The sequence below is a fragment of the Leifsonia sp. 22587 genome (genome assembly GCF_052044215.1).
Taxonomy (GTDB): domain Bacteria; phylum Actinomycetota; class Actinomycetes; order Actinomycetales; family Microbacteriaceae; genus Leifsonia; species Leifsonia shinshuensis_C.
Map to the genome: position 1 here is coordinate 100694 of NZ_JBQENB010000003.1, position 56743 is coordinate 157436.

Consider the following 56743-nt stretch of genomic DNA (forward strand, 5'->3'; position numbering starts at 1 on the left):
CCGCTGCGGCTGGGGCAGCGCGTCCGGCCCCACGTCCAGCACGTCGAGCACGCGCCCCGCGACGAGAACGCTGACGGAGGCGTCCCCGACGTGGATGAGGTACTCGGTGGCGGGCAGCGTCTCCGCCTCCTCCACGCGGAACGCAGCGCGCAGCGTCACACCCAGGGCGTCGGTTGTGAGCACGTCGCCCTCAGCGCGCTCCTCAGACACCGCCCAGCCCCAGCGTTCGAGCGCCAGCACCACCGGCTCGAGCTCGCGCCCGAGGGCGGTCAGCTCGTACCCGCCGCGTACCGTCGGCACGCGACGGATGACCCCGGACTGCTGCAGCTCCTTGAGCCGGTCGCTCAGGATGTTCGTGGGGATGCGCGGGAGCCCCGCCTTCAGGTCGCTGTAGCGTCGCGCGCCGGCGAGCAGGTCGCGGACGATGAGCAGTGCCCACCGTTCGCCGACCCGCTCGACCGCGCGCGCCACTCCCCCGGACTGGCCGAAGCCCCGTGGTGACCGTGCCGCCATGCGCGGCCGTCAGGCCTGGGCGGGAACGTCGGCGCCCTGCCCGGTCATGTACGCCTCCGGCCCCTTCTCGGCGGCTTCCGGCGCCATCCAGAGGTAGGACAGGTTGTTGCCGTCCGGGTCCTCGAGGTCGCGGGAGTACATGAAGCCGTAGTCCTGCGCGGGGCGCGGCTCGTTGCCGCCCGCCTCGATGCCCTTCGCGACGATCGCGTCCACGCCCTCGCGGGAGTCGGCGCTCAGGGCGATCGATGCCCCGGCCTGGCTGTGCGGGTCGATGATCTGCTTGTCGGTGAAGGTGGCGTAGAACTCGCGGGTCTGCACCATGAAGTAGATGGTGTCGCTGAGCACGACGCAGGCCGCGTTCTCGTCGGTGAAGAGCGGGTTGATCGTGTAGCCGAGCGCCTCGTAGAACGCCTTGGAGCGGTCGAGGTCGGCCGTCGGGATGTTGACGAAGATGTTGGTGGCCATGATGTCCTCCTGTGGATGATCCGGTGTCGGAATACGCCTAGCTTGCTCTTTGCAAGTTCACTTGTCAAGAACAAGTAAACCGCGTTTGCGAAGCGAGGCGATCGCCTCCCGCATCTCCCGCGCCAGCCGCACCCGGCCATCCGCCTCCGCGGCCTCCAGCGCGAGCGTCTGGGCGGCATCCGCACCCGAGAACCAGGACGCGACCGTCACCCCGTGGCCCGGCCGCGACACGACCCTGACGGCGTCGCCCGCTCCGACGCTGCCCGACTTGACCACCGAGAGGTAGGCGCCGGGCCGGCCCTCCTCGGTGAAGCGCTTCACCCACTGCGGCTCGCGCATCCGGCGCTGGAACGTCGCGCAGGGCTCGCGCGGGCACGTCACCTCCACGATCAGCTCGTCGCCGATCGCCCAGCGCTCCCCGATCTCGGCGCCGTTCACGTCGAGGCCCGAGGTGCGCAGGTTCTCGCCGAACAGTCCCGCCGGGATCGGCAGGTCCAGCTTGCTTGCCCAGACCGCCGCGTCCTCCTCGGCGTAGGCGTAGAGCGCCTTCGACGGGCCGCCGTGGTGCTTCCGGTCCGCCTGCACGTCGCCGAAGAGCCCGAGCGGCCGCACCCTCAGGCGCCGGTTTGCGGGCCGCTTGTCGATGGCGGTGACGCCGATCCCGGAATCGGGAAGCAGCTGCTCCACCCGGCACACCGCGAGAATCTCTGCCATCGGCCCAGTATGTCAGCGCACCCCGCGCATCATCCGCAGCACCCAGGGGCTGATCAGAGCGAGCAGGATGCCGATGACGACGGCCACGCCGCCGATGATGCTGAAGTAGACGCCCTCCGTCTCCGGCTTGTACAGCTTGGCGAGCTGCCCCGCCATCGCCGTGCCGAGCGCCACCGACAGGAAGTACAGCGCCACCATCTGCGCCTGGAACGAGCGTGGTGCGAGCTTCGTGGAGGCGGACAGCCCGACCGGCGAGATGAGCAGCTCCGCGATCGTGAAGACGAGGAGGATGCCGACCATCGCGAGCAGCGGCGTGCTGTTCTTGCCGCCGCCCGCCCAGAACAGGAAGAGGAAGAACGCGAGGCCCATCACTACGGTTCCCGCCGCGAACTTGATCGGGGTCGACGGCTGCTTCTCGCCCCACTTCGTCCAGATCGCGGCGAAGACACCGGACAGCAGGATGATGAAGATCGGGTTGATGGACTGCACCCACGAGACCGGGAACTCCCACCCGAAGAGGTCGCGGTTCAACCGCTCGTCGGAGTAGATGGTCACCACGGTGAACTGCTGCTGGTAGAGCGACCAGAACGCCGCGTTCGTGATGAACAGCGGGATGAAGGCGAGGATGCGGCTGCGCTCGTCGCTGTTCAGCAGCCGCGAGGACAGGATCACGACGAAGTAGGCGATGGCGGCGACGATCGTGACGCCGATCACCCAGAGCGCCAGGTTGAAGGCGTTGATGACGTGCGTGAGCACCAGGACGACGATCACGATGATCCCGGCCACCCCGATCCCGATGACCAGCGGGTAGCGCCGGCGCTCCAGCGGGTTCGGGACATGGCGGGATGCGTCGGGCAGGCGCTTCCGGCCCAGCGAGTACTGGATGAGGCCGATCGCCATGCCGACCGCGGCGAGCGCGAAGCCCCAGTGGAAGCCGAGCGTCGTCTGCAGCAACCCGGTCAGCAGCGGCCCGAAGAAGGCGCCGAGGTTGATGCCGAGGTAGAAGAGGGAGAAGCCGGCGTCGCGCCGCGGGTCCTTCTCCTCATAGAGGGTCCCGACGATGCGGGTCGCGTTCGCCTTGAGTCCGCCGCTGCCGAGGGCGACGAACAGCAGGCCGACGAGCACACCGGCGACTCCGGGGATGAGGGCGAGCGAAATGTGCCCGGCCATGATGACCACGGCGCTCCAGAACAGCACCCGCTCGGAGCCGAACAGGCGGTCGGCGAGCCAGGCGCCGAGGATCGTGGCCAGGTAGACCGCGCCACCGTAGGCGCCCACCACGCCCGCGGCGGTGGGCTGATCTATCCCGAGGCCGCCGCGCTCCACCGAGTAGTAGAGGTAGATGAGCAGGATGCCCTGCATGCCGTAGAAGGAGAAGCGCTCCCACATCTCGACGCCGAAGATGTTGGCGAGCGCTCGCGGCTGCCCGAAGAAGCCGTGGCTCGCGTCGTCGTCGCGGCGGGCCGGCGCGGTGTCGGTTTCGCTCATGGCGCCCATGCTCCCACCGTCGGTGCGGCTTCGAAACGCGGCAGATGGCGAGACATTGCGTCGATACGCACAATTCGGTCACATCCTTGACGCAGACGCAACGATCCGCCATAAACTCGGCCCGTGGACAACCTCGATCGCAGCATCCTCGACCTCCTGCGCCAGAACGCGCGGGCCGGCTACGGCGACATCGGCTCGGTGGTGGGGCTCTCCGCCTCCGCCGTGAAGCGTCGCGTCGACCGGCTGGTCGCCGACGGGGTGATCCGCGGGTTCACCATCCAGGTCGACCCGGCGATCGACGGCATGAGCACCGAGGCGTACGTGGAGCTGTTCTGCCGCGGGACCGTGTCCCCCGAGGAGCTGCTGCGCATCCTCTCCGCGGTGCCCGAGGTCGTGGACGCCGGCACCGTGACCGGCAGCGCGGACGCGATCGTGCACATCCGCTCCCGCGACATCCCGAGCCTCGAAGCCGCGCTCGAGAAGGTGCGGCTGGCGCCGAACGTCGACCACACGCGGAGCGCGATCGTGCTCTCCCGGCTCATCAACCGCGGCAACGCCTGACTGTCGCGAATCTTCAAGACGTCCGGCCCCGACCGGACGAGAGTGGCGGCATGAGCACGACAGCACGGGCCGACATCCGCATCGACGCCTCCCGCGAGCGCCTCTGGCAGGCGCTCACGGACCCGGACACCATCTCCCGGTTCCTCTTCGGCAGCCGCGTCGAGACCGACTGGCGTCCGGGCAGCCCGATCGTCTACCACGGCGAGTGGGAGGGCAAGCCCTACGAGGACAAGGGCGTGATCCTCGAGATCGAGCCGGAGGACCGCCTCGTCACCAGCTACTACAGCCCGCTCAGCGGGAAGCCGGACGTGCCCGACAGCTACCAGACCGTGTCGTACCTGCTCGCCGACGACGGTGCGGCGACGCGCGTGACGATCACGCAGGACGGCTGCGCCGACGAGGCGGACGCCGAGCGGATGGCCGCCAACTGGGGCGCCGTGCTCGAGAGCCTCAAGAGCGTCGTCGAAGAGCGCTGAGCGCGGCCTGCGAGAACCTTCAGAGCCGCCGCGTCCCGTCGCGCCGCCATCCGAGCGGCGACACGGCCAACAGTGGCACGATGGGCGCATGAAGCTGCTCGTTGTCGAAGACGATCCGGACATGGGCGGCCTCGTCCAGCGCGGCCTCGCCGCCGAGGGCTACGAGGTCACCCTGGTCAACAACGGCGTCGACGCTCTGATCGCCCTCCGTGGCGACACGTTCTCCGCCGCCGCGATCGACGTGATGCTGCCCGGGATGAGCGGCTTCGAGCTGTGCCGCCACATCCGGGAGGCGTCCAACCCAATGCCGATCCTCCTCCTCACCGCCCGCGACGCCATCGAGGACCGCGTCCACGGGCTCGACTCCGGCGCCGACGACTACCTGACCAAGCCCTTTGCGTTCGCCGAGCTGGCGGCACGCGTCCGGGCCCTGCTGCGCCGCGAGCCGAGCGGGATGCGCCCCCAGGTGACGGTCGGACGCCTCACCATCGACTCGCACGAGCACCAGGCGCTCGTCGCCGGGCACGAGATGCCGTTGAGCCGGCGGGAGTTCACCCTCCTGCGCCTGTTCGCGACGAACCCCGACAAGACGCTCTCCCGCGCGGACATCCTGGAGTCGGTGTGGGGCACGACCGAGAACATCGGCACCAACGTGATCGACCAGTACGTGTCGTACCTGCGCAAGAAGCTGGACGCGGCCGGCGCCGGGCTCTCCATCGTGACCGAGCGCGGGCGCGGCTACCGCCTCGACGCCCGCAACGCGGCCGACCCGAAGAGGACAGCGGGCGCCGACGCGGCCGCTCACGACGGCGCATCGACTCCGTGAATCGCCTGCGGCGGCTGTCGATCTCGGCGCGCATCACGATCGGCAGTCTGGTCGTCGCCGCCCTGTTCGCACTGCTCGCGGTCGTCGTCATCCGGATCGGTGTGTCGTCGATCCTCCACAACGCCACCCTCACCCTGCTCAACAACGACGTCACCGCTCCCGTGGAGGGGCTCCCGACGAACCCGGACGGTCCGTTCGACCTCCCGGGCGGCGGCCAGGAGCTGGCCGTCGTGTCCTCGGACGGCAGCATCCTCGCCTCCACCATGCCCGAGGGTCTCGAAGACCGGATCGGCCGGCTGATCAGCCAGGGAGACGGCGCGCACGACGTCGAGGCGGGCGGCGAGCACTACCTCGTGCTCACGCGGAGCGTCGCCACGTCCGACGGGGTGCGGTACGTGCTGGCGGCCCGGAACAGCGAGACGACGGACCTGCTGCTCGACCGCCTCACCGCTGCGCTCCTTGTCGGCGCGGGCGTGCTGATCTTCGCGTTCGGCGGCGCCTCCTGGCTGCTGGCGCGCACGGCGCTGCGCCCGGTGAGCCGGATGCGCGAGCAGGCGGACCGGATCGCCGCCTCCACGCCCGACGAGGCGGGCCTCCTGCCGGTCGGCCCCGCGCAGGACGAGCTGTCCGAGCTGGCGACGACCCTGAACGACCTCATCCTGCGCCTGCGCGCGTCGGCGGACCGGGAGCGGCAGATGGTGTCGGATGCGAGCCACGAGCTGCGGACGCCGCTGGCCGTGCTCCGCGGGCAGCTGGAGCTGGCCGAGCTGGATGCGGGCGACGCCGACGCCCTGCTGCAGGACATCCGCTCATCTCACGCAACATCCATCCGTCTCGCGCAGCTGGCGAACAACCTGCTCGAGCTGTCGCGCATCGAGGCGGGACCGTCGAGCGGGCGCATCGACTGGCGGACGCTCGTCGACGAGCTGACCGACGCGATCGACCGCGCCCGGCTGCTCGTGAGCAGCGACGACGACGCCACCGGGATCTCCGTCGACTTCGAATACGACCCGCGGCGCCGCCCGGACGCGGGCGCGCGCGTCGCGTTGTCGCCTACGGACTTCGGCCGCATCCTGGACAACCTGCTCGGCAACGCGATCACGGCGATCCGCTCGTCGGACGGCGATCACGCGGAGGCGACGGTCACCGCGTCGCTCGCCCTGTCGGCGGAGGCGCAGGGCGCCGAGTCGGTGGTGCTCACCGTCCGGGACTCCGGCCCGGGGATGCCGGAGGCGTTCATCCCGGTCGCGCTCGACCGCTTCACCCGCGCGGACGGCGCGCGCACTGGACAGTCCGGCGGCGGACTGGGTCTCGCGATCGTCGGCGCGCTAGCGGGGGCAGCGGGCGGCAGCGTGGAGTTGCGGAACGCGGAGCCCTCGGGGCTGACTGTGACGGTCATGCTGCCGCTGCTGCGGGACTGAAGGCCGGTCTCCCGGTCCCCGGCCTCCCGGCCCCCGGTCAGTGCCCCGTGTGATCGGAGTCGACGCCCGCGTCCGGGCCCTCGTCGAGCCGGTCGAGCTGGGACAGATCGTCGGCGTCGAGCTCGAAGTCGAACACCGCGAGGTTCTCGGCCATGCGCTCGGGATTGCGCGACTTCGGGATGGCGACCAGCCCGTTCTGCACGTGCCAGCGCAGGACGATCTGGCTGGGCGTGCGCCCGTGCTTCGCTGCCAGGTCGGCGAGGACCGGCTCGGCCAGCAGGTCGCCGCTTCCGCCGATCGGGCTCCACGACTCGGTCACGATGTCGTGCTCGCTGTCGTAGGCGCGCTGCTCCCGCCGCGGGATCGCCGGGCTTAGCTGGATCTGGTTGACCGCGGGGGCGACGCCGGTCTCGGCGAGGAGACGGTCGATATGCGCCGGCTTGAAGTTGGAGACACCGATCGCGCGCGCCTTGCCCGCCTCACGGAGCCGGATGAACGTCTCCCAGGTGGACACGAACTGGTCGCGCTGCGGGAGCGGCCAGTGGATGAGCAGCAGGTCCACGTAGTCGAGCCCCAGCCGCTGCAGGCTCGCGTCGAGACCGGCCACAGCGCGGTCGTCGCCCTGGTAGTTGCCGTCGAGCTTCGTCGTCACGAACCAGTCGTCGCGCGGGACACCGCTCGCGGCGACTCCGCGACCGACGCCGACCTCGTTGCCGTACTTGGCGGCGGTGTCGACGTGGCGGTAGCCGATGCCGGCGGCGGCCACGACCGCCTGCTCCACCTCGGCGTCGTCGAGCGGCCACGTGCCGAGACCGAGCTGCGGGATGCTGCCGCCACCGGCCAGCGGGAGGGAGGGGATCGAACTCGTCATGCCTGTCACCCTACGCGCGACTCGATGACCCCGTCCGACAGTGTCGTCGGGTTGCCGAACCGGTGGTTGGTGATCGAGATCGCCTGCTCGTGGAGGAACGTCAGCACCTCGACCCGCCCCGACGGCGTGACCGGACCGTGGTAGACCGCGACGTCCGGCGTTCCGCCCAGGGCGGCCGCGAGCGCCGCGGGGTCGCCGCCGATGAGGCGGATGCGGTGAGCGGTGATCCGGCGGCCGCGCACCCGCGACAGCCAGTGCGCATCCGACTCGACGGTCACCTCGACCTCCCGTTCTCGCAGCAGGGCGAGCATCCGCTTGGGCAGCGCTGCCGGCGTGCTGACCGTGAACGGCGAGCGCGCGACCGTCGCCGCCGCCATGACCCGCAGCAGCTCTGGCAGCGAGCTGCCCTCCGACAATCGGATCGCCACCGGAACCGGGCGATACCGGAACAGGTTCCGCTCGACCCCGAGACCCGAGACGTCCTTCACCCGGTGGTATTCCGTGGCCACCGCGATCGCGTCGCTGAGCGCGGAACGTCGCACGAGGTCGAACGACGGGTAGTCCATCGACGACTGCCCCGATTCGATCAGGTCCGAGACGCGGGGTTCGAGCCCGCGCAGGTGCAGGCTCGAGCTGGAGCTGCCCGCCTCCGGCACCCACGAGCCGAGCCCGATCACGTAGTTCGGACCTCCGGCCTTGGCGCCGGCGCCGACCGACGACCGCTTCCACCCTCCGAACGGCTGACGGCGCACGATCGCCCCGGTGATGCCGCGGTTCACGTAGAGGTTGCCCGCCTCGACGGTGTCGAGCCAGTGCGCGAGCTCCTCGGCGTCTAGCGAGTGGAGCCCGGCCGTCAGCCCGTACTCGACGGCGTTCTGGTACCGGATCGCCTCGTCGAGGTTGCGCGCGGTCATGATGCCGAGAACGGGTCCGAAGAACTCCGTGAGATGGAAGTACGATCCCGGCGCCACGCCCGTCCGGATCCCCGGAGACCACAGCCGCCCCGAGCCGTCCAGCGGCTTCGGCTGGACGAGCCACTCCTCCCCGGCGCCCAGCGTGGTGAGTGCATGCAGCAGCTTGCCCGACGCCGGTTCGATCAGCGGGCCCATCTGGCTGGCCGGGTCCTGCGGGTATCCCACTCGCAGGCTCGTCGTCGCGTCGACGAGCTGATTGCGGAACCGCTCGGACGTTCCCACCGAACCGACGAGGATGACCAGGCTGGCGGCGGAGCACTTCTGTCCCGCATGCCCGAACGCGCTCCTGACGATGTCGGCGACGGCCAGGTCGTAGTCGGCGCTCGGGGTGACGATGATCGCGTTCTTGCCGCTCGTCTCCGCCAGCAGCGGAAGGTCCGGCCGCCACGACCGGAACAGCCGCGCGGTGTCGTACGACCCGGTGAGGATGACGCGGTCGACGCGCGGGTCGGAGATGAGCTGCCGGCCGAGGTCGTTCTCGGCGACGTCGACCAGTGCTAGCACCTCGCGCGGGATGCCCGCCTCCCACAACGCCTCCACCATGACGGCGGCCGCGCGGCGCGCCTGGGGCGCCGGCTTGATGATCACGCCGCTCCCCGCGGCGAGCGCCGCGAGAACCGAGCCGGCAGGGATCGCGACCGGGAAGTTCCAGGGCGGCGCGACGACGGTGAGGCGGGACGGCACGAACCGCGCGCCCTGCACCGCATCCAGCTCGCGTGCCCGCGTCGCGTAGTAGTGCGCGAAGTCGACGGCCTCGCTCACCTCGGGGTCGGCTTCGGCGATGGTCTTGCCGGTCTCCGCGGCCATGACCTCGATCAGGCGGTCGCGATTCGCTTCGAGGGCGTGGCCCGCGCGGTCGAGCAGCACCGCGCGGTCCTGCCCGGAGCGTGCGCCCCATGCGGCGCCGGCCTCGGAGACCGACTGAAGGATCCCATCCAGTCGCGACGCGTCGGTGATGACCGCGGCTTCGATGGTGTCGACGCCAATGCTGGTCGATTCCGCGCGGACGAGGATGCGCCGCCCCCAGCCACGGTTGGCGGCCCGGGACGGATCGGTTTCCGGCGCGTTCCGGAAGGCGTCCGGCGCCCGCAGCTCGACGCCCGCGGACCCGCGCGTCAAGCCGAGCACCACGCTCGTCAGCCCCTCGTCGCCGCCGGGCGCTGCGTCGGCCGCCGGAGGATGCGTGAACGACGGCGCCGAGGCGTCCTGCCACTCGCGCGTACGGTCCTGCTGCCGGTTCGGGACAGGCGTCGCCCCGCGCTGCCGGTCCGCCTCGAACTCGGCGACCGACGCGAGGAACCGCTGCTTCTCGCGCTCGAACAGCGTGGGGTCGGATCCCAGCTCGAAGACCGCGGACATGAAGTTCTCCGGGCTGGCGTTCTCCTCCAGCCGGCGGATCAGGTAGGAGATCGCGACATCGAACTCGCGCGGGTCGACCACCGGCGTGTAGAGCACCAGGCGCCCCACCGTCCGGGTCACGACCTCCGCCTGCGCCGTCGCCATGCCCAGCAGCATCTCGAAGTCGATCCGGTCGGTCACCCCGCGGCGCGACGCGAGCAGCCAGGCGTAGGCGATGTCGAACAGGTTGTGCCCGGCGACCCCGATCTTGACCGCATCCGCGTGCTCCGGGGTGAGCGCCCAGTCCAGCACCCGCTTGTAGTTGGCGTCGGTCGACTGCTTGCTCGAGTAGGTCGCCAGCGGCCAGTCGTGGATGGTGGCGTCGACCCGCTCCATCGCCAGGTTGGCGCCCTTCACCACGCGCACCTTGACCGGAGCCCCGCCCTGGATGCGGCGCTGCGTCGCCCACTCGGTGAGCGTCTGCAGCGCGTCCAGCGCGTCCGGCAGATACGCCTGCAGCACGATCCCCGCCTCCAGCCCGAGGAACTCGGGACGGCTGAGGATGCGCATGAACACCGCCATCGTCAGGTCGAGATCGCGGTACTCCTCCATGTCGAGGTTGATGAACTTCGGGGTCGGCGACGCCGCCGCGAGCTCGTAGAGCGGCGTCAGGCGGTCGACCACCCGGTCGACGGTCTCGTCGAACGCCCACATCGACAGCTGCGAGGCGATCGAGGAGACCTTGATCGAGACGTAGTCGACGTCGTCGCGCGCGAGCAGCGTCCGCGTCCCGTCGAATCGCCGCAGCGCCTCCTTCTCGCCGAGCACCGCCTCGCCGAGCAGGTTGAGGTTGAGGCGCGAGCCGTGACCCGCCGGGTCACCCGGCTCGCGCAGGCGGGCGAGAGCGGGCCCGAGCTTGTCGGGCGTCGCGTCGACCACCAGGTGGCCGACCATCCGCCGGAGGACCAGCCGCGCCAGCGGGATGACCACCCACGGCAGCACCGGGCCGAACACTCCGCCGAGCCAGATCGCGGCGCGCTGCCACCACGGAAGGAACCGCGGGATGCGCCTGGCGACCCGCTGCAGGTTGTAGCCGGCGACGAACAGGTCCTGCGGACGCGCGACGCCGTCGACGAAGCCCACCGCGAACTCCAGACCCTCGGGATCGCTCAGCACCCCCGCCAGCCGCTCGGCGGCGGGGTCCCGCCGCGCCGTGGAGCCGTCGGCTCCCCGCCCGCTCTCGGCGAGCCACCGTCGCACCAGCTCGACCGCCTCGTGAGCGATCGCCGCCGGGCGCGTGTCAGCGCCATCTGTTGCATCGACCATGGTGACGACACTATTACCCGGCCCCGAACGCTCCCGGAAGCGACCTGAAGATGTGGATAACTCGTCGCGGCTAGAGTCGATCCATGACCGACCGCTCCACCTCGTCCTCCGCCGCGACGCACGACATCGTCATCGTCGGCGGCGGCCACAACGGCCTCACGGCGGCCGCTTACCTGGCCCGCGCGGGCAAGTCCGTCATCCTGCTCGAGCGCCTGGACGACGTCGGCGGCGCCGCGGTCAGCGCGCAGGCGTTCGCGGGTGTCGAGGCGCGCCTGTCGCGCTACTCCTACCTCGTGAGCCTGCTGCCGCAGCGCATCATCGGCGACCTCGGGCTCGACATCCGCCTGGCCCGCCGGCGCTACTCCTCCTATACCCCTGTGCCCGGCGACCCCGCCGGCGCGGGTCTGCTGATCGACAACACCGACCACGCTGCCACCGCCGCCTCCTTCGCGCGCATCGGCGCGGCCGACGACGCCGCCGGGTTCGACTCCGTCTACCGCAGCACCGGCGAGCTCGCCGCGGCGCTGTGGCCGACGGTCACCGAGCCGCTGCTCACCCGGTCGGAGGCGCGCGCCCTGGTGGGCGACGACGAGCTCTGGGATGCGCTCATCGAGCGGCCGATCGGCGAGTTCATCGAGTCCCGCGTGCAGAGCGATCTCGTGCGCGGCGTCGTCGCGACCGACGCCCTGATCGGCACGTTCGCCAGCGTCTCGGACCCCGACCTGTCGCAGAACCGCTGCTTCCTCTACCACGTGATCGGCCAGGGGACGGGCGAGTGGGATGTGCCGGTCGGCGGCATGGGCGCGGTCACCGGCGAGCTCGCGCGCGTCGCCCGGGAGGCCGGAGCCCGGATCGTGACCGGCGCCGAGGTGACGCGCATCGACCCCGACGGCACCGTCGAATACGTCCGCAACGGCCACGAACGGCGGGTCGAGGGCGCGACGGTCCTCGTCAACGTCGCCCCCGATGTGCTCGACGGCCTGCTCGGCGAGACGCCGGAGCCGCCGCGCGAGCGGGCGGAGGGCGCCCAGGTCAAGGTGAACCTCCTGCTCGAGCGCCTCCCCCGCCTCCGCGACGACGCCATCGACCCGGCCGCGGCCTTCGGCGGCACGTTCCACATCAACGAGACGTACAGCCAGCTCGAGGAGGCGTACGCCGGGATGACCCGCGGCGTCATGCCCGAGCTCCTCCCCTGCGAGATCTACTGCCACACCCTCGCCGACCCGAGCATCCTCGACCCCGAGCTGGCGGCGACCGGCGCGCAGACCCTGACGGTGTTCGGGCTGCACACCCCCGACCGCTGGCTCACCGACGAGAACAACGACGCCACCCGGCAGCGGCTGCAGGATGCGGTGCTCGCGTCGCTCGACTCGGTTCTCGCCGAGCCGATCGAGAGCCTGATGCTGACCGACGCGGACGGCAGGCCCTGCATCGAGACGAAGACGACGCGCGACCTGGAGCAGGCGCTGAACATGCCGGGAGGCAACATCTTCCACGGCCCGCTCTCCTGGCCGTTCGCCGAGGACGACGAACCGCTCGCCACCCCGGCCGAGCGGTGGGGCGTCGCCACCCGGCACCCGCGCATCCTGCTCTGCGGCTCCGGAGCCCGGCGCGGTGGAGCCGTCAGCGGCCTCGGCGGCCACAACGCCGCGATGGCCGTGCTCGAAGGCTGAGAGCTCTCGAAACCAGCCCTCTGCCGCTTCCGGGCCGGCGTGACTAGTGTGTGCATCACCAGAGGCTGAGCCGACGGAGGTCACCATGATGCCGCAGCCGACAGGACGACTCGTCCGCAAGGACGACGGGGTCTATCTCGTTCTCGATCGCATGTTCCGTGCGCCCATCGAGGAGGTGTGGACGTACTTCAGCCGGTCCCCCCGGCTGGCCGAGTGGCTGGGCGAGTACACCGGCTCCGGTTCGACCGGCGCGGTGAAGCTGCGCATGACGGCCGACGGCGACGACGCGGAGTGGCAGGACGTCACGGTCATGGAGTGCGCGGCGCCGCACCGGCTGCACGCGGACATCGGAGCGGCCGGCTCCTCCCATCGCATGTTCGTGCACCTGACCGAGGCGACGGGCCGCACCACGGTCACCGTCGGGCGGCGGCTGCGCTCGCTGACCGAGGAGGCCGACGCGGGACCGCGCTGGGACTACTACCTCGACCGCCTGGTCGCCGCGCATGACCACAAGCCGGCTCCCGAGTGGAGCAGTTACGGTCCCGTGATGATGGACCACTACAAGTCGCTGTGCCGGGAGCTCGACCGCGACCTCCGCACCGACGCCGCAGCCGCGCGCGCCGGCCGCGCCTGACGCAGTCCACCGCGCCCGCCCAGGCCGGCCAGGCCGCCTCAGGCGCACGGCTCAATGCCAGCGGTGATCCTGCAGCGTTATCCGCGGACCGCGTCGCTGGAAGCGGAACCCGCTCGCCAGGATGAGCCGAACGACCCGCTGCCGGTGTCCGCGCCACGGCTCCAGGAGCTCCAGCATCCCCTCGTCGTCGACGCGGCTCCCGGTCAGCGCCTCGCCGACCTGGTGCGCGAGGTGGTAGTCGCCGACACTCACCAGGTCGGGATGCGCGTGGGAGCGCTGCAGCGTCTCCGCGGCCGTCCAGACCCCGACGCCCGGGATGGTCTTCAGCGCGGTCTCCGCCGCGGCGAGCGTTCCCGCGCGCTCCACGGCCCGCTCCAGCGAGGGTGCGACGGCGAGCACGGCCTGGACGGTTCGTGCCCGGCCCGGGTCGACACCGGCGCGATGCCACTCCCACGATGGGATCCCGCGCCACTGCTCCAGCGTGGGGACGACGCGCATGCCCTCCGGCGCAGGGCCGGGCGCCGGCTCGCCGTACCAGCGCAGCAGCCGCGCCCACGAGCGGTACGCCTCCAGGCTCGTCACCCGCTGCTCGATGATCGCCGGGATGAGCGCCTCCAGCATCCGGCCCGTGCGAGCCAGGCGCAGACCGGGGTTGCGGTGCCGGCTGTCGCGCAGCAGGGGGTGGCCGCTCACGTCGAGGCCGGACCAGTCGTCGTCCCGTCCCAGCAGACCCGGGACCGCGGCGATGGCCCACCCGGCGCCCGGCCCCCAGGCCGCTGCCGCGACGGAGCCGTCGGGCGACGGGCGATGGATGCGCAGCGTCGCCGCGCCGTGCGGGGTACGCCAGGTGCGCCACATCCCGCGCAGATCCCACGCGCTGGTGGGATCGTAGGGACCCCGGGCGAGCAGGGCGAGCGTGCCCGGCATGTCGAGAGGGCCGGACGGACGGTACACGGTCTCCGCGTCGGGCGCCGCGCCCGGCCCGGCGGCGCGTGGTGCGGGCAGGACGGCGGACATGCTGGAATGCTACGTCACGCGGCTGACCTTCCGGCGTGCACATCTCGCCTCCCGAGACCCTTCCCGCGTGTCGGGGGTCTCCCCTAGATTTCCGCCATGGGAATCGAACTCGACACGTCCGCTGTCGCGCGCCTGCGCGACGCCGTGACCGGAACCGTCTATGTCCGCGGCGACGAGGGGCTCGCCGCCGAAGTCACCTGCTTCAACCCCGCCATCCGGCATGATCCCGACATCGTCGTCGCCGTCTCCGACGAGCAGGATGTGGTGGAGGCCGTGCTCTTCGCCCGCTCGGCCGGCCTGCCGGTCCGCGTCCAGGCCACCGGCCACGGCGCCGAGGCGCCGATCGTCGGCGGAATGATCATCACCACGCGCGGCCTCAACGGCCTCACTATCGACGCCGACGCACGGCTCGCCCACATCGACGCGGGGCTCCGCTGGGCGCCGGTCATCATCGCGGCGGCGGAGCACGGTCTCGCTCCGGTGACCGGGTCGTCCACCAGCGTCGGAGCGGTCGGTTACAGCCTCGGCGGCGGCCTCGGCCCGCTCGCCCGGCGTTACGGCTTCACCTCCGACTGGATCCGCGGCTTCCGCGTCGTCACCGCGGACGGCCGCATCGTCGTGGCCGACCGCGAGACCAACGCCGACCTCTTCTGGGCGCTCCGCGGCGGAAAGGGCGGCCTGGCGGTCGTCACGCGCATGACGCTGGAACTCGTCCCGCTGCGTTCCCTCTACGGAGGCAGCGTCTTCTTCGAGGGCGGCGCGATCGAACCGGCGCTGCGCGCCTGGGTCGACTGGTCCGCCGAGCTGCCGGATGAGGCGACCACCTCCGTCGCACTGCTCACGGTCCCGGATGTGGACGGGCCGCCGCCGCCCCTGCGCGGCCGAACGGTTCTCAGCGTCCGCTTCGCCTTCCCGGGCGCCACCGCCGAGGGCGAGCGCCTGTTCGCCCCGATCCGGGATGCGGCCCCCGTCTACCTGGACTTCGTGGCGGAGATGCCCGCCACCGCTGTCGCGAGCATCCACAACGATCCGGAGGAGGGCGGCCCGACCTGGATCCGCGGCTACATGCTCGACACCTTCGATCAGGACGCGGCGGACGTCATCCTGGAACTCGCCGGCCCCGGCTCGGGTTCGCCGTTCCTCGCCGTCGAGCTCCGTCAGCTCGGCGGCGCCACCGCGCGCGACACCGACGACGGCTCGGCGGTGGGCGGTCGCGACAGCGGCTACACACTCTCCCTGCTCGCCGCGGACCCGTCCGTGTTCGCCGACGCGGCCCCCGCCCGCGCGCAGGCGATCGCCGAGGCGCTGCGCGACTGCATCTCGGCTGTCACCAACGTGAACTTCGCCGGCGACCTGGCCGACCGCGCGGCCTTCGAAAGCGGGTGGCCCAGCGATGTCGGCGAACGGTTGACCGCGGCACGCGCTCAGTGGGACCCGGAGAAGGTGTTCGCCTTCGGGCCTTCGTGAGTCGGCGGCTCACTCACTCCAGACGCTGGGCGCCTCGACGCGCGTCGAGGGCAGCCCGGCGTCCGCGCCCCACTGCAGCAGCCAGTCCGGCACCGCGACGTCGGTGGGCGACGGACCGACCGCCTCCAGCAGCTCGGCGATCGATACGACGCCCCCCGAGCGCTTCAGGAAGCGTCCCCGGATGAACGCCTGCGTGTAGATCTCGCCGTCGACGGTGAAGCGCTGCTCCACGTAGACCGCCTTCTCGTCGAAGCCGAGGATGCGCGACTCCACGACGAACGGCTGCCACAGCTCCAGAGATTTCCGGAAGGAGATCGTCTCGGAGGCGACCACCGGATACCAGCCGCGGCGCTTGAAGATCGCCCAGACGCCGTTCCGTTGCAGCAGGTCGAAGCGCCCGATGTCGGCGATCGACAGGTACACCCCGTTGTTCATGTGCTTCAGGATGTCGAGGTCGGTCGGCAGCACCCGGAAGCGGGTGCGCGCCACATCCCAGTGGCCGAGCCGGGGCCCGAAGCGCGAGAGGATCGCGTGAAGCATCGTCCGGAAGATCATGTGCACGCGGGCAATAGTAGTGATCAGATCACGGATCGGCGCATTCGTTGTACGCCGTCTCCAACCGAGGCGGCGTCGGGCCGATGCGGCATTGTGCGCACCGCATGACGCTCAGCGCGGGAGCGGCACCTCGAGGATGCTGACGCCGGCGGGCGGCGCGGACAGCGCCTGATCGAGCTCGCCCTTGGTGCGCGCGACGCCGTGGTGCCAGCCGTAGGCGGCGGCAAGGGCGGCGATGTCGACCGAGTGCGGCGTGTACAGCACGCGATCGAACGCCGTCGCCGGCGCGGTGGCGGCGACCTCGAGACCGTCGAAGATGGTCCCGCCGCCGTCGTTGCCGACGACGACCTGGAGGTGCGGATGCGTCTCACCTACCCCGAGGAGCAGCGATCCCGCGTCGTGCAGCAGGGCGAGGTCGCCGAGCAGCACCCGGGTGACACCGGAGGGCGCGCCGGCCTGTTCGGCCGCCGCTGCGGCGGCGCGGGCGATGCCGGTCGCCGTCGCGATGGTCCCGTCGATCCCCGCGAGACCGCGGTTCGCGTGCACGACGATCTTCTTGCCCGGCACGATCCGGTCGACGTCCCGGATCAGGCGGGAGGCGCCCAGCACCAGGCGGTCGTGCGGCCAGGTGTACCGCCAGACCGCCTCCGCCAGGATCGTCCGCGTGATCGGCGCGCGCACGGCCGCGAGCTCCGCCTGCGCGAACGCCAGGGCATCCGCCGGATCGAACGACCGTGCCTTCTCGACATCCGGGGCGACGGCCGCCGGATTCGCCTCCTGCTCGGCCAGTTCGGCGATGCGGCGGCTCGCGAACACCCAGCGGCCGACCCAGCCGCGCACCTCCGGCGACCGGAGGTCAGTGGATGCGTCGGCGCGGACCCCGCCCACGACCCGCGCCCGGCGAGCCGGGTTGTAGGCCTGCGCCCCCGTCGGCGCCACGACGACGACCTCGACGTCATCGCGGGTCAGCAGGACGGGAACCTCTCGGCTCAGGGTCGGATGGCCGAACACGATGGCGCGCTGGACGGCGCCGCCGAAGTCCTCGTCGCGCAACAGCTCGCGGTACGAGACCACCAGGTTGGGCCCGAAGTGCGCGCCGCTGGAGACCTCCGCGACCAGCGGGAGGCCGGCCTCCCGGGCGAATTCTTCGGCGCGCGGCCCGGCGTCGGCGCCGGCGACCACGACCGACCGCAGGCCCGGCTCGATGGTGACGATGGCACGTCCGAGGGCCTCGGTGCCGGCCGTTGAGGGCAGTGCCCCCGTGATCGGCTCCGGCAGCTCGGGAACCGCCGTCGAAAGCGGCTCCCGGAAGGCCACGTTCAGGTGCACCGGGCCCGGGTCGGCGCTGTCCGCACCGACGGCCGAGCGGACGGCCGTCTCGGCCAGCGCTGCGGCCCGGGCGTCCTCGCCCTCGTCGCCGGCCGGCGCCTCCACATCCTCGGACCAGCGCACGGCCGCCGCGTACAGCCCGTCCTGCTGGGTGGTCTGATTCGAGCGGATGCCGCGCAGCTCCTGCGGGCGGTCTCCGGTGAGGACGATCAGCGGGATGCCCGCCTCGTGCGCCTCGAGCACCGCCGGGTGCAGGTTCGCGGTCGCGGTCCCGCTGGTGGTGATGACGACGGCCGGCGCTCCGGTCTCACGCGCGAGGCCCAGTGCGAGGAATCCCCCGGACCGCTCGTCGATCCGTACGTGGAGACGCGCGGAGCCGGAGCGTTCCAGCTCGGCCGCGACGAGCGCCAGCGCCTGCGACCGCGATCCGGGGCTGACGACGAGGTCGCGCACCCCGTTGCGGACCAGGCCGGCGAGGAGGGACAGAGCGAAGTCGGTCGCCGGGTTGCCCGTGGCCCGGCCGGCGAGCGCGGTCGTGCCCGCTTCGGTGGATGCGCCCGTGGCGTCGCCCGCCTGCGGGCGGTCACCCATCCCGGCGGCCGGTCTGGTCGTTGTCGGGACCGTTGTCGTCCAGCTCGGCCAGCTCCTTCTCGAGCTGGCGGATGCGCTCCTCCTGGTCGTGGTCCAGGCGCAGCTTGCCGAGGAACTCCGGGTCGTCGTCGGGTGCGGTCACGCGGCGCCCGACGTCGGATCTGCGGCGGCCTCGTCCGATGAGGAACCAGAGGATCCCGCCGATGACCGGGAACAGGATGATGATGAGCAGCCACACGGGCTTGGGAAGGCCACGCACTCGAGAACGGTCGAACAGGGCGCAGTCTGCCACCGAATAGATGTAGAACACCACGGCTGCGACGCCGAGGGCTATCCAGAGGCGAACCATGGGTCAATCGTAACTCTCAGAGACGGTCTCTAAGCTGGGAGGGTGAAGCGGATTCCCTCTTGGATCACCTACACCGTGCTGCGCCTGCTGGTGTTCGCGGTGCCGCTCGCGATCCTGCTGGTGGTTGGTGTGGTCTGGTGGCTCGCGGTGATCGCCGCCGCCCTCATCGGGCTCTGCCTCTCGTACATCTTCCTGAGCCGTCCCCGCAACGCGGTCTCCTCCGATCTCTACGCCGTCCGCCACCGCGAGACGCCCGCGCACTCGGAGGACGACGACGTCGAGGACGCCGCCGTGGACGGTGCGACCGAGGACCGCGACACGGGAACCGGCCGGCGCGACGGTCAGAAGGCGTAGGCGACGCCGAGCGCGATCCCGACGAGCAGGCCGGTGATGCTCGTCAGCTGCAGGGCGGTGATCAGTTCGCGCGGCGTGCGGCCGAACAGCGTGATGACACAGGCCGGTAGCGCCGCCAGGAGCGCGAACATCCCGAACCAGGCGAACGGGTAGAACACCGCGAGCACCGCAAGGATGCCGAACGGCACGAGAAGCAGCACGCAGAACACGATCCGCGACGCGACGCTTCCGAGCAGCACGGCGAGCGTCCGCTTGCGGGCCTGACGGTCGGGCTCGATGTCGCGGATGTTGTTGACCATCAGCACCGCGCAGGCGATGAGCCCGGCGATCACGCCGCCGTACCAGGCCTCCTGGTTGACCGTTCCGGCCAGCATGAAGGTGGTGCCGACTGTGGCGACGAGCCCGAAGAAGACGAAGACGAAGAGTTCGCCGAGCCCGTAATAGCCGTAGGGGCGCTTCCCGCCGGTGTAGAACCAGGCGGCCGCGATCGCAGCGGCGCCGATCAGCAGGACCCACCAGTGCTGGGTGAGGATCACCAGGATGAGACCCGCGACCGCCGCGAGCGCGAAGAACGTGAGGGCCACCGTCAGCACCGCGCGCGGCGCAGCCTTGCCGGAGCCCGTGAGGCGTCCGGGCCCGACCCGGAACTCGTCGGTGCCACGCACCCCGTCGGAGTAGTCGTTGGCGTAGTTGACGCCGATCTGCAGCAGCACCGCCACGGCGAGGCAGAGCAGGGAGCGGACCGGGTGCCAGACGCCGGGGCCTTCGGCGATCTTCGCCGCGCCGACGCCGATCAGCACGGGGGCAATGGCCAGCGGAAGCGTGCGCAGGCGCGCCCCGGCGATCCAGTCCGCGGTCGTGGCGGGCTTGACGGCCGCGGCGGCGGCACCCGGACGTCCGCTCCGGCCGCCGCGCGGTCCGCGCGCCGTCGGCGGGATGGTCCGCTGCATGCGTGGCTTGTTCTGACTCATCACAGAGCGAATCGTAACAACATCGGCTATGCCTCCCGGTCCGCGGCGAGCGCCGTCACCGCGATGCGGTCGGGCTTGCCGCTCGACAGCCGCGGCACGCGTGCCACCTCGAGGATGCGATCGGGTGCGGCAGCCCGCCCCAGTCGCTCCGCGACGATCCGGCGCAATTCGGAAACGCCCAGCGACGCTGTCCCCTCCACGACGACGACCGGCACCTGTCCCCATTCGGGATGCGGCACACCGACGACCACCGCGTGGCCGAATCCTGCGACCTCCTGGACCGCCCGCTCCACCGCATCCAGCAGAACTTTCTCGCCGCCCGAGATGATCACGTTGTCCGACCGCCCGAACACCGCGACCTCTCCGTCGGCGCCCACCTCGCCGAGGTCACCCGTCCGGTACCACCGGGTTCCGTCCGCCTCGTGGAAGGCAGCGGCCGTCCGTTCCGAATCGCCGAGGTACCCTTCCGCGAGCACCGGCCCGGAGATCTCGAGGAGTCCGTCGACGGCTCGGACGGTCGTCGTCCCGATCGGCATCCCGTCGTACACGCACCCGCCGGCCGTCTCGCTCGACCCGTACGTCGTCACGACGCGCGCGCCCAGCCGCTCCGCGCGATCGCGCAACGTCGGCGTCAGCGCCTGGCCTCCGACGAGAATGCCGTCGAACGCCCGAAGAGCCGCGCCCACCTCTCGCGACCCCACCTCGGCGCTCTCCACCAACCGCGCGAGCTGCACGGGCACGAGCGAGGTGTACCGGAGGTCGCCGGTGAGCCGCCGCGCCGCCTCGGCGAAGCGTTCCGCGTCGAAACGCCCTTCGCCGTACAGCACCGGCTCGCTCTCCGCCGCAAGCGACCGGACCAGCACCTGCGCGCCGGCCACGTAGTGCACCGGAAGCGCCAGCAGCCACTGGCCCTGCCCGCCAAGAGCGCCGGCGGAGGCCGCAGCGCTCGCCAACAGCGCGTCCGCCGACAGTGCCACGCGCTTCGGCGCACCCGTGGACCCTGACGTCTCGATGATCAGCGCCACGTTCTGCGCCACCGTGTCGCCCTGGCTCGGCCACGTCGTCCCGACGCCGCCGTTACCTGACCTCTCGTCACCGGCGTCCGCTCCACCGGGCGCGGCGCCACCTGACCCGTTCTCCTGGTGCCGCGCCCGCGGAACCACGGCATCGCCGCTTCCCGTCAGCGCCTCCCGGAGAGCGACGAACACCTCCTCCGGGTGGGAGGCGTCCACGACCCGTACCGCTCGTGACATGTGCCCGCCTCAGTACTGCCAGGGGAACGGCGACCAGTCCGGTTCGCGCTTCTGCAGGAACGCGTCCCGGCCCTCCACCGCCTCGTCCGTTCCGTACGCCAGGCGCGTCGCCTCACCCGCGAACACCTGCTGGCCCACCAGCCCGTCGTCCACGGCGTTGAACGCGAACTTCAGCATGCGGATCGCGGTCGGCGACTTGGTGAGGATCTCGTTGGCCCACTCGAGGGCGGTCGTCTCGAGCTCGGCATGCGGCACGACGGCGTTCACGGCTCCCATCTCGTACGCCCGCTGAGCCGAATACTCCCGCGCCAGGAAGAACACCTCGCGGCCGACCTTCTGCCCGACCTGGCGAGCGAAGTACGCCGACCCGTAGCCGGCATCGAAGGAGCCGACGTCGGCGTCCGTCTGCTTGAACCGCCCGTGCTCCTCGCTGGCGATCGTCAGGTCGCACACGACGTGCAGCGAGTGGCCGCCCCCCGCCGCCCATCCCGGAACGACCGCGATGACGACCTTCGGCATGAACCGGATCAGGCGCTGCACCTCGAGGATGTGCAGCCGACCGCTGCGCGCCGCGTCGATGCTCGAGGCGGTCTCCCCTTCGGCGTACTTGTACCCGTCCCGGCCCCGGATGCGCTGGTCGCCGCCGGAGCAGAACGCCCACCCGCCGTCCTTCGGGCTCGGCCCGTTGCCGGTCAGCAGCACCACCCCGATCCGCGGATTCGTGCGTGCGTCCTCCAGCGCGGCGTACAGCTCGTCGACCGTGCGCGGCCGGAACGCGTTCCGCACCTCGGGCCGGTCGAACGCGACGCGTGCGATGCGCCCGGTGACATCGTGGTGGTAGGTGATGTCGGTGAGATCGCCGAAGCCGGGGACCTCGCGCCACGCGCCGGGATCGAAGAGTTCTGAGACGTCCGCTTGCATGTGTCCAGCCTACGGTTCAGGCACCCGCGCGGCCGGGCCGTGCAACACTTGGTGGATGCTTCCGGAACTCGCCGACCTGTTAGCAACTTCGCGGGTCGTGTCGCTCCCGATGACCACCCGCTTCCGCGGCATCACGGTGCGCGAGGCGGTGCTCTTCGAGGGGCCGCTCGGGTGGACGGAGTTCTCCCCCTTTGTCGAGTACGACGACCGTGAAGCCTCCTCCTGGTTGCATGCGGCCATCGATTTCGGCTGGCGCCCCACCCCGACGGCACTGCGCGATCGCATCCCGGTCAATGCCACCGTCCCGGCGGTCGACGCGGACGCTGTAGCGGGCGTGCTCGCCCGCTACAGCGGGGCACGCACGGCGAAGGTCAAGGTGGCGGAGCCGGGTCAGACTCTCGCGGACGACGTCGCCCGGGTCCGCGCAGTCCGAGAGACGCTGGGACCGGAGGGCCGCGTGCGCATCGACGCCAATGCCCTGTGGAACCTCGACGAGGCCGAGCACGCCATCCACGCCCTCGCCCCGTTCGATCTCGAATACGTCGAGCAGCCGTGTGCGACGGTGGACGAGATAGCAGAGCTGCGCCGCAGGATCAAGTACATGGGCATCCCCGTCGCCGCGGACGAGAGCGTGCGCAAGGCGACCGATCCGCTCGCGGTGGCGCGGGCGGGCGCGGCGGACCTCCTCATCGTGAAAGCTCAGCCGCTCGGCGGCATCCACTCCGCGCTGCGGATCGTCGAGGAGGCGGGCCTCCCGGCGGTCGTCTCCAGCGCGATCGACACCTCGGTCGGCATCGCCATGGGCGCGCACCTCGCCGCCGCGCTCCCCGAGCTCGAGTTCGACTGCGGTCTCGGCACCGTTGCGATGTTCGTCGACGACGTCTCGGACGACCCGCTGACTCCGCGCGATGGCGTCATCCCGGTGGTGCGCCCCTCCGTGTCGTCCCGACGGCTGGATGCGCTGCGCGCCGACGACGACCGGACGGCCTGGTGGCTCGACCGCGTCCGGCGGTGCCACCGCATCCTCGAGCGGAACGCCGCGCTCTAGCCTCAGCCGTAAAGACGTTCGGGGACGTTCAGCCCGTAGATCGCGCGGCCCGAGTCCCAGATCGCGGCGCAGGCGGCGCGCAGCAGGTTCAGTGGGTCGGACCCTTCCGCCACGATCTTCACGTCGTTGCCGTCGATCGTGACCGTCGCGTCCCCCACCGTCACCGAGCCGTTCCGTGCGGTCTTCACCGCCGGATACGGTTCGCGGAGGCCGCGGAGGTCGCGCAGGATGTACGTGGGACGCGATTCCGCATCCGCCGACAGCAGCTGCTTGCCGCCGTCGATGCCGGTGAGCACCAGCACCGAGGGGATGCCGGCCCGGTTCGCTCCCAGGATGTCGGTGTCCAGACGGTCACCGATGAAGAGCGGACTCTGCGCTCCGAAGCGCGCGACGGCCTCGTCGAATATGGCCCGTTCTGGCTTGCCCGCGACCAGCGGCAGCCGGCCGACGGCCGTGTGCACCGCGGAGACGAGCGTTCCGTTGCCGGGCGCGATGCCGCGCGCGACCGGAATGGTCCAGTCGGTGTTCGTCGCGATCCACGGGCGCTCCGCATCCGACCGGCCCTGGAGGGCGAAGGATGCTTCCGCGAGCTGCGCCCAACCGATGTCCGGAGAGAATCCCTGGATGACCGCCGCGGGATCATCGTCCGCCGAGCGGGTGACCTCGAAGCCGGCCTTCTGCACTTCGTCGACCAGCCCGTCGCCGCCGACGACGAGGATGTTGGCGCCGGCCGGCACATGCTCGGCGAGCAGGCGCACGGCCGCCTGGGGCGACGTGACCACGTCAGACGGTTTCACGGAGAGTCCGAGCTCGCTGAGGTGCTCGGCGACGGACGCATCCGTGCGGGAGGCGTTGTTCGTGATGTAACCGACACGCACGGTTTCCGCTGCAGCATTCAGGCTGTCGACGGCATGCGGGATGGCGTCGGCCCCCTTGTAGACGACCCCGTCGAGGTCGGCGAGCACCAGGTCGACGCCGTCCAGCGGCGCCGCACCGTCAGTGTTCCGTCGGAACAGCGCCATCCTGCGCGTCCTCCCCCTCGTCGGTGTCCGCCGCAGCGCTGTCAGCGTCAGCGGAGTCGCTCTCGTCTGGGACGTCGGTCTCGCCTGGGACATCCGCCTCGTCAGGGACGTCGACCTCTTCTCGGGCGTCGACCTCGTCGGCGTCGGCGAACTCGACCTCTTCCTCGATGACGTCGATCGTCTCGTGCTCGTCGACGGCGTGCGCCTGGTCGAAGGCGGCTTCCGCCCGCGCGGCGCGCTCGCGCCACCGCGCGGCCTGCTCGTCGCGGCCCAGCTCCTCGAGCACCTCGGCGTAGGCGTGGAACAGGTCCGCGCTGTAGCTGAAGGCCCGATCCGGGTCGAGCTGCGGGATCTCGAGCTCAGCGAGCGCGGCCTCCGGCTGGCCCAGGTCGAGGCGCGCGCCGGACATCGCGATGGCAAGGGAGACCTGCACATCGGGCGACAGGGTCGAGCGATCGACGGACCGGCCGAGCTCGAGCGCTCGATCGGGACGGCCCACTCCGCGCTCGCTGTCGACCATCAGGGGCAGCTGGTCGTTCGACCCGGAGATGCGCCGGTACGTGCGCAGTTCACGCAGGGCCAGAGCGAAGTCGCCGATGGCGTACGCCGTGATCGCCAGTGTCTCGCGAACCACGGCGACACGACCGGCTCGCCGGGATGCGGACACCGCGTGACGGTGAGCAGCCTCGGGATCGGTATCGATCAGCCGGGCGGCCATGACGAGGTGCTTCGCGACCCAGTCCGCGTTGTCCTTGCTCAGTGTCTTGAGCTCGACGCGAGCCTCACCAGGGAGGTCGCGCGCCTGGACGTCCTCGGGGATCTCCGGGTCGTCGTGGCGAGGACGGATCGACTGCAGCTCGCGGGCGCGCTGCGCCTCCGCGTCCAGCTGCCGGTCGCCGTCGCGGGCGTCACGGTCACCGCGCGCCGGTCGGCCGTCACGGGTCCAGAGCTTCTCGTCGCGAGCAGGCCGGTCGCGGCGACCGTCGCCCCCCTGGTAGCGAGAAGCGCCACCGCGGGAGTCAGCGCCATCCCTGCGGCCGTACCCACCGCGCTGCTCCGTGCCGCGCGAGTCGTCGCGCCCACGGTAGCCGTCGCGTGGAGCGCTCGACCTCCGGTCGCCGTCGCCGCTCGGACGGTAGCCTCCGGAGCGCTCGGGACGATTCTGGCCGCTGCGACCCCTTTCGCCGCCGGCGCGGTAGCCGCCCTCACGGTCACGGTCCCCACCCGGGCGACCCTTCCACGGCGCACCGCTGCCGGATCGATCCCGCGAGGCTCCGCCCGTACGTGGACGGTCGCTGCCGTCGTCGCGACGCGGTCGGTCGCGCCAGTTGCCGTCGGTGCGCGGACGGTCCTGCCGGCCACCCTCCGTACGCGGACGGTCGTACCGACCACCTTCCGTGCGCGGGCGATCGTATCGACCACCTTCCGTGCGCGGACGGTCGTACCGATTACCGTCTGTGCGTGGACGGTCGTATCGGCCGCCGTCGGTACGCGGGCGGTCGCCGGCGTCGTCGCGGCGCGGTCGGTCGCGCCAGTTGCCGTCGCGAGGCGAGCTCTTCCGCTCGCCATTGCCGGATGCGCGTCGCTGGCTGTCGCCGGATCGCGCGGGCCGCCCGGGCTGCTGCCTGCGGGCGGGACGCTCGCTGCTCGCGTTGTCGTCTGCCGGTGTGTCGCTCACGGCGTCTCCTGTCGGTCTCGGCGGGTCGTGGCCAGCCTATGCGTGGTGCGGCGTTCGACCCCGTTAACGCGAAATGGCCACCCATCACTGGGTGGCCATCTCACAAAGAAGTCCGGCGGTGTCCTACTCTCCCACAGGGTCCCCCCTGCAGTACCATCGGCGCAGAGAGTCTTAGCTTCCGGGTTCGGAATGTAACCGGGCGTTTCCCTCTCGCTATGGCCGCCGAAACACTATTGATGTATCAAAGTGAACGTCGAGCGTTAGCTCGAATCAGTTCTCGACCGTACATCGAGAACCACATAGTGGACGCGAACAATCTTGGCCCCTCATAGCTGCCTTACAACGTTTATGAGAGTGGTGATTATCAAGTTATCGGCTTATTAGTACCGGTCAGCTCCATGGGTCTTTAGTCCCCACTTCCACATCCGGCCTATCAACCCAGTAGTCTAGCTGGGAGCCTCTCGCCCGAAGGCATGGAAATCTCATCTTGAGGCCGGCTTCCCGCTTAGATGCTTTCAGCGGTTATCCATCCCGAACGTAGCTAACCAGCGGTGCTCTTGGCAGAACAACTGGCACACCAGAGGTTCGTCCAACCCGGTCCTCTCGTACTAGGGTCAGATCCTCTCAAATTTCCTACGCGCGCAGCGGATAGGGACCGAACTGTCTCACGACGTTCTAAACCCAGCTCGCGTACCGCTTTAATGGGCGAACAGCCCAACCCTTGGGACCTACTCCAGCCCCAGGATGCGACGAGCCGACATCGAGGTGCCAAACCATGCCGTCGATATGGACTCTTGGGCAAGATCAGCCTGTTATCCCCGAGGTACCTTTTATCCGTTGAGCGACAGCGCTTCCACAAGCCACTGCCGGATCACTAGTCCCGACTTTCGTCCCTGCTCGACTTGTCAGTCTCACAGTCAAGCTCCCTTGTGCACTTACACTCGACACCTGATTGCCAACCAGGTTGAGGGAACCTTTGGGCGCCTCCGTTACTTTTTGGGAGGCAACCGCCCCAGTTAAACTACCCACCAGGCACTGTCCCTGAACCGGATTACGGTTCTAAGTTAGATATCCAGAGTGACCAGAGTGGTATTTCAACAATGACTCCACCGACACTGGCGTGCCGGCTTCAAAGTCTCCCACCTATCCTACACAAGCCACACCGAACACCAATACCAAGCTGTAGTAAAGGTCACGGGGTCTTTCCGTCCTGCTGCGCGTAACGAGCATCTTTACTCGTAGTGCAATTTCGCCGAGTTCGCGGTTGAGACAGCTGGGAAGTCGTTACGCCATTCGTGCAGGTCGGAACTTACCCGACAAGGAATTTCGCTACCTTAGGATGGTTATAGTTACCACCGCCGTTTACTGGGGCTTAAATTCTGAGCTTCGCCGAAGCTAACCCTTCCTCTTAACCTTCCAGCACCGGGCAGGCGTCAGTCCGTATACATCGTCTTGCGACTTGGCACGGACCTGTGTTTTTAGTAAACAGTCGCTTCCCACTGGTCTCTGCGGCCTTCAAACGCTCCCGGAGCAAGTCCGTTCACGCCTCAGGCCCCCCTTCTCCCGAAGTTACGGGGGCATTTTGCCGAGTTCCTTAACCACGATTCTCTCGATCTCCTTGGTATTCTCTACCTGACCACCTGAGTCGGTTTGGGGTACGGGCGGCTGGAACCTCGCGTCGATGCTTTTCTCGGCAGCATAGGATCACCCATTTCGTCAATGAAGACTACGCATCGTGCCTGGGCCTATGTGAGAGACGGATTTGCCTATCTCTCGGCTTACACACTTACACCGGGACAACCATCGCCCGGCTGGGCTACCTTCCTGCGTCACACCTGTTAATACGCTAGCCGCACCAGCATGGGGTCGAGCGTTAGGCCCGGACCTTCACCCCGAAGGGATCCGTGTCCAGGATTAGGACTCTTAGCACCACTGGATTAGCTTGGGCGGTTCTTCGCCGGTACGGGAATATCAACCCGTTGTCCATCGACTACGCCTGTCGGCCTCGCCTTAGGTCCCGACTTACCCAGGGCGGATTAGCCTGGCCCTGGAACCCTTGGTCTTTCGGAGGACGGGTTTCTCACCCGTCTTTCGCTACTCATGCCTGCATTCTCACTCGTGTGGCGTCCACGGCTGGTTTACACCGCCGCTTCACTCGCCACACGACGCTCTCCTACCCATCAACACGGCTGGACCACGAAGGCCTACCAATAATGTCAATGCCACAACTTCGGTGGCGTGCTTGAGCCCCGTTACATTGTCGGCGCGGAATCACTTGACCAGTGAGCTATTACGCACTCTTTCAAGGGTGGCTGCTTCTAAGCCAACCTCCTGGTTGTCTGTGCAACTCCACATCCTTTCCCACTTAGCACGCGCTTAGGGACCTTAGTTGGTGGTCTGGGTTGTTTCCCTCTCGACGATGAAGCTTATCCCCCACCGTCTCACTGCTGCGCTCTCACTTACCGGCATTCGGAGTTTGGCTGACGTCAGTAACCTTTTGGGGCCCATCGGCCATCCAGTAGCTCTACCTCCGGCAAGAAACACGCAACGCTGCACCTAAATGCATTTCGGAGAGAACCAGCTATCACGAAGTTTGATTGGCCTTTCACCCCTATCCACAGCTCATCCCCTCAGTTTTCAACCTAAGTGGGTTCGGTCCTCCACGACGTCTTACCGTCGCTTCAACCTGGCCATGGATAGATCACTTCGCTTCGGGTCTAGGACATGCGACTGAATCGCCCTATTCAGACTCGCTTTCGCTACGGCTACCCCTCACGGGTTAACCTCGCCACATATCGCTAACTCGCAGGCTCATTCTTCAAAAGGCACGCTGTCACCCCTACAAGGAGGCTCCAACGGTTTGTAAGCAAACGGTTTCAGGTACTATTTCACTCCCCTCCCGGGGTACTTTTCACCTTTCCCTCACGGTACTTGTCCGCTATCGGTCATCTGGGAGTATTTAGGCTTATCAGGTGGTCCTGACAGATTCACACGGGATTTCTCGGGCCCCGTGCTACTTGGGATACTCTTCGCGCCATTGGACCATTTCGGTTACGGGGCTGGCACCCTCTGTGGCTGGCCTTTCAATGCCATTCACCTATGATCCTTTGTAACGCTCGCTGTTCGGCAGAAGCAGCAGAAAAGTCCCACAACCCCGACCATGCAACGCCTGCCGGCTATCACACATGATCGGTTTAGCCTCTTCCGGTTTCGCTCGCCACTACTAACGGAATCGCTTTTGCTTTCTCTTCCTGTGGGTACTGAGATGTTTCACTTCCCCACGTTCCCTCTACCCGCCCTATATATTCAGGCGGGAGTCACTGGGTCACCCAAAGGGCCCAGCGGGGTTTCCCCATTCGGAAATCCTCGGATCAAAGTTCGTTTATCAACTCCCCGAGGCTTATCGCAGATTACTACGTCCTTCTTCGGCTCCAGATGCCAAGGCATCCACCGTTTGCTCTTAGAAACTTGAAATCACATGAGTTTGAATCGATCGGCGTCTCATCTGCCGAAGCAGACTTTGACGCAGATTGACCAATGATCTAATCAGTACTCGAAAGTACTGTGATCATCTTTTGTGATCCGAACCCGAAGGTTCGAATCTAAGATGCTCGCGTCCACTGTGTAGTTCTCAAAGTACGGGCGGTACCTTTCCTGCCGGCCAGTCATGCCGACGAGAAAAGGTCCAGAGGTTCGGTTCTCATCCGATCGGATGAGGTCCGGTCCCTCAGGACCCAACAGCGTGCATGTGCGGGGCTTCCGAGTCCGAACCGTTCCTACCTGCAAGAGGTGTACTGAGTTCGAGCTGTTCAGCTCCGCACCAATGTCAATGTTCCACCCATGAGCTAACCGGCTGAGACGTTCGCTCAGATCCGGCGCCTGGACACCCGAGGGTGCCAGATGCTCCTTAGAAAGGAGGTGATCCAGCCGCACCTTCCGGTACGGCTACCTTGTTACGACTTAGTCCTAATCACCGATCCCACCTTCGACGGCTCCCTCCACAAGGGTTGGGCCACCGGCTTCGGGTGTTACCGACTTTCATGACTTGACGGGCGGTGTGTACAAGGCCCGGGAACGTATTCACCGCAGCGTTGCTGATCTGCGATTACTAGCGACTCCGACTTCATGAGGTCGAGTTGCAGACCTCAATCCGAACTGAGACCGGCTTTTTGGGATTCGCTCCACCTTACGGTATTGCAGCCCTTTGTACCGGCCATTGTAGCATGCGTGAAGCCCAAGACATAAGGGGCATGATGATTTGACGTCATCCCCACCTTCCTCCGAGTTGACCCCGGCAGTCTCCTATGAGTTCCCGCCATTACGCGCTGGCAACATAGAACGAGGGTTGCGCTCGTTGCGGGACTTAACCCAACATCTCACGACACGAGCTGACGACAACCATGCACCACCTGTTCACGAGTGTCCAAAGAGTTCCCTATTTCTAGGGCGTTCTCGTGTATGTCAAGCCTTGGTAAGGTTCTTCGCGTTGCATCGAATTAATCCGCATGCTCCGCCGCTTGTGCGGGCCCCCGTCAATTCCTTTGAGTTTTAGCCTTGCGGCCGTACTCCCCAGGCGGGGCGCTTAATGCGTTAGCTGCGACACGGAAACCGTGGAATGGTCCCCACATCTAGCGCCCAACGTTTACGGCGTGGACTACCAGGGTATCTAATCCTGTTCGCTCCCCACGCTTTCGCTCCTCAGCGTCAGTTACGGCCCAGAGAACTGCCTTCGCCATCGGTGTTCCTCCTGATATCTGCGCATTCCACCGCTACACCAGGAATTCCATTCTCCCCTACCGCACTCTAGTCTGCCCGTACCCACTGCAGGCCCGAGGTTGAGCCTCGGGTTTTCACAGCAGACGCGACAGACCGCCTACGAGCTCTTTACGCCCAATAATTCCGGACAACGCTCGCACCCTACGTATTACCGCGGCTGCTGGCACGTAGTTAGCCGGTGCTTTTTCTGCAGGTACCGTCACTTTCGCTTCTTCCCTACTAAAAGAGGTTTACAACCCGAAGGCCGTCATCCCTCACGCGGCGTTGCTGCATCAGGCTTGCGCCCATTGTGCAATATTCCCCACTGCTGCCTCCCGTAGGAGTCTGGGCCGTGTCTCAGTCCCAGTGTGGCCGGTCACCCTCTCAGGCCGGCTACCCGTCGTAGGCTTGGTGAGCCGTTACCTCACCAACTACCTGATAGGCCGCGAGTCCATCCTTGACCGAAGTTCTTTCCACGTACAGGAGATGCCTCCGTACGTCGTATCCGGTATTAGCTTCCGTTTCCGGAGGTTATCCCAGAGTCAAGGGCAGGTTACTCACGTGTTACTCACCCGTTCGCCACTAATCCCCTAGAGCAAGCTCCAGGTTCATCGTTCGACTTGCATGTGTTAAGCACGCCGCCAGCGTTCGTCCTGAGCCAGGATCAAACTCTCCGTAAATGTTTAGCTCCACAGTCGCAAGCGACTGGGAAACATAGTGCAGGCTTGGACAGCAAATGTGTCCGCGCACTGCGAGTTTGTCTTGACTAGTTTCGAATATCTACTGACATTCTGTTTCTAATCCAAAGGAATCTCGCATCGACCACTAGACTAGGTCTAGACAGTCAATGCCGAGGTTGTTTGGCATTTGACATTGTGCACGCTGTTGAGTTCTCAAGGATCGGACGCTCTCGCCTTTCAACCTTCCGGCTGTCTCTGCGAGGCAACTTCTCTACCTTACCACTCTCAGTCAGTTTGTCAAGTCGGCGTTCCGTGTTTCTCGTTGGCCCGATATGTGGTGGGCACAACCGATTCACACGATCCGGTCCGGTTAGACCTGCTCAGTGAGTGGGTGTTAATCCTAAGCGCAGCAAGCGAACTTATTCAAGTTCAGGTTTGCCGCTAGGCTTTGGATTCTGGTCCCGCTTGAGGCCGGGGAGCTCTTCCGCTCTCCCGCACCTTTGGGGTGACAAGTAAGTACTTTACGCAGGGCTCCGGAGCGGTGCAAATTCGGCCCGCAGCCCGGGCGTGTCGCGCTTGACTTCCGCGGAATCACGCGGAACTTGCCCACTAGCGAGCCTGCTGGGCTGCCCCGCAACGCGAAGAACCCCTCGCGAGCCGGCGGCTCTCGAGGGGTTCTCCGTATGGGTGTTCTGACGACCGATCACAGACCCGAGTACGCGTGGAGTCCGTGGAAGAAGACGTTCACGATGCCGAAGTTGAACAGCACCGCGGCGAAACCGATGATCGCCAGCCACGCGGAGCGGGATCCGCGCCAGCCGCGCGTCGCCCGCGCATGGATGTATCCGGCATAGATCACCCAGATGATGAAGGTCCACACCTCCTTGGTGTCCCATCCCCAGTACCGGCCCCATGCCTTCTCGGCCCAGATGGCTCCGGCGATCAGAGTGAAGGTCCACGCGATGAACCCGACGATGTTGATCCGGTACGCGAGGTTCTCCAACGCGACCGAACTCGGAAGGGTCGACAGGAACCGGAACTGCTGCGGGCGGGACTCCGCCACCTGGCGCTCGCGCCGGTACTGCAGCAGCTGCAGTCCGGACAGTGCGAACCCGAGGGCGAAGAACGCCGTGCCCAGCACGGCCACGATGATGTGGATGACCAGCCAGTACGACTGGAGCGCCGGCTGGAGCGGAACCACCGGAACGTAGTACCGCAGGAGTGCGATGCCCTGCAGTACCAGGACCAACCCGAGGACGAAGGTTCCGACGTACTTGATCGGCCACCGCAGGTTGGCCACCAGGAACACCCCGATGATGACGAGCGTGCCCGTCATCGAGAACTCCCACATGTTGGCCCAGGGGACGCGCGCCGCGGCGATCCCTCGGAGCACGACTGCGACGAGATGGAACGCGAACCCGACGATCGTCAGGGCGAACGCCCACTTCAGAGACGCACCACCGCCGGACCCGTTCATGACGTCGTCCTCGACGCGGGTGCTGATGCGCGACGACAGACGGCCGAGAGCGGAGGACGGCGGCGGCGGGGTGTCCGCGGGCGCGCCGCCGATGATCGTCCGCGTCGGCGCGCCGACCGGTGCGGCCACTTCGGCGCGACGCGCGACAGCGCTCGGGACGACGGCCGCCTCGACTGCGGTCGCCCGGGCGCCTCGTCGGGCGAGATCGAGCGCGAAGGCGATGAACGCCGCCGCATAGAGACCCATCGCCGCGTACAGGAACACGGTCGACAGTTGAGCCAGGGTTTCGGTCACGATGCCAGCCTAAGTCGTCGGAGGTCCGGTGAGGACCCGGGAATGCTGATCGGCGACGGCCGTCACCGCCGCGAGGAGGTTGGGGTCGTCGCCCCGGGCGAGACCGGCGTACTCGAGAGTGAGCGAGCCGTCGGCGTTCTCGATCGCCTTCACCCACAACCGCCGCCGGGGGACGAACAGCGAGGTCAGCAGCCCCAGCAGGATGAGCACGGCGAACAGCAGGACCCAGACCTGCGCGGGATCGTGGTGGACCTCCAGGGTCGCGAAGCGCTTGACGCCGTCGAGTGAGATCGTCCCGAGGCCGTTCGGCAGCTCGACCGTCTGCCCTGGCTTGAGCTCGAGCGCCTTGGTCTTCGTGGGCGGACCGGCCAGCTGCTCCAGGGTGTCGGTGTTGAGGCTGTAGACGGACTGGGGCACCCCGTCGTCGACGCCGAGATCGCCGGCGTACACGTTCAGGCTGAGCACCGGATCCCGGAGCCCGGGGAACTTTGAGGCGAGTGCGCCTTGGGCGGTCTGGCTCGCCGTCACGGTCGGATAGAAGAAGCCGATCATCCCGACCTGCTCTTTCAGCCCGTCCGGGATCTTCACGAACCCGAGGGACGTCAGGTTCGGATCCGCTTGCGGGATGAAGGGCACCGAGTCGCTGAACACGACCTTGCCCGCCGTGTCCTTGACCGTGATCGTCGGGGCGTAACCGTTGCCGAGCAGGTACACGTTGGTCCCGCCGATGGCCAACGGGTCGTTGACCTTGATGACCGTGTTCGCTCGCGCATCCCCCGGCCCATTCGTCGTGACATGAGCCGTGTAGTCGAGCGGGGTGCCGATCGCATCCTGGTTCCTGGTCTCGTAGGCCACGTCGAGCTTGTTCACGGCGATCGAGAACGGGGCGAGCGAGGAGTCGCTGAAGAAGCGCCCGGGATTGAACGAGTTGTACGACGGGAGGCTGTTCACGAAGCTCTGCCCTTCGACCACGATCTTCTGGCCGGTGTACCCGAATCCGCCGCCGACGCCGATCGCGAGCAGCACGCCCAGCAACGCGATGTGGAACACGAGGTTGCCGCTCTCGCGCAGGTAGCCGCGCTCGGCCGAGACCGACGTCGACCGCGCATCCTGATACAGGGCGACGCGGTAGTGGTTCGCCTTCAGCACGTCCCGGGCGCTCACGATCGGGTCGACGCCGCGGCCGCGAAGGTCGGCGGGGAGGATCCGCGACTGGAAGCCGGCCATGCGCGACAGGCGGACGGGCGTCTTCGGCGGCTTCGCCCGCATCGCATCGAAATGGTGCCTGGTGCGCGGGATGATGCACCCGATCAGCGACGCGAACAGCAGCAGGTAGATCGCCGAGAACCACACGGACGTGTAGACGTCGAAGAACTGCAGCTTGTCGAGAACCGGCGCGAGCGAGGGGTTGTCGGTGAAGTACTTGGTGACACCGTTCGGGTCGGAACTGCGCTGCGGCACGAGCGATCCCGGGACGGCGGCGATCGCAAGCAGCAGGAGCAGGAACAGCGCGGTGCGCATGCTCGTGAGCTGGCGCCAGAACCAGCGGAGCCACCCGAGCGGGCCCAGCTTCGGCTGGACGACGTCGGGATCCTCGCGCGGGGGCGCCGAGTCGATGTGGTCAGAGGGCCGGCTCAAAACCTTGGATCACCGCCAAGAACTGGGACATGAGCTCGCTCCACAGGCCGGTGACCATCAGGATGCCGATGACCACCAGCAGAACGCCGCCGATGATGTTGATCGCCCGGATGTGCCGCTTCAGGAAGGCCACCGAGCCGGCGACCCAGTCGAAGCCGAGCGCCACGAGGAGGAAGGGGATGCCGAGGCCGATGCAGTAGAACAGCCCGAGAAGCGCTCCGCGCCAGGGCGAGCCGCTGCCGACGCTCAGCGCGCTGATGGCTGCGAGGGTCGGGCCGATGCACGGCGTCCAGCCGAGGCCGAAGACGATGCCGAGCAGGGGCGCCCCGATCAGCCCGGTGGCCGGGCGCCACGACGGTTTGATGGTCCGCTGCAGGAACGAGAACTGCCCGATGAAGACGAGGCCCATCACGATGACGAGGGCTCCGAGGATGCGGACCACGACATCCTGCCAGCGCACGAGCCAGTAGCCCAGCGCACCGAACGCGGCTCCATAGGCGACGAACACGATGGCGAAGCCCAGGATGAACAGGGCCACCCCGGTGAGCAGCCGCGAGCGGTCGCGCTTCGCGCCCGGGTCGCTGATGCCGCCGACGTAGGCGAGGTAACCCGGGACAAGTGGAAGGACGCACGGGGATGCGAACGAGACCAGTCCCGCCAGGAGTGCGATCGGCAGCGCGAACAGGAGCTGCCCGCTGAAGACGATCTGACCGACGCCGCCCACGTCAGTGCTCGGCCACGGCGTCGGAGATGAGGGAGTCGAGGATGCTCTTGTCCGGGATGGCGCCGAGGATGCGCGCGGCGACACGGCCCTGCTTGTCGACGACCAGGGTCGTCGGCGTGGCCTTCGGCGGCACCGTCTTGCTGAACGCCAGGAGCACCGATCCGGTGTCGCGGTCGAGCACCGACGGGTAGGTCACTCCCTTGTCCTTCTCGAAGCTCGCTGCGGTCTGGGCCGAGTCGTAGAGGTTGACGCCCAGGAAGTCGACGCCCTGATCGGCGTACTTCTGGCTGAGCTCCTGCAGCGCGGGAGCCTCCACCCGGCAGGGCGGGCATCCGGCGTACCAGAAGTTGACCACCAGGACCTTGCCCGCGTACTGGCGGGAGCTGACGGTGCTGCCGTCCTGCAGCGTCCCGGTGAAGGCGACGGCTTCCCCACGGTTGCTTGCCGCGTACTCGCTGACGGTGCCGTCGCCGGCGATGTAGTTCTGCCCGTTGCCGGACCGGTACTGCGTCGCCAGGCTGTCGTTCGCGGTGCATCCCGTCAGGGCGAGCGCTGTCGCTGCCGCGATGGCGACGACGGATGCGACGAGGCGCGAACGGACGCGGGACCGGATGCTCACACGGCCCCCACATCGGTGGCGGCGACCAGGAGGCTCGCGGCCGGCTCGACATACGAGACCTCGGTGAGACGCTGCGACTCGGGGGTGTTGCCGAGACGCTCTGCCGGTGCGGCCGCGGACGGCTCGCCCGTCTCGCTCGCAGTCTCCGGGGCGACCTCTGCCGCGAGCTCGAACGTGGTGATGCTCGACAGCGCACAGCGGCGCTTGCGCGGATCGTGCGGGTAGCGCTCGCCCGCGACCGAGAGATGCGTGACCCAGATCGGGAGCTGGTGGCTGACCAGGACGACGTCGCCGGAGTCGACCGACTGGAACGCGTCGTGGACGGCGAGCAGCATGCGCCGCTCGATGCTCACGTAGGGCTCGCCCCAGCTCGGCCGCAGAGGATTGACGAGGTACGGCCAGTACGCGGGCTTCCGCACGGCGAGCTTCATCTTCGTGCCCTCGAACCGGTTCGTCGGCTCCATTATGCGCTCGTCGACGATCGGCTCGAGCCCGAAGGCGGCGGCGATCGGAGCGGCGGATTCGCGGGTCCGCTGGAGCGGGGAGACGCGCAGCGCCGTGATCGGCCGACCGCGCTCCGCGAGATCGTCCGCGGCGGCCTGCGCCATCCGGTGGCCGAGTTTGGAGAGGCCGAAGCCCGACAGCCTGCCGTACAGGATGCCGTCGGGATTGAACACCTCGCCATGCCGGACGAGGTGGACCTGGCTCGCTACCACCGGTCCAGTCTACGGAGGGGTTCCCCTTGAATTCACTGAGCGCGGGATCGGTCGGCACGAGCGCACTTTCTCCACAGTCAGCCGCCAGCAGAAGTTGTCCACAGATCGTCGCCTTCGCGACCTCTCAGGATGCATCCCTTTCTAACGTCGAGCCATGGCCGACGAGGAAGAAGAGGGTGAGGCACTTGCGAACATCCCCCATCACGACCGCCCGCGAGAACGCATGCGACGACTGGGCATCGGATCGCTCACCGATGACGAGGTCCTGGCCCTGGTGCTGGGATCGGGGCAGACGGGGCGCAGCGTGCTGGCGCTGGCGCGCTCCGTCCTCCGGCGCACCGGCGGGTTCCCCGGCCTGGCGACGATGGACTTCGCTCGCCTGGAGAACCTTCCGGGCGTCGGGCCGGCCACGGCGGGGCGGCTGGTCGCCATCACCGAGATCTGGCGGCGAGCCGGTGCATCCTCGGCGTGGACCAGGCTGGTCGACCAGAAGGCCGTCGCGGATGTCGTGCGGCCCGAGCTGCTCCACCGCGACAGCGAGCGCTTCGTGGTCGTCGTGGCCGACCGGGCTTCCCGGCCGATCGAGCTCGTCCTCCTGCGGGACGGCGGAGTCGACGAGTCCGCCATCCAGCCCGCGGACGTGCTGCAGGCGGTCCTCACCCGCGGTGGACGGTCGTTCGCCGTGGCGCACAACCACCCGTCGGGGGTGCTCGACGCATCCGTCGCCGACCTCATGCTCACCCGCCGGCTGGATCAGTCCGCCGCGACGCTCGGGCTCCGCTTCCTCGGCCACGTGCTCGTGGCCGGCGACGCCTGGACATCGCTGCCCGCCGCAGGCTCCGCGCCTACGGGGTCAGGCGCGTCGGTCCGCGGAAGAGGTAGGTCGTCTCGCGCAGGTTCGAGAGGTGCAGCATGAGCATCAGCACCCGGGCGAGGCCCATGCCGAAGCCGCCGTGCGGCGGGATGCCGTACCGGAAGAACGCCAGGACGTCCTCGAGCTCCTCCACCGACAGACCCTTCTCGACCGCCTGCTTCTCGAGGATGTCGACGCGGTGCTCGCGCTGGGCGCCCGTGGAGATCTCGACGCCGTTGAAGATCAGGTCGTAGCTGCGCGTGATCGACGGGTCTTCGGAGTGACGCATGTGGTAGTACGGGCGGATGCTCGCGGCATAGTCCGTGAGGAAGACGAACTCGTGGCCGTAGGTCTCCTTCACGTACGCGGAGATCTGGCGCTCGCCCTCCGGGTCCATGTCGTCGTCCTCGCGCTGCACTTCGTAGCCGCGCTCCGCGACGATGCGCTTCGCCTCCGCGAGAGGGATGCGCGGGAACGGCGTGGAGGGCACCGTGATCTCGACGCCGAACAGGCGCTCGATCTCCTCGCCGTGCTTCTCCTTCACCGCGGTGAAGCCGGCTACGAGGAGGTCCTCGTGCACCTTCATGACGTCCTCGTGGCTGTCGATCCAGCTGATCTCGGTGTCGACGCTCGTGAACTCTGTCGCGTGACGGCTGGTGAAGCTGGGGTCGGCGCGGAACGCCGGGCCGATCTCGAACACCCGGCCGAAGCCGGCCGCCTGGGCCATCTGCTTGAAGATCTGCGGGCTCTGCGCCAGGTAGGCGGTCGTCTCGAAGTACGGCAGCTCGAACAGCTCGGCGCGCGACTCGGAGGCGGAGGCCATGAGCTTGGGGGTGTGGATCTCGACGAAGCCGTTGTCGACCCAGTACTGGCGCAGCGCGTGCTCGAAGGTCGTCTGCACGCGGAAGATCAGGTTGTGACGCGGCTCGCGGAGATCGAGGAAGCGCCAGTCCATGCGCTTGTCGATGCCACTGTCGGCCGCGATCGGGGTCTCCGGGATGGCGGCCGTCTCGACCTCGAGGGTCGAGAGCCGGATCTCGATGCCGCCGAGCTTGACGCGCTCGTCGTGCTTCAGCTCGCCCGTGGCACGGACGAACGTGCCCTGGGACAGCGCCGAGATGGTGACCGCGGGCTCGTCCGCCACGACCACGCCGTCGTCACCGACCGTCCGCGGGTTGACCAGCTGCACGGCGCCGGACTCGTCGCGCAGGACGACGAACTGCACCTTCTTCTGGTCGCGGACGGTCTCGACCCATCCGGCGACGCTTACGGGGCCGTCGGGCAGGGCGGCGAGGTCTTTGATCAGAACGCGTGCGGTCACGAGCCCCAAGCCTACCGGTGCGGTCGGTGTGAGAATGGAGGGACCAGGCACGAAGGAGTAGCCCATGAGTTCCGACGACGTCGTCATCCTGTCCGCCGCCCGCACCCCGCTGGGGAAGATCAAGGGGACGCTCGCCTCGCTGACCGCCGTGCAGCTGGGGACGATCGCCGTCCAGCGCGCGCTGGAGCGGTCGGGCGTCGGTGCGGACGCGGTCGACACGGTGCTGTTCGGCCAGGTGCTCCAGGCGGGAGCCGGTCAGAACCCGGCACGCCAGACGGCCATCGGCGCGGGGATCGGCTGGGATGTGCCCGCCACGACCATCAACAAGGTGTGCCTATCGGGCCTCGCCGCCGTGATCGACGCAGCCCGGCTCATCCGGACGGGCGAGGCGACGGTCGTCGTGGCCGGCGGCCAGGAGTCGATGACGAACGCGCCGCACATCCTGCCCGGGTCGCGGATGGGCTGGAACTACGGCTCCATCCAGGCGCTCGACTCGGCAGCACACGACGGGCTGACGGACGCCTTCGACGGGGAGTCGATGGGCGCGTCCACGGAGAAGTACACGGAGAAGCTCGGCCTGCGGCGCGAGGCTCAGGACGAGTTCGCGGCGCGGTCCCACCAGCGGGCCGGGGCGGCGGCGCAGAACGGAGTGTTCGCGGACGAGATCGCACCGGTGACGATCCCGCAGCGCAAGGGCGACCCGGTCGTCATCAGCACCGACGAGGGGGTTCGACCCGACTCGACGCCCGAGACCCTGGCGGGCCTCCGCCCGAGCTTCGCAGCGAACGGCACGCTGACCGCAGGCAATTCCTCCCCGCTGAGCGACGGCGCGGCCGCACTTGTGCTGACCAGCCGCGAGAACGCGGAGCGGCTCGGGCTGGAATGGCTCGCCCTGGTGGGGGCGAGCGGTCAGGTCGCCGGACCGGACAACTCCCTCCACTCGCAGCCGTCGCGCGCGATCGACGCAGCGCTGCGGCGCGCCGGGTGGAGCGTCTCCGAACTCGACCTGATCGAGATCAACGAAGCGTTCGCCGCGGTGGCGCTGCAGTCCATGTCGGACCTCGGTCTGGACCCGGCCAAGGTGAACATCCACGGCGGGGCGATCGCACTCGGACACCCGATCGGCGCCTCCGGCGCCCGACTGGCGGGTCATGCGGCGCACGAGCTGGCACGACGCGGCGCGGGGCGGGCGGCGGTCGCGCTCTGCGGTGGGGGCGGTCAGGGCGACGCCCTTCTGCTCTACCGCTGAGTGGCGCCGCGGTCGCGGGGGCGGGGCCGGGCGCAGCACGACCGCTCCCCCGGACTGCCGGCGCGTCAGCGCTCGAGGTGGCGCTCGGTGGGTCCCGTGTACTGCGACAGCGGGCGGATCAGCGAGTTGGCGGCGTACTGCTCGAAGATGTGCGCGGTCCATCCGGTCACGCGAGCGGCGGCGAACAGCGGTGTGAACGTCTCCGTGTCGAAGCCCATCAGGTTGTAGGCCGGCCCGGACGGGTAGTCCAGGTTCGGCTTGATGTTCTTCCGCTCCGCCATGGCGGACTCGAGGGCGTCGTAGAGATCCAGCAGCTCCTGGCGGTCGTAGTGCTCCACCAGGGTCACGAGCGCCTCGCGCATAGTCGGCACGCGGGAGTCGCCGTTCTTGTAGACGCGGTGGCCGAAGCCCATGATCTTCCGCTTCTCGGCGAGCGCCGTGTCCAGCCACTGGGCCGCGCGATCGGCGGTGCCGATCTCGTCGAACGCGTGCATCACGGCCTCGTTCGCACCGCCGTGCAGCGGCCCCTTCAGGGCGCCGATGGCACCGGTGACGGCCGAGTACACGTCCGACAGGGTGGACGCGATCACGCGGGCGGTGAAAGTGGACGCGTTGAAGGAGTGCTCCGCGTACAGGATCAGCGAGACGCGGAAGGCGTCCACCACGACGTCGTCGGGCACCTCGCCGAACGTCAGCCAGAGGAAGTTGCGCGAGTAGTCGAGGTCGTCACGCGGTTCGACCGGGTCCAGCCCGCGCTTGCGCCGCTGGATGTAGGCGACGATCGCGGGCAGCTGTGCCAGCAGGTACAGCGCACGACCCTCGTTGAGGTCCCGGTCGAGGATGCCGTCGGGCTGCTGGAGCGTCGCATCCAGCCCGCCCAGCTGGCTCACGGCCGTGCGAAGCGCGTCCATCGGGTGCGCCGATGCCGGGATGTCGTCCAGGGCGCGACGAGTGCGGTCGTCGAGGCGGCGCATCGAGCGCTCCAGCGATTCGAACGCCTCCAGTTCGTCATCCGTCGGCAGCTCGCCGTGCCACAGGAGGTAGGCGACCTCTTCGAAGGAGCAGTGCCGTGCCAGCTCCTGCACCGGGTAGCCGCGATACAGCAGCGAGTTCGTCTCGGGGTTCACCGACGAGATGGTCGTCGTGTCGACGACGACGCCGGCGAGGCCCTTGTGGATCTCGGGGTCGGTCATGTGAGCTCCTTTGCTGGTGGCGGGGCCGCCGGCCCGGCGGATCGCCGCGGACGATGCCTAGCGGCGCACCTCGAAGTTGTACACCGAGGTGTCGAACGCGTTGTATCCCTCGTAGTCAATCAGGTCGTACAAATCCGCGCGATGCTGCATGGTGCCGAGCATCGGCTCCAGCGTCCCCTCGCTCAGGAGCTGGTCGAGGCCGCGTTCGGCCGCACCCATCGCGAGGCGGAGCAGGGAGACCGGCCAGATGACGATGTTCACACCGACGTCGCGCAGCTGGTCGACGGTGAACAGCTCGCTCTTGCCGAACTCGGTCATGTTCGCCAGCACCGGTACGTCCACGGCTTTGCGCACCGCCTCGAACTCCGAGAGGTCCGCCATGGCCTCGGGGAAGAGCGCGTCAGCGCCCGCGTCGACGAGCGCCTTCGCGCGGTCGATCGCGGCTCCGAGGCCCTCGACCGCCCGGATGTCCGTGCGGGCCATGATGAGCAGGTTCGCGTCCCGGCGCGCATCGACGGCGGCGCGGATGCGCTTGAGCGCGGTGTCCTCGTCGACGACCTGCTTGCCGTCGAGGTGGCCGCAGCGCTTCGGGTTCACCTGGTCCTCGATGTGGAGTCCGGCGACGCCGGCGTCCTCGAGTGTCTGGACGGTCCGGGCCACGTTCATCGGCTCGCCGAAGCCGGTGTCCGCATCCACGAGGGCAGGCAGGTCGGTCATGCGGGCGATCTGCGCGGAACGTCCGGCCACCTCGGTCTGGGTGGTGAGGCCGATGTCGGGCAGCCCCAGCTCGGCGGAGAGCACGGCGCCGGAGATGTAGACGCCCTCGAAGCCCTTGCGCTCGATCAGGCGGGCGCTCAGCGGGTTGAAGGCGCCCGGCATGCGGATCAGCTCGCCGGAGGCGAGGCGGGCACGGAAGGCGGCGCGCTTCTCGTGAGCGGGAACAGAGGAGTAAAGCATCTAGAACAGTCCCTTCGGCGCGGGCACCGAGGCGAGCACGCCCGTCCGCGCGGTGATGGTCAGGCCGCCGAGCTCGGCGGCGCTCAGCTCGGGAAGCTGCTGCGCGAGCGTCAGGAAGCGCTCCACCTCGGCGTCCTCGAGCACGCCCGTGGAAAGCGTGCGGAACTTCGCGATGTAGTCGTCGCGCGCGAACGGCCGGGCGCCGAGAGGGTGCGCATCGGCGACGGCGATCTGGTCCTCGATGACGCGACCGTCCGCCAAGGTGATGACCACGCGACCGCCGAACGCCTTCTCGGCCGGGTCGGTGGAATGGTACCGGCGGGTCCACTCCCCGTCCTCCGTGGTGGTGACCTTGCCCCACAGCTCGACGGTGTCGGGACGGGCGGCACGCGAGGGCAGGTAGGAGTCGACGTGGTGCCACCCGCCGTCCTGCAGAGCGACGGTGAAGATGTAGGGGATGCTGTGGTCCAGCGTCTCGCGCGAGGCCGTGGGGTCGTACTTCTGCGGATCGTTCGCGCCGGAGCCGATCACGTAGTGCGTGTGGTGAGACGTGTGGATGACGATGCTCTCCACGCGAGACGGGTCCGCCGCCTCCGGATGCTCGTGGTGCAGCTTGCGCGCGAGGTCGATCCACGCCTGGGCCTGGTACTCGGCCGAATGCTCCTTCGTATAGGAGTCGAGGATCGCGCGCTTGGGCTCGCCGCGGCCGGGAAGCGGGACGTCGTACGACGCGTCCGGCCCGTCGAGCATCCACGCGATGACGCCGTCCTCGCCCTCGTAGATCGGGGTGGGGCTGGTCTCGCCGCGGAGCGCGCGGTCGATGGCCTCGACGGCCATCTTCCCGGCGAAGGCAGGCGCGTGAGCCTTCCAGCTCGAGATCTCGCCCTTGCGGGACTGGCGGGTGGCCGTCGTCGTGTGCAGCGCTTGCCCGATCGCCTGGAAGATCGTCTCGGCCGGAAGGTGGAGGAGCGTCCCGATCCCCGCGGCCGCGGACGGCCCGAGGTGGGCGACATGGTCGATCTTGTGGCGGTGCAGGCTGATGGCCCGCGCGAGGTCGATCTGGATCTCGTAGCCGGTGGCGATGCCCCGGACCAGGTCGCGTCCGGTGAGTCCGTACGCCCGGGCCGCGTGCTGGGCGACGGCGAGGATCGGCGGGATGTTGTCGCCCGGGTGCGAGTACTCGGCGGCCAGGAAGGTGTCGTGGAAGTCGAGCTCGCGCACGGCGACGCCGTTCGCCCACGCGGCCCACTCGGGCGAGACCCTCGTGGTCGGCCACTCGCCGAACACCGTGGAGCCGTCCTGCGGGTGCTCCGCGGCCTCGGTCAGCTCCTCCAGCTGGCGCGACGGGATGGGGTGGGCCAGCGCCTGCGCCCGGGCGGACACAACCGGCCGGCGTGTCAGCGACGCGGCGGCGACCGCCGCGTTGTCGATCACGCGGTTGATCACCATGTCGGTGACGTCCGCATCCACCTCCACCGGGTCGGTCGCGACCTCCGCGATCTTCCACGCCAGCTGATCCTGGCGGGCGAGGTTCTCCTCGCTGCTGTGCACACGAACGTTGTGGAGCTTCACGTATCGAACCTACCTCCCCTACGCTCGGCTCATGGTTCCTGGCCCCGCTCTGCTGGCGTTCGCACTGGCGTCGCTCGCGCTGATCGTCATCCCGGGGCCGAGCGTGCTGTTCGTGATCGGGCGGGCCCTCGCCCTGGGCCGGGTCGGCGGCCTGCTCAGCGTGCTGGGCAACGCGCTCGGGATGCTGCCCCTGATCGTCGCCGTGGCGCTGGGCATCGGTGCGGTCGTGGCGCAGTCCGTCGTGCTGTTCGACGTGATCAAATTCGTCGGCGCCGGATACCTGGTCTACCTGGGCATCCAGGCCATCCGCCATCGCCGCCACACCGCGGTCACGCACGAGGCGACGCCGGTTCCGCGATCGCGCTGGCGGATCCTCGGCGAAGGATTCCTGGTCGGCGTGACGAACCCGAAGTCGCTCGTCTTCTTCGTGGCCGTGCTGCCGCAGTTCGTCGACCAGCAGGCGGGCGCGGTCCCCCTGCAGCTGTTCGAGCTGGGTGTGGTGTTCCTCGTGCTGGCGCTCGTCTCGGACAGCGTCTGGGCGCTCATCGCCGGGACGGCCCGCGAGTGGTTCGGTCGTTCGCCCAAGCGCGTCGAGCGTCTCGGGGCGACGGGTGGGGTGCTGATGATCGGGCTGGGCGGCGTCCTCGCCGTCACCGGGGTCAAGCACTGACCCACGGTCACGGCGAGGGCGGCGCGTCGGACGAGGCCGTCGACGGCGTGGCCGTCGCGGTCGGGATCAGATGTCGCCGGCGGTGGCCACCGGGGTGAGGACGGCGCGGGCGAGCGTGTGGAAGTGCACGTTGAAGCCCAGCACCGCCGGGGTCGACGCCGGGTCGAGGTCGAGTCGCTCGACGTCGAGGGCGTGGACGACGATGTTGTAGTGGTGGGTTCCCGTGCCCGGAGGCGGCCCCGCGCCGGTGAAGCTCTTGGCACCCAGCTCGTTGGACAGCATCGCGGCGCCCTGCGGCAGGCCGCCGCCGCCCTCGGCTCCGGCGCCCGTCGGGAGCTCGGTCACGGTCGCCGGGATGTTGTAGACGGCCCAGTGCCAGAAGCCCGAACCGGTCGGAGCGTCCGGGTCGTGGATCGTCACCGCGAAGCTCTTGGTCTCGGGAGGGAACCCGGTCCACGACAGCTGCGGCGAGATGTCGCCACCGCCGCCGCCGGCGCCCCACTGTTCGCGGGAGAGCGGGCGGCCCTCCGCGACGTCGTCGCTGGACACGGAGAAGGAGGGAACGGCGCCGAAGCGCTCGAGAGGATCTTCAGCCATGGCGCCAGGCTACGCCCGCGCCACGGGCTCCGCGGTCGGGGCCGGAGTGCGCTTGCGGAACCGGCGCGGGAGACCGGTGACACCCCACAGCGTCACACGCAGCATCGCCTCCACCACGATGCCGCCGCCCATCTTCGACGCGCCGCGCTCACGCTCCACGAACGTGATCGGGACCTCCACGATCGACAGCCCCGCATCGTACGCACGTCGAGTCATGTCGATTTGGAAGCAATAGCCCTGGCTCTCGGTCCGGTCGTACTGCAAGGCCCGGAGCGCCTCCGCGGTGAACGCGCGATACCCGCCGGTGACATCCTTCACGGGGAGCCCGAGAGCGATGCGCGAGTACGCGCTGCCGCCGCGGGAGATCGCCCGGCGACGCGCCGGCCAGTTGACCACCCCGCCGCCCTCGACCCAGCGGGAGCCCAGCACGACATCCGCACCGGGACGGTCGACGCCGCGCAACGCCGCCAGCAGGCTGGGCAGCTGCTCCGGCTGGTGGGATCCATCCGCATCCATCTCGACGATGGCGCCGAATCCGGCATCCAGCCCCCAGGTCATCCCGGCGCGATAGGCCGCCCCCAGACCCTCCTTGCCCGACCGGTGCATCACGTGCACGTTCGCGTCGGTCGCGGCCAGCGCGTCCGCCAGCTCACCCGTGCCGTCCGGGGAGCCGTCGTCGACGACGAGGACCTCGGCCTCGGGCACCGACGCCCGCACACGTCCCACGATCGAGCCGATGTTCTCGCTCTCGTTGTAGGTGGGGATGATGACCAGGGTTCGCACGACCCGCCTTTCTGTCAGGGGCGCGCCCCACGGACCTCATCCACACTGTCCTAGGAGTCTGAACAGCAGGCGAACGACTCTTCCGGCGCTCACAGGCTCCACGATCCTACGATCCGGGCGCGACGGAAAGGCTCGCCTACGATGAACCGGTGGCTGTGCCGAAAGTGATCCTCTTCTACGTCTTCGCGCCGCTGCCCGACCCGGAGGCCGTCCGGCTGTGGCAGCGGACGCTGTGCGAAGCCCTCGGCCTGCGCGGCCGGATCCTGCTCTCCGCGCAGGGAATCAACGGAACGCTGGGCGGCGAGCTCGATGCGCTGAAGCGCTATCTGCGGGTCACCAAGGAGTACGGAGCCTTCCGCGCGCTCGACGTCAAATGGAGCGAGGGATCCGGCCTCGATGCGGACAACATGAGCCTCGACTTCCCCCGGCTGTCGGTGAAGGTCCGGGAGGAGATCGTCTCGTTCGGCGCCCCGGAGGAGCTCCGGGTCGACGAGAACGGCGTCATCGGAGGCGGAACCCGCCTCGCACCCGACGAACTGCACGAGCTCGTGGAGCGACGCGACGATGTCGTGTTCTTCGACGGCAGGAATCGGTTCGAAGCGAACGTCGGCCGCTTCCGGGACGCGATCGTGCCCGAGGTCGACAACACCCGCGAGTTCGTCGAGGCGCTCGACAGCGGGGCGTACGACCACCTCAAGGAGCGGCCCGTCGTCACCTACTGCACCGGCGGCATCCGCTGCGAGGTGCTGTCGTCGCTGATGCGGTCGCGCGGGTTCCAGGAGGTGTACCAGCTCGACGGAGGCATCGCGCGCTACGGCGAGGCGTACGGCGACGACGGGCTGTGGGAGGGATCGCTCTACGTCTTCGACGGGCGCGGCTCGCTCACCTTCAGCGATCACGCCGCGGTCATCGGGGCCTGCGTGACCTGCGGAGCGGCCACGAGCCGGATGCGCAACTGCCCCGACCCCGCGTGCCGCGAACAGCTCGTGGTGTGCGAGACCTGCGACACCGCGGCCTGCGCACGGCACGCGGCCTAACGATCCGCTGCGTGCCGACCCGGCGCCCGACGACCACCGCCTGACGGTCCAGCGCTGATTCGTCCACATCGCGGACGGCGAACGCGTTCTCCACCGACTCCGGGAAATCTTGGCGCGCATCTTGCGTTGCGGCCATCATGAACAGCATGGATCCGGTCACCACCATCGTCTGGATCGTGTCGTTCGTTCTCGTCACGGTCACCGTCACGGGCCTTTCGCGCCGGGTGGGATGGTCCGCGCCGGTCGTGCTGGTGTTCGTCGGCGCAGCGGCGTCGTTCGTGCCCGGCGTTCCGACCGTGGCCCTGGAACCCGAGGTGGTGCTGTTCGGGCTGCTCCCTCCCCTCCTCTTCGCCGCCGCGATCCAGACCTCCATCGTCGACGTCCGCGCCAGGCGCGACGGCATCCTGCTGCTCTCTGTCGGCCTCGTCGCCTTCACCGTCGTCGTGGTGGGGTTCACGACCTTCCTGGTTGTGCCCGCCATCACGCTCGCGGCTGCGTTCGCGTTCGGGGCGGTGGTCGCGCCGACGGACACGGTCGCGGTCCAGGCCGTGGCCGGCCGGGTCCGGCTGCCCCGACGGCTCGTCACCGTGCTCGAAGGCGAGAGCCTGCTCAACGACGCCACGGCGCTGGTCGCCCTGAACGCGAGCATCGCGGCGATCATCAGCGTCCTGAACCCGTGGGCCGTCGGCGGCGACTTCGTCCTCGCCGTCGTGGTGGGCGTGGGCGTCGGGCTCGCGGTGGGGCTGCTGCTCGCGATCATCCGGAAGCAGCTGCGGTCGCCGGTGCTCGACACCTCGCTCGCGCTGGTGACCCCGTATCTGGCGTTCATCCCCTCGCAGTTCCTGCACGGGTCGGGCATCCTCTCCGTGGTCGTCGCGGGGCTCTACCTGGGCTACCGCTCCCCGACGATCCAGACGGCCGAGGCGCGGATCGCGGAGACGATCAACTGGCGCACGGTGAGCTTCCTGCTCGAGAACGCGGTGTTCCTCTTCATCGGGCTGGAGCTGCGGTCGATCCTGTCGGCGGCGTTCACGTCGGGAATCACGGTGCCCGACACGATCCTCATCAGTGTTGTCGTGCTGCTCGCCATCTTCCTCGCGCGATTCCTCTGGATGATCGGCACCACGGCGCTGTACCGGTACGGTCCGCGACGCCTCCGCGAGCGCGGCTGGTCCTGGCCGACGGGGATCGCCGTGTCGTTCGCCGGGATCCGCGGCGTGGTCACGCTGGCGGCCGTCTTCCTGCTGCCGAAGGAGACGCCGCACCGCGAGTTCCTGCAGTTCCTGGCGTTCGTGGTCGTGGTCGGGACCCTGCTCCAGGGGCTGGCTCTGCCGTGGGTGATCCGCCGGCTCAAGCTGCCACCGCCCGATTTCGCGCAGGAGGCGAGCGAGATGCAGCGGCTGCTGGCGGAGGCGCAATCCGCCGGTCTGGAGCACCTGGAGTCGCAGGTGACCGGCGACGAGGACGAGCGGGTCATCGAGCGGCTGCGCATCAACGCGCTCTTCCTCTCGGATGCGCTCGAGAATCCGTCGCCGGATGAGGCCGCCGACCTGCCTCTCGAATATCGGAGACTCCGGCGCACCATGATCGTCGCCGAGCGTCAGGCCGTGCTCGAAGCCCGGGCGGAGGGACGCTACCAGGAGCCGGCGGTGCGGTCGGTGCTGGCGTTCCTGGATGCGGAGGAGACAGCGCTCAAGGCGGGAGGGACGGACGGCAAGAAGTCGCTGATGTGAGCGGCTCGGTGCGGCGCCAGCGGCTCGGTGCGGCGCGTCCCGCTCAGCGGACCACGGTGTCGTCGCCGGGCGCATCCATCGCGGCGAGCGCGCCGGGCGTCGCGACGGCGGACGCACCGGGGACGCCGCGGCTGGGCCGCTGCCGGAGGTCGCGCGGGCGGCGCGCCCACAGTCGCGACCGCTTCGACGAGAGGGCGAGCACCACGAGGATGTCGAGCGCCAGCCCGAGGAGGTTGTTGTGCAGCGACACCTGGGGGCCGCCGTTGAAGAAGTCGATCGCGGACAGCACGATGATCAGGGTGCTGTACGACATGGCCGCGATGCGCGCCCAATTGCTGCCGAAGTAGATCAGCAAGGCGAGCAGGAAGTAGACCACCAGCCCGGCCGCGAACACCCCCATGGCGATGCCGAGCACGAGGCTCGCGGACTCCCGCTCGTCCGGGCTCACCGCCCCGGCGGCCAGCTCCGAGCCGACGAACTTCTGCCAGTCGAGGACGTTCAGCACGATGTATCCGACGCCCGCGAGGATGCGCAGCAGCATCAGCAGCACGCCCAGCGTCGTCGGCACCGGCCGGCGCTGGACCAGCGCGAGCCGGCGCGCATCCGCGTCGGCGGCGACGGAGACGCCCTCGGCGTCCACGACCACCCGGGTCAGGTCCACCACCGGCAGGTCGCCATCCGTCTCGATCGTGTCCCCGCCGCCGTTGCGCGCGTGATACCCGGTCGAGAAGTCCCGGATGACGTCCACGCCGACGCCGATCCCCGCATCCATCAGGGTCGCGACGATGTGATCGCGTTCGATGTCCGTGTTCGCGTCGATCTTGTGGGTGATCTGGAGGGTGAAGAGCGAGAAGCCGACCGAGCGATCGAACGTCCCGGCGGCCAGCCAGTCGACGCGCCGGCCGCCCGGAAGCAGCCAGCCCTCCGGGCATCGCCAGAAGCGCACGTGATGCCGCTTCGCCGGGTTTCCCTTCACCTCCTGCTGGTAGGCCACATCCTGCTGGCGCCCGAACAGGAACAGCGGGCTCACCGGCGCCTCGTCGTAGCTTCGGCGCAGAAGCGTCCCGGTGATGATGCGCCAGCTCGAGCGGGCGGTGATCTCGTCCGCACGCGTCCACCCCGCCTGGCGCATCGCGTCGTCGAGCTGCGCCTCCGAGCCGAGGAACGCCAGGTTGATCGGGTCGCCGAGCAGTCCGTCACTGGTCCGCGCCCGACCGATGAAGTAGTCGGGCACGTAGATCTCGGTCAGGATGCGGTGCAGCCGCGGCAGCACCAGGTACGCGAGCACGACCCAGAACAGCACGAAGAACAGGATGAGGAACCAGCCCCACTCGAAACTCTCCGTCAGCACCAGCCACGCGAGCCAGACCGCCGACAGGCCGCCGACCAGGAAGAAGATGTAGTCCAGGGTCGAGCTCCGCGAGGCACGGCGGCGGGATGCCGAACGGCTCTTCGGCACCTCCTGCGGCTCCCCCGTGCGGGCCATGGCGCCATCCTAGAGCCCGCGATCGCCGCGACGTAGGGTGTGCCTATGACCAGCATCCAGGCGCGCGGCGCCGAACTCCGCCGACTGCACGAAGCACCCGAGCTCCTCCAGGTCGTGAACGTCTGGGACGCGATCAGCGCCCGCGTCATAGCGGACCTCCCCGACACCCGGGCGCTGGCGACGGCGAGCCACTCCATCGCGGCGACCCTCGGGTACGAGGACGGCGAGAACATCCCCCTCGACCTGATGCTCGACATGGTCGGCCGCATCGTGCAGGCCACCGACCTCCCCGTCAGCGCCGACCTCGAAGGCGGGTACGGCGACGCCGGCGAGACCATCCGGCGCGCCATCGGCGTCGGCGTCGTGGGCGCCAACCTCGAGGATCGGATGCGCCCCTTCGACGACGCCGTCGCCGAAGTGCGGGCCGCCATCCGGGCCGCAGAGGCCGAGGGCGTCCCCTTCGCACTCAACGCCCGCACCGACGTGTTCGTCCGCAACGCCTTCCCCACCGACGACGAGAAGATCGAGGAGGCCGTCCGGCGCGGCCGCGCCTTCCTCGACGAGGGTGCGACCTGCGTGTTCGTCCCCGGCAAGCTCGACGAGCGGACAGTCGAGCGACTGGTCGGCGGCCTGGGCGCGCAGACGCTGAGCGTCATCGCGGTTCCCGGATCGCTCGCCCCCGCCCGGCTGCAGGAACTCGGCGTCGCGCGCGTCTCGTACGGCCCGTGGACGCAGCGTGTCGCCCTCACGGCGCTGCGGAATTCGGCACTCGAGCTGTACGCGGGCGGCGAGCTTCCCCTCGGGACCCAGCCGCTCAACTGACGCGTCCCGGCGGCCCCGCTGCCAACCCGGCACCGCTGACCGTCCGGCGCGGCCCGGTAACGCTGACGCCCGCGTCCCGCGCCACCTCCGGCGCGGCCCGGTAACGCTGACGCGCGCCGAGGCACGCCTCCGGCCCTTCGATCCCCCGGCGTAGGGTGAGGGCATGAGCGACTTCCGCGCCCTCGTGATCGAACAGCAGGTCGACGGCGGACGGATCACCGCCCACCGCGCGGAGGTGCGCCGGGTCGACGACGCGTTCCTCATGCCGGGCGATGTGACGATCGCCGTGGAGTTCTCCGACCTCAACTACAAGGACGGTCTCGCGATCGCCGGTCGTCCCGGCGTGGCACGCACCTCGCCGCTCATCCCGGGCATCGATGTGGTCGGGACCGTGCAGCAGTCGCGCGACCCGCGGTGGCATCCGGGCGAGCGCGTGGTGCTGAACGGCGCCGGGCTGGGCGAGTCCCACCACGGTGGCCTCGCGGAGCGGGCGCGCGTCGACGGGTCCGCGCTGGTGCGCATCCCGGACGCCCTCACCTCGGAGCAGGCGGCGGCGATCGGGACGGCCGGGTTCACCGCGATGCTCGCCGTGCTGGCGCTGGAGCGGAACGGGATCGACCCGCAGGAGGTCGCCGAGAGCGGGAGCAGCATCCTGGTCACCGGAGCGGCCGGCGGCGTCGGATCCGTCGCGGTGGCCCTCCTCGCGAAACTGGGTTACCCGGTCACCGCGTCCACCGGCCGTGCGGACGAGGTGCGCGACTACCTGACGGACCTCGGCGCGACCACGATCATCGACCGCTCGGAGCTCGACGCGGCCGGCAAGCCGCTGCAGTCGCAGCGCTGGGCGGGCGCGGTCGACTCGGTCGGGAGCCAGACGCTCGCGACGGTGCTCGCGCAGACCCGCTACGGCGGAGTGGTGGCGGCGTGCGGACTCGCGCAGGGCCCGGACCTTCCGGCGACGGTGCTGCCGTTCATCCTGCGGGCGGTGACGCTCGTCGGGATCAACTCGGTGGAGGCGCCGGCCGCGCTCCGCGAGACCGCGTGGCGGCGCCTCGCCACCGACCTCGACGAAGAGTCCCTCGCCGCGATGACACGGTTCGTCGCGCTCGCGGACGCGATCCCGGCCGCGGAGGACATCCTCGCCGGCCGGCTCCGCGGGCGCACCGTCGTCGACGTCCGCGGCTGAACCCGGAGGCGGGTGGACCCGTCGGTATGCTGACGCCATGATCGTCCTCGCCACCGTCGTGGTCACTCTCGCCGCCGCGCTGCACATCGTCATCTTCTTCATGGAGAGCGTCGCCTGGACCCGGCCGACCGTCTGGCGCCGGTTCCGGGTGGCGAGCCAGGCGGCGGCGGACACGGTGCGCCCGATGGCGTACAACCAGGGGTTCTACAACCTGTTCCTGGCGATCGGGGCGGTGGTCGGGCTCATCCTCTACGGCGTCGGGCAGCACGCCGCGGGCCTGGCGCTCATCATCTTCACGACGGCCAGCATGATCGCGGCCGCGGTGGTGCTCGTCACCACGGGCCGCGGCTACCTGCGCCCGGCGCTCATCCAGGGCACCCTGCCGCTGCTCGGCCTGGTGCTGCTGCTCGTGGGGCTGGCGACCGGGCAGAGCTGAGCCGGGCACAGCTGACCACCGGCGGGCTGACCGGGCAGCGGCACAGCGCTCGCGCCGGTTCAGCGTAACTCGGGCGCGACGGACTCCGGCCGGAGCCCCCGCCCGATCAGCCGCGAGCTCACCATCTGCACAACCGGCGTCGCCGCGGCGAGCGCCAGGCGCAGCGGGGCCGGCAGCGGATGCGGGAGCAGGCGCACGCCCTCCGGACGCGAGATGAAGCGGTGCGCCGCGAGCTGGATGCGCTGCATGGCGGCGACCGGGGGCGTCCGCCGTCGCTGGATCGCCTCCAGCAGCCGCAGGTCCATCTCCCCGGCAGCATCCGCCGCGAGCGCCTCGCTCGCATCCGGCGCGGGACCCAGCTCGCGCAACGTCCCCGTCAGGGCGTTGGCCGTCGCCACCGCATCCTGGATCGCGTAGTTCACGCCGACGCCGAACGCGGGCGACATCGCGTGCGCCGCATCCCCGATGGCGAGGAAACCGCGCCGGAACCATCGCGGCAGGCGGTCGATCTGCACGCTCAGCAGCTTCACCTGGTCCCACTCGGTGATCGTCTCGAGCGACGCGCGCAGGTGAGGTGCCGCACCGGCGACCGCCTCCCGGAACGCGTCGAGCCCGGACTGCCGCAGGCCGTCGAAGCCGCCCTTCGGGATGATGAGCCCCGCCTGCACGTAGTCCTGGCGCTCGATCGTGACCACCATGCCGCCCTCGCCGATGTAGGCCAGCGTGTGCGGTGAGGAGCCCTCGGGCTTCGGAAGGCGGAACCACAGCACGTCGATGGGGACGCCCGACCGCCGCGGACGCAGCCCGGCCGCCGCGCGGAGCACCGAGTCGCGGCCGTCCGCCGCGACGACGAGCCGCGCCCGGATCTCGAGCGGACCGTCCGGCCCCTGCGCCAGCACGCCGCGGACCACGTCCCCCTCGCGGACGAGGTCCGTCGCCTCGGTCTCCATGAGCAACCGGAAGTTCGGGTGGCGGGCGGCGTCCTGGGCGAGGAAGGTCAGGAAGTCCCACTGCGGCGCGAGCACCAGGAAGTCGTCGGGGGCGCCCAGCCGGCCGAAGTCGATGGGATGGAGGCGGTTCCCGTTCACGACCACGTCGAGCGTCCTGATGCCCGTGTGCGGAAGCCCGAGGAAGGCATCGCGCAGCCCCAGCTCCCCCAGCACCCCGACGGTGGACGGATGGATGGTGTCGCCGCGGAAGTCGCGGAAGAAGTCGGCGTGCTTCTCCAGCACCACCACATCCACGCCGTTGCGGGCGAGGAGCAGGCCCAGCATCATCCCGGCGGGCCCGCCACCGGCGATCACGCACGTCGTTCGCACCGTCTCCATGATCGGCAGCGTATCCTCCCGCCATGGCCATCATCGCCAGCATTCTGATCGCAGCGGCGGCGATCGTCCATCTCGCGTTCTTCGCCATGGAGAGCGTGCTGTGGTCGTCGCCCGGCGTCTGGCGGCGTTTCGGCGTGGGCTCGCAGCGGGATGCGGACGCCGTTCGGCCGATGGCGTACAACCAGGGCTTCTACAACCTGTTCCTCGCCGGGGGCTCGGTCGTCGGTCTCGTGCTCTACTGGACGACGCTCCGCCAGGTCGGCTTCGGGCTGATCTTCTTCTGCGGCGTCTGCATGGTGCTGGCGTCGCTCGTGCTGCTCACGACGGACCGGAGGTTCTGGCGCGCCGCGCTGCTGCAGGGGGCGATCCCGCTGGCGGGGCTCATCCTGTTCGTGATCGCCGAGAACGCCTGACTGCGCCGAGAGCAGAGGCGCCGGTCAGTCGATGACGCCGCCGTCGGTGGCCAGCTCGCTGCCGTCCACGCGCAGGGCCTCCACCAGGCGTGCGGCGTGCGGGGTCGAGACGATGATGCGCGAGTACTCCTCGCCGTCCAGGTCGATGACGACCGCGGCACGCTGCTTGCCCTTGATCAGCAGGAAGTCCTTGCCGCCGTGGAACTTCCACGTGCCGAGCGACAGGGTGAGCGGGACGGCCGCTCCGGGGGCGCGGATGCCGCGGATCCAGATCCACGGGTCTTCGGTGATGGCGACCGAGCGGATGCTGTCGCGCGGGACGACGACATCCTCACGCTTCACGGCCAGCACCTTCTCGGCCCGCGTGAGATGGATCTCCAGGCGGTCGGGGTGCACGTGCAGGTCGGCCATAGCTCTATCCTGCCAAGGCGCGGCCGCCCGCGCGTCATAGGAATCTCACAAAGCCATCACATTCGTCGGGGATCGACCCGTCCGCGGCCATGTATCCTTCTCGTCGTGGCAGCGCAGCGACGAACTCCGGGTTCGCAGACTTCACTTCGTGAAGCCAACCGAGCCCGCATCGTCGACGCCATCAAGAAGCACGGGGGCCTGACGCAGGTCGAGCTGGCCGGTGCGACGGGGCTCTCCCCGGCCACCGTGTCCAACATCGTCAAAGAGCTCTCGACCTCCGGCGTGCTGCACACCGCGCAGAGCATCCGCTCGGGCCGCCGGGCCCAGCACGTCACCCTCGCCCACGCTCTCGGGCTCGTGGTCGGCGTGCACTTCTCGACCCGCCATCTCCGCGTCGCGCTGGCCGACGTCGCCCACACCGTCGTGGCCGAGAACCACATGCCGCTGGCGCGCGACCACCGGGCCGACAACGAGCTCGACAAGGTGTCGCTGCTGCTCAACGACATGCTGGAGTCGGTGGATGCGTCCCGCAGCGACCTGCTGGCCATCGGCATCGCCGTGCCCGCCCCGATCGACCGGGCGACCGGCACCATCGCGCGCAGCGGGATCATGCGCGGCTGGGACGGCGTGGCCATCGCCGAGTCGATGGAGCGACGGATCAAACGCCCGGTCTTCATCGACAACTCCGCCAATCTCGGCGCGCTGGGTGAGTCCCGGTTCGGCGCCGGCCGGGGCAAGAGCAACACGATCACGCTCGACATCGGCGACGGGATCGGCGCGGGCCTGATCCTCAACGGGCAGGTGTTCCGCGGCAACCACGGCGTCGCCGGCGAGTTCGGCCACACCACCATCCGCGAGAACGGACCGCTCTGCCGCTGCGGCAACCGCGGATGCCTGGAGGCACTGGCGGGCGGTCCCGCCATCCTGGAGGAGCTCCGCGATCACCTCGGCAGCCTGAAGCTCGGCGACGTGGTGCTGCAGGCGATGGCCGGGGATGCGCGCTGCATCCGGGCGATCGCGGACGCCGGCCGGCACATCGGCGTGGCGACGGCGAACCTGTGCAACCTCCTCGACCCGGAGCGCGTGATCGTCGGGGGCGAACTGGCCCGGGCCGGCGAGCTCCTGCTCGGGCCGATGCGGCACTCCGTAGAGCGCTCGATCATCGTCAATCCCGACCTGATGCCCGACATCGTCCAGGGTCAGCTCGGGACCCGCGCGGCCGCCCTCGGAGCCGTCGCGTACGCGGTCGACTGCGTGTCGATCTCCTCCGACGGCGTCTCGTACTGAACGCGCTCCCACCGTGTCCCCCGAACCGGGCGCGAACCGTTACGGAATCGGTTGGCTTCAACTCTTGACGCCAAAAGCCGCCTCTGGGACACTCAACGCAGCCGCCAACGAAGGCGGTCCCGAATCGGAGGTTTTTCAATGAAGATCGCCACCAAGAGAGCGGTCATCGCGTCGGCCGCGATCCTGCTCACAGCCGTCACCCTCACAGCGTGTTCCAACGGTTCCGGAAACAGTTCGGGTGGAAGCACCAAGGACGCCGCCAACGCACAGATCGGCCTCCTCCTCCCCGACTCCGTCACGGCCCGCTACGAGGCCGCGGACAAGCCGTTCTTCGAGGCCAAGGTCAAAGAGCTCTGCTCCGGCTGCAAGGTCCTCTACGCGAACGCCGACGGCGACGCCAGCAAGCAGCAGCAGCAGGCGGAGTCGATGCTGACCCAGGGCGTCAAGGTCCTCGTGCTCGACCCGTTCGACGGCGAGGCGGCCGCCTCCATCGTCGGCGAGGCCAAGGCGAAGAACGTGCCGGTCATCTCCTACGACCGTCTCATCAACAGCCCGGACAGCAACTACTACATCTCGTTCGACAACGAAAAGGTCGGTCAGCTGCAGGGCCAGGCGCTCGTCGACAAGCTGAAGAAGGACGGCGTGCCGTCCGGTGCCGGCATCCTGATGGT

The 56743-nt window shown here is 69.0% G+C and carries 49 protein-coding genes and 3 rRNA genes (1 of these 52 only partly in view); 20 read left to right on the forward strand and 32 right to left on the reverse strand.

The window, feature by feature from the left end:
- From ACTJI1_RS12590 to ACTJI1_RS12605, 4 genes are all read right to left on the reverse strand, one after another.
- On the reverse strand, window positions 1-513 hold a 513-nt coding region (locus ACTJI1_RS12590; protein WP_440742921.1), incomplete at its 3' end, for a winged helix-turn-helix transcriptional regulator.
- A 9-nt stretch (window positions 514-522) separates the two neighbouring features.
- On the reverse strand, window positions 523-978 hold the full coding sequence (locus tag ACTJI1_RS12595) for a VOC family protein (protein WP_310133057.1): 456 nt from the start codon (window positions 976-978) through the stop codon (window positions 523-525).
- A 57-nt stretch (window positions 979-1035) separates the two neighbouring features.
- Window positions 1036-1692, reverse strand: a complete 657-nt coding sequence (locus ACTJI1_RS12600; RefSeq protein WP_440742922.1) for an MOSC domain-containing protein — start codon at window positions 1690-1692, stop codon at window positions 1036-1038.
- 12 nt (window positions 1693-1704) lie between these two features.
- Window positions 1705-3189, reverse strand: coding sequence for a peptide MFS transporter (locus ACTJI1_RS12605; protein ID WP_440742923.1), 1485 nt, complete (start codon window positions 3187-3189; stop codon window positions 1705-1707).
- Between the two features lie 114 nt (window positions 3190-3303).
- Between ACTJI1_RS12605 and ACTJI1_RS12610 the strand changes: the two genes are divergently transcribed.
- The 4 genes from ACTJI1_RS12610 (at window position 3304) to ACTJI1_RS12625 (ending at window position 6464) form a co-directional block, all read left to right on the forward strand.
- On the forward strand, window positions 3304-3741 hold the full coding sequence (locus tag ACTJI1_RS12610; RefSeq protein WP_018189220.1) for an Lrp/AsnC family transcriptional regulator: 438 nt from the start codon (window positions 3304-3306) through the stop codon (window positions 3739-3741).
- A gap of 50 nt (window positions 3742-3791) precedes the next feature.
- On the forward strand, window positions 3792-4217 hold the full coding sequence (locus tag ACTJI1_RS12615) for an SRPBCC family protein (protein ID WP_440742924.1): 426 nt from the start codon (window positions 3792-3794) through the stop codon (window positions 4215-4217).
- A gap of 88 nt (window positions 4218-4305) precedes the next feature.
- Window positions 4306-5043 carry a response regulator transcription factor gene (locus tag ACTJI1_RS12620; RefSeq protein ID WP_440742925.1) on the forward strand — a complete coding sequence of 246 codons (738 nt, stop codon included), beginning with the start codon at window positions 4306-4308 and terminating at the stop codon, window positions 5041-5043.
- Entirely contained in the window at window positions 5040-6464 is a 1425-nt protein-coding gene (locus ACTJI1_RS12625) for a sensor histidine kinase (protein ID WP_440742926.1), read from the forward strand. The genes ACTJI1_RS12620 and ACTJI1_RS12625 overlap by 4 nt, the downstream gene beginning before the upstream one ends.
- A 37-nt stretch (window positions 6465-6501) precedes the next feature.
- Here the strand turns inward: ACTJI1_RS12625 and ACTJI1_RS12630 are convergent, their stop codons facing one another.
- Together ACTJI1_RS12630 and ACTJI1_RS12635 are read right to left on the reverse strand one after the other, a co-directional pair.
- Entirely contained in the window at window positions 6502-7335 is an 834-nt protein-coding gene (locus tag ACTJI1_RS12630; RefSeq protein ID WP_440742927.1) for an aldo/keto reductase, read from the reverse strand.
- A gap of 5 nt (window positions 7336-7340) precedes the next feature.
- Window positions 7341-10973, reverse strand: coding sequence for a proline dehydrogenase family protein (locus ACTJI1_RS12635; RefSeq protein WP_440742928.1), 3633 nt, complete (start codon window positions 10971-10973; stop codon window positions 7341-7343).
- Window positions 10974-11056: 83 nt separating this feature from the next.
- Between ACTJI1_RS12635 and ACTJI1_RS12640 the strand changes: the two genes are divergently transcribed.
- Window positions 11057-12646, forward strand: coding sequence for a phytoene desaturase family protein (locus tag ACTJI1_RS12640; RefSeq protein WP_440742929.1), 1590 nt, complete (start codon window positions 11057-11059; stop codon window positions 12644-12646).
- Window positions 12647-12731: 85 nt separating this feature from the next.
- A complete protein-coding gene (locus ACTJI1_RS12645) occupies window positions 12732-13280 on the forward strand; it encodes an SRPBCC domain-containing protein (RefSeq protein ID WP_310133038.1) in 549 nt (182 codons plus the stop codon).
- 51 nt (window positions 13281-13331) lie between these two features.
- On the opposite strand, the gene ACTJI1_RS12650 is transcribed toward ACTJI1_RS12645, so the two are convergent.
- A complete protein-coding gene (locus ACTJI1_RS12650) occupies window positions 13332-14297 on the reverse strand; it encodes a DNA-3-methyladenine glycosylase family protein (protein ID WP_440742930.1) in 966 nt (321 codons plus the stop codon).
- Window positions 14298-14393: 96 nt separating this feature from the next.
- Here ACTJI1_RS12650 and ACTJI1_RS12655 point away from each other — a divergent pair, with 96 nt between their 5' ends.
- A complete protein-coding gene (locus ACTJI1_RS12655) occupies window positions 14394-15764 on the forward strand; it encodes an FAD-binding oxidoreductase (RefSeq protein WP_440742931.1) in 1371 nt (456 codons plus the stop codon).
- Window positions 15765-15773: 9 nt separating this feature from the next.
- Here ACTJI1_RS12655 and ACTJI1_RS12660 read toward each other — a convergent pair whose 3' ends face one another.
- The 3 genes from ACTJI1_RS12660 to ACTJI1_RS12670 all read right to left on the reverse strand — a co-directional run bounded on the left by ACTJI1_RS12660 (window position 15774) and on the right by ACTJI1_RS12670 (window position 18588).
- Complete coding sequence (locus ACTJI1_RS12660) at window positions 15774-16334, reverse strand: thioesterase family protein (RefSeq protein WP_440743386.1); 561 nt, start codon at window positions 16332-16334, stop codon at window positions 15774-15776.
- Window positions 16335-16430: 96 nt separating this feature from the next.
- On the reverse strand, window positions 16431-18239 hold the full coding sequence (gene menD / locus ACTJI1_RS12665) for a 2-succinyl-5-enolpyruvyl-6-hydroxy-3-cyclohexene-1-carboxylic-acid synthase (protein ID WP_310133030.1): 1809 nt from the start codon (window positions 18237-18239) through the stop codon (window positions 16431-16433).
- Window positions 18232-18588, reverse strand: a complete 357-nt coding sequence (locus ACTJI1_RS12670) for a PLD nuclease N-terminal domain-containing protein (RefSeq protein ID WP_440742932.1) — start codon at window positions 18586-18588, stop codon at window positions 18232-18234. Before ACTJI1_RS12670 ends, menD begins: the two co-directional genes overlap by 8 nt.
- 42 nt (window positions 18589-18630) lie before the next feature.
- Here ACTJI1_RS12670 and ACTJI1_RS12675 point away from each other — a divergent pair, with 42 nt between their 5' ends.
- Entirely contained in the window at window positions 18631-18942 is a 312-nt protein-coding gene (locus tag ACTJI1_RS12675; protein WP_310133025.1) for a DUF4229 domain-containing protein, read from the forward strand.
- Here the strand turns inward: ACTJI1_RS12675 and ACTJI1_RS12680 are convergent.
- Genes ACTJI1_RS12680 through ACTJI1_RS12690 form a run of 3 tightly spaced genes read right to left on the reverse strand, consistent with a single transcriptional unit; the run spans window position 18930 to window position 22087 of the window.
- Window positions 18930-19913: a 1,4-dihydroxy-2-naphthoate polyprenyltransferase gene (locus tag ACTJI1_RS12680; protein ID WP_310133024.1), complete on the reverse strand. Its 984-nt coding sequence runs from the start codon at window positions 19911-19913 to the stop codon at window positions 18930-18932. The genes ACTJI1_RS12675 and ACTJI1_RS12680 overlap by 13 nt on opposite strands.
- A gap of 26 nt (window positions 19914-19939) precedes the next feature.
- Window positions 19940-21166, reverse strand: coding sequence for an AMP-binding protein (locus ACTJI1_RS12685; RefSeq protein WP_440742933.1), 1227 nt, complete (start codon window positions 21164-21166; stop codon window positions 19940-19942).
- A 9-nt stretch (window positions 21167-21175) separates the two neighbouring features.
- A complete protein-coding gene (locus ACTJI1_RS12690; protein WP_440742934.1) occupies window positions 21176-22087 on the reverse strand; it encodes a 1,4-dihydroxy-2-naphthoyl-CoA synthase in 912 nt (303 codons plus the stop codon).
- A gap of 55 nt (window positions 22088-22142) precedes the next feature.
- Here ACTJI1_RS12690 and ACTJI1_RS12695 point away from each other — a divergent pair, with 55 nt between their 5' ends.
- Window positions 22143-23135, forward strand: coding sequence for an o-succinylbenzoate synthase (locus tag ACTJI1_RS12695; protein WP_440742935.1), 993 nt, complete (start codon window positions 22143-22145; stop codon window positions 23133-23135).
- Window positions 23136-23137: 2 nt separating this feature from the next.
- On the opposite strand, the gene ACTJI1_RS12700 is transcribed toward ACTJI1_RS12695, so the two are convergent.
- The 10 genes from ACTJI1_RS12700 to ACTJI1_RS12745 form a co-directional block, all read right to left on the reverse strand.
- Complete coding sequence (locus tag ACTJI1_RS12700) at window positions 23138-24157, reverse strand: HAD-IIA family hydrolase (RefSeq protein WP_440742936.1); 1020 nt, start codon at window positions 24155-24157, stop codon at window positions 23138-23140.
- The gene (locus ACTJI1_RS12705) at window positions 24132-25835 is read right to left on the reverse strand and encodes a hypothetical protein (protein WP_440742937.1); all 1704 of its coding nucleotides are present in this window, start codon (window positions 25833-25835) and stop codon (window positions 24132-24134) included. Before ACTJI1_RS12705 ends, ACTJI1_RS12700 begins: the two co-directional genes overlap by 26 nt.
- A gap of 110 nt (window positions 25836-25945) precedes the next feature.
- A 5S ribosomal RNA gene (gene rrf, locus ACTJI1_RS12710) occupies window positions 25946-26062 on the reverse strand.
- Between the two features lie 133 nt (window positions 26063-26195).
- A 23S ribosomal RNA gene (locus ACTJI1_RS12715) occupies window positions 26196-29309 on the reverse strand.
- A 437-nt stretch (window positions 29310-29746) separates the two neighbouring features.
- Window positions 29747-31270, reverse strand: a 16S ribosomal RNA gene (locus ACTJI1_RS12720).
- Together the 16S, 23S and 5S rRNA genes form the textbook arrangement of a ribosomal RNA operon.
- Window positions 31271-31973: 703 nt before the next feature.
- The gene (gene ccsB / locus ACTJI1_RS12725) at window positions 31974-33041 is read right to left on the reverse strand and encodes a c-type cytochrome biogenesis protein CcsB (protein WP_440742938.1); all 1068 of its coding nucleotides are present in this window, start codon (window positions 33039-33041) and stop codon (window positions 31974-31976) included.
- 9 nt (window positions 33042-33050) lie between these two features.
- Window positions 33051-34679, reverse strand: a complete 1629-nt coding sequence (resB, locus tag ACTJI1_RS12730; protein ID WP_440742939.1) for a cytochrome c biogenesis protein ResB — start codon at window positions 34677-34679, stop codon at window positions 33051-33053.
- Window positions 34663-35403, reverse strand: a complete 741-nt coding sequence (locus ACTJI1_RS12735; protein WP_310133004.1) for a cytochrome c biogenesis CcdA family protein — start codon at window positions 35401-35403, stop codon at window positions 34663-34665. The genes resB and ACTJI1_RS12735 overlap by 17 nt, the downstream gene beginning before the upstream one ends.
- A 1-nt stretch (window position 35404) precedes the next feature.
- Window positions 35405-36022, reverse strand: coding sequence for a TlpA disulfide reductase family protein (locus tag ACTJI1_RS12740; RefSeq protein ID WP_440742940.1), 618 nt, complete (start codon window positions 36020-36022; stop codon window positions 35405-35407).
- Window positions 36019-36738: a histidine phosphatase family protein gene (locus ACTJI1_RS12745; protein WP_440742941.1), complete on the reverse strand. Its 720-nt coding sequence runs from the start codon at window positions 36736-36738 to the stop codon at window positions 36019-36021. The genes ACTJI1_RS12740 and ACTJI1_RS12745 overlap by 4 nt, the downstream gene beginning before the upstream one ends.
- Before the next feature lie 154 nt (window positions 36739-36892).
- Between ACTJI1_RS12745 and ACTJI1_RS12750 the strand changes: the two genes are divergently transcribed.
- Complete coding sequence (locus ACTJI1_RS12750; protein WP_440742942.1) at window positions 36893-37654, forward strand: JAB domain-containing protein; 762 nt, start codon at window positions 36893-36895, stop codon at window positions 37652-37654.
- On the opposite strand, the gene aspS is transcribed toward ACTJI1_RS12750, so the two are convergent.
- Window positions 37584-38912, reverse strand: coding sequence for an aspartate--tRNA(Asn) ligase (aspS, locus tag ACTJI1_RS12755; protein ID WP_440742943.1), 1329 nt, complete (start codon window positions 38910-38912; stop codon window positions 37584-37586). The genes ACTJI1_RS12750 and aspS overlap by 71 nt on opposite strands.
- A gap of 64 nt (window positions 38913-38976) precedes the next feature.
- Here aspS and ACTJI1_RS12760 point away from each other — a divergent pair, with 64 nt between their 5' ends.
- The gene (locus ACTJI1_RS12760; RefSeq protein ID WP_440742944.1) at window positions 38977-40161 is read left to right on the forward strand and encodes an acetyl-CoA C-acetyltransferase; all 1185 of its coding nucleotides are present in this window, start codon (window positions 38977-38979) and stop codon (window positions 40159-40161) included.
- Window positions 40162-40226: 65 nt separating this feature from the next.
- Here ACTJI1_RS12760 and ACTJI1_RS12765 read toward each other — a convergent pair whose 3' ends face one another.
- Genes ACTJI1_RS12765 through ACTJI1_RS12775 form a run of 3 tightly spaced genes read right to left on the reverse strand, consistent with a single transcriptional unit; the run spans window position 40227 to window position 43883 of the window.
- A complete protein-coding gene (locus ACTJI1_RS12765; RefSeq protein WP_440742945.1) occupies window positions 40227-41354 on the reverse strand; it encodes a bifunctional 2-methylcitrate synthase/citrate synthase in 1128 nt (375 codons plus the stop codon).
- A 57-nt stretch (window positions 41355-41411) separates the two neighbouring features.
- Window positions 41412-42311: a methylisocitrate lyase gene (gene prpB / locus ACTJI1_RS12770; RefSeq protein WP_440742946.1), complete on the reverse strand. Its 900-nt coding sequence runs from the start codon at window positions 42309-42311 to the stop codon at window positions 41412-41414.
- Entirely contained in the window at window positions 42312-43883 is a 1572-nt protein-coding gene (locus ACTJI1_RS12775; protein WP_440742947.1) for an MmgE/PrpD family protein, read from the reverse strand. It lies immediately after the preceding gene.
- Window positions 43884-43914: 31 nt separating this feature from the next.
- On the opposite strand from ACTJI1_RS12775, the gene ACTJI1_RS12780 reads away from it, so the two are divergent.
- The gene (locus ACTJI1_RS12780) at window positions 43915-44553 is read left to right on the forward strand and encodes a LysE family translocator (RefSeq protein WP_440742948.1); all 639 of its coding nucleotides are present in this window, start codon (window positions 43915-43917) and stop codon (window positions 44551-44553) included.
- Window positions 44554-44619: 66 nt separating this feature from the next.
- Here ACTJI1_RS12780 and ACTJI1_RS12785 read toward each other — a convergent pair whose 3' ends face one another.
- Entirely contained in the window at window positions 44620-45150 is a 531-nt protein-coding gene (locus ACTJI1_RS12785; RefSeq protein WP_310132979.1) for a YbhB/YbcL family Raf kinase inhibitor-like protein, read from the reverse strand.
- Between the two features lie 9 nt (window positions 45151-45159).
- A complete protein-coding gene (locus ACTJI1_RS12790) occupies window positions 45160-45933 on the reverse strand; it encodes a polyprenol monophosphomannose synthase (protein WP_310132976.1) in 774 nt (257 codons plus the stop codon).
- Window positions 45934-46082: 149 nt separating this feature from the next.
- On the opposite strand from ACTJI1_RS12790, the gene trhO reads away from it, so the two are divergent.
- Both trhO and ACTJI1_RS12800 read left to right on the forward strand, forming a co-directional pair.
- On the forward strand, window positions 46083-46970 hold the full coding sequence (trhO, locus tag ACTJI1_RS12795) for an oxygen-dependent tRNA uridine(34) hydroxylase TrhO (protein WP_440742949.1): 888 nt from the start codon (window positions 46083-46085) through the stop codon (window positions 46968-46970).
- A gap of 146 nt (window positions 46971-47116) precedes the next feature.
- On the forward strand, window positions 47117-48703 hold the full coding sequence (locus ACTJI1_RS12800; protein ID WP_310132971.1) for a Na+/H+ antiporter: 1587 nt from the start codon (window positions 47117-47119) through the stop codon (window positions 48701-48703).
- Window positions 48704-48746: 43 nt separating this feature from the next.
- Here the strand turns inward: ACTJI1_RS12800 and ACTJI1_RS12805 are convergent, their stop codons facing one another.
- Complete coding sequence (locus ACTJI1_RS12805) at window positions 48747-50189, reverse strand: LssY C-terminal domain-containing protein (RefSeq protein WP_440742950.1); 1443 nt, start codon at window positions 50187-50189, stop codon at window positions 48747-48749.
- A 45-nt stretch (window positions 50190-50234) separates the two neighbouring features.
- On the opposite strand from ACTJI1_RS12805, the gene ACTJI1_RS12810 reads away from it, so the two are divergent.
- From ACTJI1_RS12810 to ACTJI1_RS12820, 3 genes are all read left to right on the forward strand, one after another.
- The gene (locus ACTJI1_RS12810; RefSeq protein ID WP_440742951.1) at window positions 50235-51011 is read left to right on the forward strand and encodes an isocitrate lyase/PEP mutase family protein; all 777 of its coding nucleotides are present in this window, start codon (window positions 50235-50237) and stop codon (window positions 51009-51011) included.
- 163 nt (window positions 51012-51174) lie between these two features.
- Complete coding sequence (locus ACTJI1_RS12815; RefSeq protein WP_440742952.1) at window positions 51175-52197, forward strand: MDR family oxidoreductase; 1023 nt, start codon at window positions 51175-51177, stop codon at window positions 52195-52197.
- Between the two features lie 37 nt (window positions 52198-52234).
- On the forward strand, window positions 52235-52633 hold the full coding sequence (locus ACTJI1_RS12820) for a DUF1304 domain-containing protein (RefSeq protein ID WP_440742953.1): 399 nt from the start codon (window positions 52235-52237) through the stop codon (window positions 52631-52633).
- Window positions 52634-52692: 59 nt separating this feature from the next.
- On the opposite strand, the gene ACTJI1_RS12825 is transcribed toward ACTJI1_RS12820, so the two are convergent.
- Window positions 52693-53961 (reverse strand): FAD-dependent oxidoreductase, encoded by a 1269-nt coding sequence (locus ACTJI1_RS12825; protein ID WP_440742954.1) that lies wholly within the window; start codon window positions 53959-53961, stop codon window positions 52693-52695.
- A 23-nt stretch (window positions 53962-53984) separates the two neighbouring features.
- Here ACTJI1_RS12825 and ACTJI1_RS12830 point away from each other — a divergent pair, with 23 nt between their 5' ends.
- Window positions 53985-54374 carry a DUF1304 domain-containing protein gene (locus ACTJI1_RS12830; protein ID WP_440742955.1) on the forward strand — a complete coding sequence of 130 codons (390 nt, stop codon included), beginning with the start codon at window positions 53985-53987 and terminating at the stop codon, window positions 54372-54374.
- Window positions 54375-54398: 24 nt separating this feature from the next.
- Here the strand turns inward: ACTJI1_RS12830 and ACTJI1_RS12835 are convergent, their stop codons facing one another.
- A complete protein-coding gene (locus ACTJI1_RS12835; protein ID WP_310132954.1) occupies window positions 54399-54785 on the reverse strand; it encodes a hypothetical protein in 387 nt (128 codons plus the stop codon).
- A gap of 105 nt (window positions 54786-54890) precedes the next feature.
- Between ACTJI1_RS12835 and ACTJI1_RS12840 the strand changes: the two genes are divergently transcribed.
- Complete coding sequence (locus tag ACTJI1_RS12840) at window positions 54891-56072, forward strand: ROK family transcriptional regulator (RefSeq protein WP_310132952.1); 1182 nt, start codon at window positions 54891-54893, stop codon at window positions 56070-56072.
- Window positions 56073-56210: 138 nt separating this feature from the next.
- On the forward strand, window positions 56211-56743 hold the beginning of the coding sequence (locus ACTJI1_RS12845) for an ABC transporter substrate-binding protein (RefSeq protein WP_310132949.1). The gene runs 583 nt beyond the window's last position; 533 of the gene's 1116 nt are visible here — the first part of the coding sequence; the start codon lies at window positions 56211-56213; its stop codon lies beyond the right edge, outside the window.

Bases quoted from the DNA above. Each gene is read 5' to 3' on its own strand.
- ACTJI1_RS12830 (WP_440742955.1), top strand. From the start codon at position 53,985: ATGGCCATCATCGCCAGCATTCTGATCGCAGCGGCGGCGATCGTCCAT.
- ACTJI1_RS12645 (WP_310133038.1), top strand. From the start codon at position 12,732: ATGATGCCGCAGCCGACAGGACGACTCGTCCGCAAGGACGACGGGGTC.
- ACTJI1_RS12800 (WP_310132971.1), top strand. From the start codon at position 47,117: ATGGATCCGGTCACCACCATCGTCTGGATCGTGTCGTTCGTTCTCGTC.
- ACTJI1_RS12595 (WP_310133057.1), bottom strand. From the start codon at position 978: ATGGCCACCAACATCTTCGTCAACATCCCGACGGCCGACCTCGACCGC.
- ACTJI1_RS12760 (WP_440742944.1), top strand. From the start codon at position 38,977: ATGAGTTCCGACGACGTCGTCATCCTGTCCGCCGCCCGCACCCCGCTG.
- ACTJI1_RS12700 (WP_440742936.1), bottom strand. From the start codon at position 24,157: ATGGCGCTGTTCCGACGGAACACTGACGGTGCGGCGCCGCTGGACGGC.
- ACTJI1_RS12780 (WP_440742948.1), top strand. From the start codon at position 43,915: ATGGTTCCTGGCCCCGCTCTGCTGGCGTTCGCACTGGCGTCGCTCGCG.
- ACTJI1_RS12815 (WP_440742952.1), top strand. From the start codon at position 51,175: ATGAGCGACTTCCGCGCCCTCGTGATCGAACAGCAGGTCGACGGCGGA.
- ACTJI1_RS12690 (WP_440742934.1), bottom strand. From the start codon at position 22,087: ATGCAAGCGGACGTCTCAGAACTCTTCGATCCCGGCGCGTGGCGCGAG.
- prpB (WP_440742946.1), bottom strand. From the start codon at position 42,311: ATGCTTTACTCCTCTGTTCCCGCTCACGAGAAGCGCGCCGCCTTCCGT.
- ACTJI1_RS12810 (WP_440742951.1), top strand. From the start codon at position 50,235: ATGACCAGCATCCAGGCGCGCGGCGCCGAACTCCGCCGACTGCACGAA.
- ACTJI1_RS12805 (WP_440742950.1), bottom strand. From the start codon at position 50,189: ATGGCCCGCACGGGGGAGCCGCAGGAGGTGCCGAAGAGCCGTTCGGCA.
- ACTJI1_RS12820 (WP_440742953.1), top strand. From the start codon at position 52,235: ATGATCGTCCTCGCCACCGTCGTGGTCACTCTCGCCGCCGCGCTGCAC.
- ACTJI1_RS12635 (WP_440742928.1), bottom strand. From the start codon at position 10,973: ATGGTCGATGCAACAGATGGCGCTGACACGCGCCCGGCGGCGATCGCT.
- ACTJI1_RS12615 (WP_440742924.1), top strand. From the start codon at position 3,792: ATGAGCACGACAGCACGGGCCGACATCCGCATCGACGCCTCCCGCGAG.
- ACTJI1_RS12825 (WP_440742954.1), bottom strand. From the start codon at position 53,961: ATGGAGACGGTGCGAACGACGTGCGTGATCGCCGGTGGCGGGCCCGCC.
- ACTJI1_RS12680 (WP_310133024.1), bottom strand. From the start codon at position 19,913: ATGAGTCAGAACAAGCCACGCATGCAGCGGACCATCCCGCCGACGGCG.
- ACTJI1_RS12765 (WP_440742945.1), bottom strand. From the start codon at position 41,354: ATGACCGACCCCGAGATCCACAAGGGCCTCGCCGGCGTCGTCGTCGAC.
- ACTJI1_RS12650 (WP_440742930.1), bottom strand. From the start codon at position 14,297: ATGTCCGCCGTCCTGCCCGCACCACGCGCCGCCGGGCCGGGCGCGGCG.
- ACTJI1_RS12685 (WP_440742933.1), bottom strand. From the start codon at position 21,166: ATGTCACGAGCGGTACGGGTCGTGGACGCCTCCCACCCGGAGGAGGTG.
- ACTJI1_RS12600 (WP_440742922.1), bottom strand. From the start codon at position 1,692: ATGGCAGAGATTCTCGCGGTGTGCCGGGTGGAGCAGCTGCTTCCCGAT.
- ACTJI1_RS12620 (WP_440742925.1), top strand. From the start codon at position 4,306: ATGAAGCTGCTCGTTGTCGAAGACGATCCGGACATGGGCGGCCTCGTC.
- ACTJI1_RS12670 (WP_440742932.1), bottom strand. From the start codon at position 18,588: ATGGTTCGCCTCTGGATAGCCCTCGGCGTCGCAGCCGTGGTGTTCTAC.
- ACTJI1_RS12785 (WP_310132979.1), bottom strand. From the start codon at position 45,150: ATGGCTGAAGATCCTCTCGAGCGCTTCGGCGCCGTTCCCTCCTTCTCC.
- ACTJI1_RS12605 (WP_440742923.1), bottom strand. From the start codon at position 3,189: ATGGGCGCCATGAGCGAAACCGACACCGCGCCGGCCCGCCGCGACGAC.
- ACTJI1_RS12750 (WP_440742942.1), top strand. From the start codon at position 36,893: ATGGCCGACGAGGAAGAAGAGGGTGAGGCACTTGCGAACATCCCCCAT.
- ACTJI1_RS12695 (WP_440742935.1), top strand. From the start codon at position 22,143: ATGCTTCCGGAACTCGCCGACCTGTTAGCAACTTCGCGGGTCGTGTCG.
- ACTJI1_RS12640 (WP_440742929.1), top strand. From the start codon at position 11,057: ATGACCGACCGCTCCACCTCGTCCTCCGCCGCGACGCACGACATCGTC.
- menD (WP_310133030.1), bottom strand. From the start codon at position 18,239: ATGGGTGACCGCCCGCAGGCGGGCGACGCCACGGGCGCATCCACCGAA.
- ACTJI1_RS12835 (WP_310132954.1), bottom strand. From the start codon at position 54,785: ATGGCCGACCTGCACGTGCACCCCGACCGCCTGGAGATCCATCTCACG.
- ACTJI1_RS12655 (WP_440742931.1), top strand. From the start codon at position 14,394: ATGGGAATCGAACTCGACACGTCCGCTGTCGCGCGCCTGCGCGACGCC.
- ACTJI1_RS12630 (WP_440742927.1), bottom strand. From the start codon at position 7,335: ATGACGAGTTCGATCCCCTCCCTCCCGCTGGCCGGTGGCGGCAGCATC.